The 57,671-nt window shown below is 56.5% G+C and carries 47 protein-coding genes and 3 pseudogenes (1 of these 50 running past the window's edge); 20 read left to right on the forward strand and 30 right to left on the reverse strand.

The window, feature by feature from the left end; translation table 11 throughout:
• Positions 1–130: 130 nt before the first annotated feature.
• The 5 genes from polA to LVJ83_RS00025 all read right to left on the reverse strand — a co-directional run bounded on the left by polA (position 131) and on the right by LVJ83_RS00025 (position 6,681).
• Positions 131–2,908, reverse strand: coding sequence for a DNA polymerase I (polA, locus tag LVJ83_RS00005; protein WP_244785165.1), 2,778 nt, complete (start codon positions 2,906–2,908; stop codon positions 131–133).
• 205 nt (positions 2,909–3,113) lie between these two features.
• Positions 3,114–3,410, reverse strand: a complete 297-nt coding sequence (locus LVJ83_RS00010; RefSeq protein WP_244785166.1) for a DUF4298 domain-containing protein — start codon at positions 3,408–3,410, stop codon at positions 3,114–3,116.
• A gap of 175 nt (positions 3,411–3,585) precedes the next feature.
• A complete protein-coding gene (locus tag LVJ83_RS00015) occupies positions 3,586–4,338 on the reverse strand; it encodes an ABC transporter permease (RefSeq protein ID WP_244785167.1) in 753 nt (250 codons plus the stop codon).
• A gap of 189 nt (positions 4,339–4,527) precedes the next feature.
• Positions 4,528–5,697, reverse strand: a complete 1,170-nt coding sequence (locus LVJ83_RS00020; RefSeq protein WP_244785168.1) for an ABC transporter substrate-binding protein — start codon at positions 5,695–5,697, stop codon at positions 4,528–4,530.
• 186 nt (positions 5,698–5,883) lie between these two features.
• The gene (locus LVJ83_RS00025) at positions 5,884–6,681 is read right to left on the reverse strand and encodes an ABC transporter ATP-binding protein (protein ID WP_244785169.1); all 798 of its coding nucleotides are present in this window, start codon (positions 6,679–6,681) and stop codon (positions 5,884–5,886) included.
• Positions 6,682–6,968: 287 nt separating this feature from the next.
• On the opposite strand from LVJ83_RS00025, the gene LVJ83_RS00030 reads away from it, so the two are divergent.
• Complete coding sequence (locus LVJ83_RS00030) at positions 6,969–7,700, forward strand: LOG family protein (protein WP_244785170.1); 732 nt, start codon at positions 6,969–6,971, stop codon at positions 7,698–7,700.
• Between the two features lie 92 nt (positions 7,701–7,792).
• On the opposite strand, the gene cynS is transcribed toward LVJ83_RS00030, so the two are convergent.
• The 6 genes and pseudogenes from cynS to LVJ83_RS00060 form a co-directional block, all read right to left on the reverse strand.
• Positions 7,793–8,257: a cyanase gene (cynS, locus tag LVJ83_RS00035; protein WP_244785171.1), complete on the reverse strand. Its 465-nt coding sequence runs from the start codon at positions 8,255–8,257 to the stop codon at positions 7,793–7,795.
• Between the two features lie 60 nt (positions 8,258–8,317).
• Positions 8,318–9,517, reverse strand: a complete 1,200-nt coding sequence (locus LVJ83_RS00040) for an FAD-dependent oxidoreductase (RefSeq protein ID WP_280515240.1) — start codon at positions 9,515–9,517, stop codon at positions 8,318–8,320.
• Positions 9,494–9,679: pseudogene (rd, locus tag LVJ83_RS00045) on the reverse strand (rubredoxin); the annotation flags it as partial. The gene LVJ83_RS00040 and the pseudogene rd, both read right to left, overlap by 24 nt.
• 29 nt (positions 9,680–9,708) lie before the next feature.
• Positions 9,709–10,863: an acyl-CoA dehydrogenase family protein gene (locus LVJ83_RS00050; protein WP_244785172.1), complete on the reverse strand. Its 1,155-nt coding sequence runs from the start codon at positions 10,861–10,863 to the stop codon at positions 9,709–9,711.
• Positions 10,864–10,997: 134 nt separating this feature from the next.
• On the reverse strand, positions 10,998–11,537 hold the full coding sequence (locus LVJ83_RS00055) for an OsmC family protein (protein WP_244785173.1): 540 nt from the start codon (positions 11,535–11,537) through the stop codon (positions 10,998–11,000).
• 233 nt (positions 11,538–11,770) lie between these two features.
• Entirely contained in the window at positions 11,771–13,360 is a 1,590-nt protein-coding gene (locus tag LVJ83_RS00060; RefSeq protein ID WP_244785174.1) for a sigma-54-dependent Fis family transcriptional regulator, read from the reverse strand.
• Between the two features lie 208 nt (positions 13,361–13,568).
• Here LVJ83_RS00060 and LVJ83_RS00065 point away from each other — a divergent pair, with 208 nt between their 5' ends.
• From LVJ83_RS00065 to LVJ83_RS00075, 3 genes are all read left to right on the forward strand, one after another.
• The gene (locus LVJ83_RS00065; RefSeq protein WP_244785175.1) at positions 13,569–14,951 is read left to right on the forward strand and encodes an ABC transporter substrate-binding protein; all 1,383 of its coding nucleotides are present in this window, start codon (positions 13,569–13,571) and stop codon (positions 14,949–14,951) included.
• 191 nt (positions 14,952–15,142) lie between these two features.
• Positions 15,143–16,012, forward strand: coding sequence for a nitrate ABC transporter permease (ntrB, locus tag LVJ83_RS00070; protein ID WP_244785176.1), 870 nt, complete (start codon positions 15,143–15,145; stop codon positions 16,010–16,012).
• Between the two features lie 24 nt (positions 16,013–16,036).
• A complete protein-coding gene (locus tag LVJ83_RS00075; RefSeq protein ID WP_244785177.1) occupies positions 16,037–16,912 on the forward strand; it encodes an ABC transporter ATP-binding protein in 876 nt (291 codons plus the stop codon).
• 36 nt (positions 16,913–16,948) lie between these two features.
• Here LVJ83_RS00075 and LVJ83_RS00080 read toward each other — a convergent pair whose 3' ends face one another.
• The gene (locus tag LVJ83_RS00080) at positions 16,949–17,152 is read right to left on the reverse strand and encodes a hypothetical protein (protein ID WP_244785178.1); all 204 of its coding nucleotides are present in this window, start codon (positions 17,150–17,152) and stop codon (positions 16,949–16,951) included.
• 89 nt (positions 17,153–17,241) lie between these two features.
• Here LVJ83_RS00080 and LVJ83_RS00085 point away from each other — a divergent pair, with 89 nt between their 5' ends.
• Together LVJ83_RS00085 and LVJ83_RS00090 are read left to right on the forward strand one after the other, a co-directional pair.
• Positions 17,242–17,514, forward strand: a complete 273-nt coding sequence (locus tag LVJ83_RS00085) for a DUF896 domain-containing protein (RefSeq protein ID WP_244785179.1) — start codon at positions 17,242–17,244, stop codon at positions 17,512–17,514.
• A gap of 138 nt (positions 17,515–17,652) precedes the next feature.
• Entirely contained in the window at positions 17,653–18,522 is an 870-nt protein-coding gene (locus tag LVJ83_RS00090) for a pirin family protein (RefSeq protein ID WP_244785180.1), read from the forward strand.
• A gap of 272 nt (positions 18,523–18,794) precedes the next feature.
• On the opposite strand, the gene LVJ83_RS00095 is transcribed toward LVJ83_RS00090, so the two are convergent.
• A complete protein-coding gene (locus LVJ83_RS00095; protein ID WP_244785181.1) occupies positions 18,795–19,679 on the reverse strand; it encodes a DegV family protein in 885 nt (294 codons plus the stop codon).
• 223 nt (positions 19,680–19,902) lie between these two features.
• On the opposite strand from LVJ83_RS00095, the gene LVJ83_RS00100 reads away from it, so the two are divergent.
• Positions 19,903–20,841, forward strand: a complete 939-nt coding sequence (locus LVJ83_RS00100; RefSeq protein ID WP_244785182.1) for a dihydroorotate oxidase — start codon at positions 19,903–19,905, stop codon at positions 20,839–20,841.
• A 228-nt stretch (positions 20,842–21,069) separates the two neighbouring features.
• Here LVJ83_RS00100 and LVJ83_RS00105 read toward each other — a convergent pair whose 3' ends face one another.
• Positions 21,070–22,074, reverse strand: coding sequence for a thiamine ABC transporter substrate-binding protein (locus tag LVJ83_RS00105; protein WP_244785183.1), 1,005 nt, complete (start codon positions 22,072–22,074; stop codon positions 21,070–21,072).
• 76 nt (positions 22,075–22,150) lie between these two features.
• Between LVJ83_RS00105 and LVJ83_RS00110 the strand changes: the two genes are divergently transcribed.
• From LVJ83_RS00110 to glmS, 4 genes are all read left to right on the forward strand, one after another.
• Positions 22,151–22,798: a pyrimidine 5'-nucleotidase gene (locus tag LVJ83_RS00110; RefSeq protein WP_425316010.1), complete on the forward strand. Its 648-nt coding sequence runs from the start codon at positions 22,151–22,153 to the stop codon at positions 22,796–22,798.
• Positions 22,799–22,988: 190 nt separating this feature from the next.
• Positions 22,989–23,246 carry a spore cortex protein gene (locus LVJ83_RS00115; protein ID WP_244785184.1) on the forward strand — a complete coding sequence of 86 codons (258 nt, stop codon included), beginning with the start codon at positions 22,989–22,991 and terminating at the stop codon, positions 23,244–23,246.
• Between the two features lie 147 nt (positions 23,247–23,393).
• Positions 23,394–24,764 (forward strand): bifunctional UDP-N-acetylglucosamine diphosphorylase/glucosamine-1-phosphate N-acetyltransferase GlmU, encoded by a 1,371-nt coding sequence (gene glmU / locus LVJ83_RS00120; RefSeq protein WP_244785185.1) that lies wholly within the window; start codon positions 23,394–23,396, stop codon positions 24,762–24,764.
• Between the two features lie 119 nt (positions 24,765–24,883).
• Entirely contained in the window at positions 24,884–26,722 is a 1,839-nt protein-coding gene (glmS, locus tag LVJ83_RS00125; RefSeq protein ID WP_244785186.1) for a glutamine--fructose-6-phosphate transaminase (isomerizing), read from the forward strand.
• A gap of 240 nt (positions 26,723–26,962) precedes the next feature.
• Here the strand turns inward: glmS and LVJ83_RS00130 are convergent, their stop codons facing one another.
• Both LVJ83_RS00130 and LVJ83_RS00135 read right to left on the reverse strand, forming a co-directional pair.
• A complete protein-coding gene (locus tag LVJ83_RS00130; protein WP_244785187.1) occupies positions 26,963–27,457 on the reverse strand; it encodes a DUF4442 domain-containing protein in 495 nt (164 codons plus the stop codon).
• A 152-nt stretch (positions 27,458–27,609) separates the two neighbouring features.
• Positions 27,610–28,557, reverse strand: coding sequence for a hypothetical protein (locus tag LVJ83_RS00135; RefSeq protein WP_244785188.1), 948 nt, complete (start codon positions 28,555–28,557; stop codon positions 27,610–27,612).
• 464 nt (positions 28,558–29,021) lie between these two features.
• Between LVJ83_RS00135 and LVJ83_RS00140 the strand changes: the two genes are divergently transcribed.
• Both LVJ83_RS00140 and LVJ83_RS00145 read left to right on the forward strand, forming a co-directional pair.
• Entirely contained in the window at positions 29,022–29,195 is a 174-nt protein-coding gene (locus tag LVJ83_RS00140; protein ID WP_244785189.1) for a hypothetical protein, read from the forward strand.
• Positions 29,196–29,327: 132 nt separating this feature from the next.
• On the forward strand, positions 29,328–30,635 hold the full coding sequence (locus tag LVJ83_RS00145) for an MFS transporter (RefSeq protein WP_244785190.1): 1,308 nt from the start codon (positions 29,328–29,330) through the stop codon (positions 30,633–30,635).
• A 258-nt stretch (positions 30,636–30,893) separates the two neighbouring features.
• Here LVJ83_RS00145 and udk read toward each other — a convergent pair.
• Positions 30,894–31,535, reverse strand: a pseudogene (gene udk, locus LVJ83_RS00150) (uridine kinase); the annotation flags it as partial.
• A 124-nt stretch (positions 31,536–31,659) separates the two neighbouring features.
• Between udk and LVJ83_RS00155 the strand changes: the two are divergent.
• The gene (locus tag LVJ83_RS00155) at positions 31,660–31,935 is read left to right on the forward strand and encodes a hypothetical protein (protein ID WP_244785192.1); all 276 of its coding nucleotides are present in this window, start codon (positions 31,660–31,662) and stop codon (positions 31,933–31,935) included.
• Between the two features lie 679 nt (positions 31,936–32,614).
• A complete protein-coding gene (locus LVJ83_RS00160) occupies positions 32,615–33,169 on the forward strand; it encodes a porin family protein (protein ID WP_244785193.1) in 555 nt (184 codons plus the stop codon).
• Positions 33,170–33,365: 196 nt separating this feature from the next.
• Here LVJ83_RS00160 and alr read toward each other — a convergent pair whose 3' ends face one another.
• A complete protein-coding gene (alr, locus tag LVJ83_RS00165; protein WP_244785194.1) occupies positions 33,366–34,610 on the reverse strand; it encodes an alanine racemase in 1,245 nt (414 codons plus the stop codon).
• Between the two features lie 159 nt (positions 34,611–34,769).
• Positions 34,770–36,164, reverse strand: coding sequence for a glutamate--tRNA ligase (gene gltX / locus LVJ83_RS00170; RefSeq protein ID WP_244785195.1), 1,395 nt, complete (start codon positions 36,162–36,164; stop codon positions 34,770–34,772).
• Positions 36,165–36,296: 132 nt separating this feature from the next.
• Between gltX and LVJ83_RS00175 the strand changes: the two genes are divergently transcribed.
• Positions 36,297–36,524, forward strand: a complete 228-nt coding sequence (locus tag LVJ83_RS00175; protein ID WP_244787802.1) for an exodeoxyribonuclease VII small subunit — start codon at positions 36,297–36,299, stop codon at positions 36,522–36,524.
• A complete protein-coding gene (locus LVJ83_RS00180) occupies positions 36,508–37,404 on the forward strand; it encodes a polyprenyl synthetase family protein (protein ID WP_244785196.1) in 897 nt (298 codons plus the stop codon). Before LVJ83_RS00175 ends, LVJ83_RS00180 begins: the two co-directional genes overlap by 17 nt.
• Positions 37,405–37,612: 208 nt before the next feature.
• Here the strand turns inward: LVJ83_RS00180 and LVJ83_RS00185 are convergent, their stop codons facing one another.
• The 9 genes from LVJ83_RS00185 to amgK form a co-directional block, all read right to left on the reverse strand.
• Complete coding sequence (locus LVJ83_RS00185; protein WP_244785197.1) at positions 37,613–38,671, reverse strand: glycosyltransferase family protein; 1,059 nt, start codon at positions 38,669–38,671, stop codon at positions 37,613–37,615.
• A gap of 4 nt (positions 38,672–38,675) precedes the next feature.
• On the reverse strand, positions 38,676–39,209 hold the full coding sequence (locus LVJ83_RS00190; RefSeq protein WP_244785198.1) for a phosphatase PAP2 family protein: 534 nt from the start codon (positions 39,207–39,209) through the stop codon (positions 38,676–38,678).
• A gap of 1,273 nt (positions 39,210–40,482) precedes the next feature.
• A complete protein-coding gene (gene murU / locus LVJ83_RS00195; RefSeq protein WP_244785199.1) occupies positions 40,483–41,181 on the reverse strand; it encodes an N-acetylmuramate alpha-1-phosphate uridylyltransferase MurU in 699 nt (232 codons plus the stop codon).
• A gap of 199 nt (positions 41,182–41,380) precedes the next feature.
• Positions 41,381–41,887: an S-ribosylhomocysteine lyase gene (gene luxS / locus LVJ83_RS00200; RefSeq protein ID WP_244785200.1), complete on the reverse strand. Its 507-nt coding sequence runs from the start codon at positions 41,885–41,887 to the stop codon at positions 41,381–41,383.
• 139 nt (positions 41,888–42,026) lie between these two features.
• Positions 42,027–43,331 (reverse strand): ATP-grasp domain-containing protein, encoded by a 1,305-nt coding sequence (locus tag LVJ83_RS00205; RefSeq protein ID WP_244785201.1) that lies wholly within the window; start codon positions 43,329–43,331, stop codon positions 42,027–42,029.
• Between the two features lie 229 nt (positions 43,332–43,560).
• The gene (moaA, locus tag LVJ83_RS00210) at positions 43,561–44,535 is read right to left on the reverse strand and encodes a GTP 3',8-cyclase MoaA (RefSeq protein WP_244785202.1); all 975 of its coding nucleotides are present in this window, start codon (positions 44,533–44,535) and stop codon (positions 43,561–43,563) included.
• A gap of 224 nt (positions 44,536–44,759) precedes the next feature.
• On the reverse strand, positions 44,760–46,298 hold the full coding sequence (gene murJ / locus LVJ83_RS00215) for a murein biosynthesis integral membrane protein MurJ (protein ID WP_244785203.1): 1,539 nt from the start codon (positions 46,296–46,298) through the stop codon (positions 44,760–44,762).
• Between the two features lie 292 nt (positions 46,299–46,590).
• Positions 46,591–49,707, reverse strand: a complete 3,117-nt coding sequence (locus tag LVJ83_RS00220; RefSeq protein WP_244785204.1) for an efflux RND transporter permease subunit — start codon at positions 49,705–49,707, stop codon at positions 46,591–46,593.
• 396 nt (positions 49,708–50,103) lie between these two features.
• Positions 50,104–51,129 (reverse strand): N-acetylmuramate/N-acetylglucosamine kinase AmgK, encoded by a 1,026-nt coding sequence (gene amgK / locus LVJ83_RS00225; RefSeq protein WP_244785205.1) that lies wholly within the window; start codon positions 51,127–51,129, stop codon positions 50,104–50,106.
• A gap of 61 nt (positions 51,130–51,190) precedes the next feature.
• Between amgK and LVJ83_RS00230 the strand changes: the two genes are divergently transcribed.
• The 3 genes and pseudogenes from LVJ83_RS00230 to LVJ83_RS00240 all read left to right on the forward strand — a co-directional run.
• Positions 51,191–53,521 (forward strand): LPS-assembly protein LptD, encoded by a 2,331-nt coding sequence (locus LVJ83_RS00230; RefSeq protein ID WP_244785206.1) that lies wholly within the window; start codon positions 51,191–51,193, stop codon positions 53,519–53,521.
• Positions 53,518–54,483, forward strand: coding sequence for a peptidylprolyl isomerase (locus LVJ83_RS00235; RefSeq protein ID WP_244785207.1), 966 nt, complete (start codon positions 53,518–53,520; stop codon positions 54,481–54,483). Before LVJ83_RS00230 ends, LVJ83_RS00235 begins: the two co-directional genes overlap by 4 nt.
• A 364-nt stretch (positions 54,484–54,847) precedes the next feature.
• Positions 54,848–55,618 (forward strand): annotated as a pseudogene (locus tag LVJ83_RS00240) (IS256 family transposase, variant Zn-binding type); the annotation flags it as partial.
• Positions 55,619–55,696: 78 nt separating this feature from the next.
• Here LVJ83_RS00240 and mnmE read toward each other — a convergent pair.
• Both mnmE and LVJ83_RS00250 read right to left on the reverse strand, forming a co-directional pair.
• Complete coding sequence (mnmE, locus tag LVJ83_RS00245; RefSeq protein WP_244785208.1) at positions 55,697–57,064, reverse strand: tRNA uridine-5-carboxymethylaminomethyl(34) synthesis GTPase MnmE; 1,368 nt, start codon at positions 57,062–57,064, stop codon at positions 55,697–55,699.
• A gap of 293 nt (positions 57,065–57,357) precedes the next feature.
• Positions 57,358–57,671, reverse strand: the 3' portion of a protein-coding gene (locus LVJ83_RS00250) for a zinc ribbon domain-containing protein YjdM (RefSeq protein WP_244785209.1). 16 nt of this gene lie beyond the right edge of the window; 314 of the gene's 330 nt are visible here — the last part of the coding sequence; its start codon lies beyond the right edge, outside the window; it ends in the stop codon at positions 57,358–57,360.

Raw genomic sequence — 57,671 nt, forward strand, 5'->3', positions numbered from 1 at the left:
TAAATGCAGGTTGGATGCTTGTGTCCGACCTTTTCACCATAACCGCAATCATTGAGCATGGCAGAAACATTAAGCATTTTGTCGGATACAAGTATCCGACCTAGGCACTGAGACGAATATAGGCAGGCAATCAATGCGCCTCTTCCCAATTCTCTCCCACGCCCACTTCGGCCAGCAGCGGCACGTCCATCACGGCGGCTTTCTGCATAATTTCGGGCAGTTTGGCTTGCACCAAACCCAGCTCCGCCTCCGGCACTTCCAGCACCAATTCATCGTGCACCTGCATAATCAGTTTGCTCTTGAGGCCGTCTGAAACGAGCCAGGCCAACACGTCGACCATGGCGCGTTTGATAAGGTCGGATGCGGTACCCTGCATGGGGGCGTTGATGGCGGCGCGTTCTGCACCTGCGCGTTCATTGCCGTTTTTGCTGTGGATGCCGGGCAGGTAGAGGCGGCGGCCGGACACGGTTTCGACATAGCCTTGGGCGGCGGCGAGCTCTTTAGTGCGCTGCATGTAGTCGGCTACGCCGGGGTAGCGGGCGAAGTAGCGGTCGATAAAGCTTTTGGCCGACAAATTATCGATGCCGAGCGATTTGGCCAGGCCGTATTGGCCCATGCCGTAAATCAGGCCGAAGTTGATGGTTTTGGCGTAGCGGCGCTGCTCGCTGCTGACGTTTTCGGGGGCGATGCCGAACACTTCGGCGGCGGTGCGGCGGTGCACGTCTTCGCCGTTTTTAAAGGCTTGGAGCAGGGTTTTGTCGCCGCTCAAGTGTGCCATGATGCGCAATTCGATTTGGGAATAGTCGGCGGATACGATTTTGCTGCCCTCGGGGGCGATAAAGGCGCGGCGCACTTTGCGGCCGGCTTCGGTGCGGATGGGGATGTTTTGCAGATTGGGGTTGTTGCTGGCGAGCCGGCCGGTGATGGCGACGGCTTGGGCATAGGTGGTGTGCACGCGGCCGCTGTGCGGGTTAATCATTTCGGGCAGCTTGTCGGTGTAGGTGGATTTGAGTTTGGCGAGGCTGCGGTTTTGCAGAATCACGCTGGGCAGGGGGTAGTCGGGCGCGAGGGTTTCGAGCACGGCTTCGTTGGTCGACACGCCGCCGGATGCGGTTTTTTTCAGGCCTTTGGTGGGGATGCCCATTTTGCCGAACAGGATTTCCTGCAATTGCTTGGGCGAATTGAGGTTGAAGGGCTGGCCGGCGATTTCGTAGGCCTGCTGTTCCAGTTGCACAAGCTCGCTGCCCAGCGTGTGGCTTTGGCGTGCCAGCTCGTCTTTATCAATCAATACGCCGTTGCGCTCCATCACAAACAATACTTCGGCCACAGGCAGCTCGAGGTTTTGATACATTTCAAGCTGTTTGGCGTCCATTGCTGTTTTCAGACGGCCTTCGATGCGCAGGGCGAAATCGGCATCTTGGGCGGCGTATTCGGTGGCTTGCTCGATGGCGACATCGGCAAATGAAATCTGCTTGGCGCCTTTGCCGCACAACGATTCATAAGTGATGGTGGGCAGGCCGAGCCAGCGTTCGGCCAATTCATCGAGCCCGTGCCCTAAATGGCTTTCAATGATATACGAGGCCAGCATGGCATCGCCGGCAATGCCGTTTAATTTGATGCCGTAGTTGTAAAAAACGTGTTCGTCGTATTTGAGGTTTTGGCCGATTTTTTTCAGACGGCCTGACTCCAGATAGGGTTTCAGACGGCCTAATACCTCGTGCAAATCGAGTTGTTCGGGCGCGGCGGTGGGGGTGTGGCCGAGCGGGATATACACGGCTTCGCCGGGCGCAAAGGCGATGCTGATACCCACCAGCGCGGCGTTGATGGCATCGAGGCTGGTGGTTTCGGTGTCGAGCCCGACGGCGGTAGCGGCATCGAGTTTGGCCAACAATTCTGCAAACGCGGTTTCGGTGGTGATGGCGCGGTAATCGAGCTTGTCGGGTGCGGGCGCGATTTCGGGCACGGGCGGCGGTGCGGCAACCGCAGCAGCAGGCGGCGGTGCGGTTTCGGCGGCAAACAAATCGCCGCCGCGGCCGTTGCCGTTGCCGATTTGGGCTTCGGCTTCTTTCAACCAGCTCTTAAAGCCGAGTGTTTGGAAATGCTCGGCCAGCGCCTCCCATTTCGGGGTGCGCCGGTGCAGGCTCTGCATGCCCTCGGGCAGCTCTTGCTGCAAATCGACATCGGTTTTGATGGTAATCAGTTGGTAAGACAGCGGCAGGTGCGGCAAGGCGGCTTGCAGATTTTCGCCTACTTTGCCTTTGATATCGGCCGCGTGCGCCATCACGTTTTGCAGGCTGCCGTATTCGGCCAGCCATTTGACAGCGGTTTTGGGGCCGCATTTTTCCACGCCGGGCACATTGTCGACTTTGTCGCCGATTAAGGCCAGATAATCGATAATCTGCTCGGGGCGCACGCCGAATTTGTTGACCACGCCCTCGATATCCAGCGTTTCGTTGCTCATGGTATTCACCAGCGTGATGCGCTCGTTAACCAATTGCGCCATGTCTTTATCGCCGGTAGACACAATCACCTTCATTCCTGCTTCATCAGCCTGATGTGCCAATGTGCCGATAACGTCATCCGCTTCTACTCCGGCCACTTTCAACACCGGCCAGCCCATCAGCGCCACCAATTCGGGCAGCATATCGGCCTGCGGGCGCAAATCGTCGGGCATGGGCGGGCGGGTGGCTTTGTAGTCGGCAAACAGCTCGTGGCGGAAATTGCTGCCTTTGGCGTCAAACACGCAGGCGCAATAATCGTGCGGCACGTCGGTGCGCAGGCGGCGCAGCATATTGAGCACGCCGTATACGGCATTGGTGGGCGTGCCGTCGGGCGCGGAAAGGTGGGTCATGGCGTAAAACGCGCGATAGAGATAAGAAGAGCCGTCGACCAGCAACAGGGTATTCATGGGCGGTGCACCGTAAAATTAAGCAGTGCCGCCATTATATAATAGAAAATCTTGATATCCGCTGCGCCTTATGCCGAATCATCCTGCCAAGCAGCAAAGCAGGCTGATTCGGTTTAACGGCAACAAAAGGCCGTCTGAACCCTGATGATTCAGGCGGCCTTTGGCATTATCTTCATTCTGCGCCCGATGCGCCGCGCTTCAGGTGTTATTCCCGATCCAGCGCATCCAAACCCAAACGCATCCAATTTAATGCCATGTCGTGCCGGCTTTGCAGCGCTTCCCACAAAGTGTCTTCGTCCAGAATTGAAAAGTGGCTGCCGGTATCGAGCTGCAATTGGTCGTTTTCGCGGTCTTCATACCATTGCTCGCTACCGTAATATTCGTTTAACTCGGCCAAAATCTCATCGGCCTGCTGCCATTGCTGCTGGGCGGTTTCCAAGGCCTCGCGCAAGGCTTCCCAGCGGGCGTATTGATTTTGCAGGTGTTGGGGATCGTGTTTCATTGCATGCTTTCTCAGAAAATAGAAAGCCTGATGATAATCGAAAAATGTGACAGCTGTCTGTTTTTCTGCAAGCCGCGGCGCCGCCGGGCAGCAGTTTGCTGTTAATCAGATGCCGGCAGCAAAGCTTACAGGCCGTCTGAAACCGGTTTTCAGACGGCCTGCAAGCTTCTCAAACTCAATGCACCCAGCGCGCATGCAGCTTGCGGGTGGCGGCATCGAGCAGCCAGCCGAGCGCGCCAATCAGCACAATGGCGGCCATCAGCTCAGAATAAGCCAGGCGGTCGCGGGTGTCGAGAATAAAATAGCCCAAGCCTTCGTTCACGCCCAGCATTTCACAGGGCACCAATACAATCCACACCACGCCGATGGCCAGCCGCAAGCCGGTGAGAATGTGGCCGAACACGGCGGGCAGCATGATTTTAAACAGCATTTCGCGGCGGGTGGCGGCGAGCGAGTGGCCCAGTTGCAGCCATTGGCGGTCGATGGATTTCACCCCGGTGGCGGTGTTGAGCAGAATCGGCCACACGGCGGCAAAGGCGAGCAGAAAATAAATCGGCGCATCGCCGATACCGAGCAGCATCACCACCACCGGCATCCATGACAGCGGTGAAATCATGCGCAGAAACTGAAATGAGGTGCCGGTGAGCTTTTCCACCAGCGTCGACTGGCCGATCAGCAAGCCCAGCGGCACCCCGAAAGCCAGCGCCCACAGCAGCCCCACTGCCACGCGCTTGAGGCTGGCAATCATGTGGCCGGTCAGTTGGTTGCTGATAAGCAAATCCCACAGGCTTTGAAAGGTGGGCAGCGGGGCGAGCATATTGGCCAACGGCATTTTTTGCGCCAGCAGCAGAGTGCCGGCCTGCCAGGCAATCAGCAGAATAATGAGACCGGCGGCGCTGAGGGCGGAGTTTTTCAGAGATGCGGACATGGGGTTCCTTAAAATGGTGTGCTGAAAATAGTGTGTTGTTTTTTATAAAGGCCGTCTGAAAGGGCTAGCTTTCAGACGGCTTGGCGGGACACGCCTTAGGGTTTGTTACCTCTCCCTAACCCCCTCCCATAGGAGCGGGAAGCAAGGTGCAGGCCGTCTGAAACTTTTTGGGCTTTTCTCTGCCATCCTTCACACCGCAATTATTTCCTCGCGCGTCCAGCCGTTCAGCCCAAACACTTGCTGAAACTGCCCCGCTTCAACCGCCTGCTTCACAAAGCGGTCGTCTACCAAATCCTGCGCGGCAAAGGCGGGGCTGAGCGTATCGAGGAAGCGGTTAACGCCCGCAATATGGGTTTCTTTGAGCATTTCCACCAGCTTTTCGGTATAGGAAGGATAGGGGTAGGGCTGGAAATCGATGCGGTTTTGATGCCATTCGGGGTGGCGGATAATGCCCGTTTCGGTGTAGCGCGCCCAGGCATCGGGGGCGGGGGCGAGCACGTTTTGCAACACCGCATCTTCGTGCGGGGTGTATTTGTTCGGCCCTTGTTTCGACAGCATCCGCGCGGTGTCGGTGCGATGGCCGGCGGCGTAGGCTTGGCCTTCTACCAATGCATTCACCACGTTTTGCACCCATTCGGGGCGGCGGTTGATGTCGTGTTCCTGCATCAGCGTTACGCAGCAGGCATGGTCGCGCCACACGTCGCCGGAAAAGCGCAACACCTTGCCCACACCCTTGCTTTCGGCCACGGCGTTAAACGGTTCGGCCACGATAAAGCCGGCAATGGCGCGGTTGGCCAGCGCCGCCACCATGTCGGAAGGCGCCATCACGCTGAGCTTCACTTCGCCGGCCTGCGGGTTTTTCTCCACCACTTTGAGGCCGTTTTCGCGCAAGATTTTCTGCAACACCACATTGTGAATCGAATACCAAAACGGTATCGCCACGGTTTGCCCGCCCAAGCCGGCAATCGTGTCGATATCGGGCGCCACCGTCAGCGCCGAGCCGGCCATGTGGTTCCACATCACCACTTTAATCGGCGAGGCGCTGCCGTAACGCGCCCAGATGCTCATTGGCGACAATAAATGAATCAGGTTGACCTGGCCGCTGAGAAAAGCTTCCACCAGCGAGGCCCAGCTGCGGAACAACACCGGTTTTTCAACATTGGCCACGCCGTGTTTTTCAAACAAGCCCTGCGCGTGTGCCACCAGCAGCGGCGTGGCGTCGGTAATCGGCAGATAGCCGATTTTCAGCGGCGCATCAGGGTTTTGCGCTGCCTGCCGCCCGCAGGCCTGCAACAGCGGCAGGCTGCCGGCGGCGGTAAACAGGGCGGCGAGTTTGAGGAAATCGCGGCGGCTGGTCATGATGGATTCCTTGTATGTGTGTTTTATTGTGATGGATTTTATCGGCGGCCGTCTGAAAGCGGATTTAATTCAACGGCAGTGTGCGGCGACAGGCTGCCGGATACCCTTTCATCGCCATTCACAAAAGCAAGCGAACAAGGCGGGCCAACGCTGCTGAGTTGTGTTTGTGAATGGGTTTCAGACGGCCTAAATCACAAATTCCACCGTTTCCACCTGGTGTTTGTGGCCGTGGGCATCGCGCAGAGCCTGTAAAATCTGCACCCGTTCCGGGTTCATTTCCAGCAGCGAATCGTGGCGCGGGTAAGGCAGGTTCAACACCCATTCGCCGATTTGGCGGCCGGGCTTGTTGCCGATGAGAATGGCGCGGTCGGCCAGAATCAGCGCCTCATCGATGTCGTGCGTCACCATCACCGCGCTGGCGTTGTGGCGGCTGATCAGCGCGCGCAGCAGGTCTTGCATTTCAGTGCGGGTTACGGCATCCAGCGCGGAAAACGGCTCGTCGAGCAGCCAGATTTCGGGGTTGCGCGCCAGCACCCGCGCCAACGATACGCGCTGCGCCATGCCGCCTGAAAGCTCGCCCGGAAACATCTCGGCCGCGTGCGCCAAGCCCACTTCTTCGATGGCCTCGTCTACCCGCGTTTTGCGCTCGGCGCGGCTTAACAGCGGCTGGCTTTTGAAATCCAGCCCAAATGCCACATTGTCGCGCACGTTCAGCCAAGGCAGTAAAGCCGCCTGCTGAAACACAAACCCCAACCGCGGGTGCGGCCGGGTAACGGCTTCGCCAAACAGGCGCACTTCGCCGCTCAAAGGCTTGGCCAGCCCCGCCAATACCCGCAGCAGCGAGGATTTGCCCACACCGCTGGGGCCCATCAGGCCGATAAGTTCGCCCTCTTTTACCTCCAGCGAAAAATCACGCAACACGGTGTTGATGCCGCCGTTTTGCGGGTAGCCGAGCGTGATGTGGCGGGCGGAAAGCAGGGTCATAAAGCATCCTCAAAGGGGTAATTTGGCGAGCTTGTGACTATAAATACGCGGTGGCAAAAAGGGAAAGAATATTCCAAGCTATCTAAAGAATTTTTAGCTATAAGCAAGGGCGTGTCGGTTGCTGCGGCTGTAACAGTGCTTTAAAGGCCGCCAAGCGCAGACGGTATAAACCGTGCCCGTTTGAAAACGCAAGCCGGCCAAAGTGGCAAGGCGGTTTCAGACGGCCATTTGCCGAATCGGCGGATTTCGGTAGAATAAACACACCCACCCAACCCGGAATACGCCCCATGAGCCTGTATCAAAAACTGCCCGACCCGATTTTGCGGGAAGAAACCCGCCGCGAAATCAAAGCGCGCGAGTCTTACCATGTGTTGAAAATCATTTCCGAATTTGTCGAAGCGGGCGAGGAGCTGCATGCCATCCAGCCGGCGGTGAGCATTTACGGCAGCGCGCGCACCCGGCCCGACCACGCCGATTATCTGTTTACCGAGCGGCTGTCGCGCAAGCTTTCCGATGCCGGTTTTTCGGTGATTTCCGGCGGCGGCCCCGGCATCATGGAAGCCGCCAACAAGGGGGCGTTTGCCGGTAAAAGCCCGGCGGTGGGGCTGAACATTGTGTTGCCGCACGAACAACACGGCAATCCGTATCAGGATTTGTCGATTAAATTTCAGCACTTTTTCCCGCGCAAAGTGATGTTTGTGAAGCATGCCGTGGCTTATGTGGTGATGCCCGGCGGCTTCGGCACACTGGACGAGCTGTTTGAAAGCCTCACACTGGTGCAAACCGGCAAAACGCCGAGCCGGCCGATTATTTTAGTCGGGCGCAGCTTCTGGCAAGGCCTGGTGGGCTGGATTCAGGAGCAGCTGTTGGGCCGGGGGCTGATTTCGGCCGCGGATTTGGATCTGTTTCACATCATCGATGATGAAGACGAAATCATCGAATATATTTTCCGGCATTATGATAAGATTAACGAAGAGTTGTGCTCGCCGACGGATAACAGTTGGACGCTGGGCTTGTAAAAGCTTGCTCAAACACATCAACAGAGGCCGTCTGAAACCTTTCAGACGGCCTCTGTCGGGTATAAACGGCTTAGGGTATCCTAACCGCAGTATCAATACGATTTATACGGCAGGAATTTGCCCGACATCACGATATTCACACGGTCGCCTTTCGGGTCGGCTTCACGCTGGATATCCATTGAGAAATCAATCGCGCTCATGATGCCGTCGCCGAATTCTTCGTGAATCAGCGCTTTCATGGTGGTGCCGTATACGCTGATGACTTCATACAGACGGTAAATCAGCGGGTCGGTGGGCACGGCGGTGGGCAGACAGCCTTTATAAGGCACTTCTTGCAGCCATTTGGCGGCTTCTTCATCCAAGCCGAAAATTTCGGCCACGGTGGCGGCCTGCTCTGCACTCAAGGCCATTTGGCCGAGACAGGCGGCGGTCACCCATTCTTTGCTCAAGCCGACTTTGGCGGCAACATCTTCCCACTTCAAGCCTTTGCTGACTTTGGCGGCGATAATCATTTCAGTAACATCGTTGCGGCTGGTAATCATGGTATTGCTCCTCATGTGTGGTCATCAAAAAAAAGGGGGGGTAAGGGGGTTAAAGAAGGGGCATCAAGCAAGAATCTAAGGCCGGCTGATGCGGATTTCGGCACTGACTTGCCGTTGCTGCATTTGCTGCAAACACAATTCTTCGGCGCTGTTTTTCTGCACTGCCCAAGCGGCGTCGCGGTCGGGGCTGCCCGATACCACCACCGACAGGCTTTTGGTTTTCAGACGCACCACCGGCTCGCTGTGGGCATAGGGCGCATGTGTCTGCCCCATGATTTCGGCGGCGATGATGTCGGCCTGCGCTTGCAGCGGCGCAATAAAGCGGCAGGCTTTGCCGTTTAAATCGATGCAGTCGCCCAAGGCATAAATATCAGCCACGCTGGTTTGCAAGGTGTCGGGGTGCACGCGGACGCCGCTGGCGGGGTGGAAATCCAATCCGGCGCGTTCGGGCAGGCGGGGGTCGGTTTTCAGCCCGGCGGCCACCACAATCTGGTCGGCCACATCCAGATAGGCGATGCCGGCCGTGCCGATGCTGCTGAGCCGGTAGCTGCCGTCTTCTGCCCGCGCCGCGCCGCTCACATGGCGGCCGCCGCAATAGCGTATGCCCTGACTGTGCAGCGCTTCGGCCAAGCGCCGCCCCGCCTGCTCCGGCAACAGGCCGCAGAGCGGGTATTCGGCGCGGTCGATAATGGTCACGCGGTGGCCGGCGCGGCTGATGTCTTCGGCCAGCTCGGTGCCGATCATGCCGCCGCCGACTATCACCACCCGCTGCGGGCCTTTGGCCAACGCTTTTTGCAGGCCGTCGAAGCCGGTAAGGTGGTTGATGCGCCAGCAATATTGCGGCGGCAACACGTCGGGCATAAACGGGGTGGCGCCGGTGGCGAATACCAGTTTGTCGTAGGTAAAGGCGCCGCGGGTGGTGCGGATTTGTTTCAGACGGCTGTCGATATTGAGCACAAAGGTTTTCGGCAGCAGGCTCAAGTTGAGTTCGGCGGCGGCACTGCTGCCGGTTTTTTTCACGATTTTGGCCGCATCAACGCCTTTGCTGATGGCCACCGACAACTCGGGCTTGTGGTAACGGTCGCCGTTGCAGGCGGTAACCATCAGCATGGGGCTGGCTTCATCCAGACTGCGCACGGCTTCGGCCACTGCCCAGCCGGCCATGCCGCCGCCGAGAATAATCACGCCGTAGTGGTCTGCAGGCGCGGTGGTGGTTTGCTGCGGCACGATATTGAGTACGCGCGGAATAAATAATTCGAAATCGCCTTTGCCCACGCCGCACAAGGGGCAGACCCAATCATCGGGAATCTCTTCAAATTTGGTGCCGGGGGCGATGCCGCTGTCGGGGTCGCCTTCCACTTCGTCGTAAATCAGACCGCAGGCCCGGCAGATGTATTTTTTCCAACTGTCGTCGGCGGGGTTGAGGGCGTTTTGCACGCTTTGGGCAAGGGGGGTGGCGGGGGTGTTCATGCGGGCATCTCCTCAGTGAGCAGTTGCTGTGCCAAAAAGCGCAGGTGCTTGATGGCGGGGGTTACGATGGCGACAAACTGCGCCTCGCGCACGCGCCGCTGGGCGGATGCGGCGGCCAGATAGCCGCGGGCGCCGGTGTGCATCAGCGCCGCTTCGCTGGCCCGCAGGCAGTATTTCGCTCCTTGTGCGCGCAAATCGATCACATCGAGCAGAAAATCTTTGCCGGTATCAAACGGTGTTTGTGCCATTTCGCGGGTTTGTTTGGCGGCGGCATCGAGCAGAGTTTGCAGGCCGCCGGCTTGGTCTTCGAGAAACTGGTTGACATGGCCGAGCTGGTCTTCCACGCTTTTGATGTCGTCGATGCAGCCTTCGATAATGCCCAGCCCCAAGCCCATTTGCAGCAAGATGAAGGCGGCGCGGATTTTCAAGATAAACGGTTTGGCCGGGTCGGCAATGATGTCGTCGTGCGGCACGAAATAGTCTTTCAGGCCGATGCCGTAGGTGCCGCTGCCTTCCATGCCGCTGAATTTGGGGCATTGGCGCAATTCGGCACGCTCATCCAGCCGCAGCAGAAACAGAATATCGTAGGGGGCGCCGGCGCTTTCCACCTGCGCCACGGCGCCGCAATACTGGCCGCGGCCGATGTGGCTCACCCACGGCAGGCTGCCGGAAACGCTGTAGCCGCCGTTCACTTTTTTCGCCCGCAAGGCCATCGGCTCAATGTCGGTCCAGGCTTTCATGGGGTTGGAAAGGGCGGTGCCGCCGAAGGTTTGGCCGTGCATATGGCTTTGAATCACGCTGCCGCTGTGAATGGCGGGGTTTTCCGATTGGTCGAGATAGAGCCCGCAGGCATGGTGCGCCCAGGTCATAAAACCGGTGGTGCCGCACACCCGGCTCACGGCGCGCATGGCATCAATGGCCAAATCAAAACGCAGCCCCTGCGCGCTCATGTGCGGGGCGAGCGCACCTGCGGCGCCGAGTTGGGCCATGATGTCGAGCGGGTAATAGCCAAGATCGATATCATAGGTTTTCGGGGCAAGCGCTTCGCGGGCAATGCGGTTTGTGTCGGCCAGCACTTTGGCGCCGTCGGCCCATTCGGGTACAAACAAAGCGGGCGGGTGTTGCAGGAATTCGGAGCTGAGCGGGGTCATGGTGGCTGCCTTTCTGTGCGTGTGTTTCAAAGCGTTTTTGAATAAAATCCGATTGATTGCATTCAAAAAAGTTTTGGAAAAAGTTTGGGGTTTTCAGACGGCCTCTATTAAGCAGGCCGTCTGAAGCATCTGCTTTACAAGGTGCTGATTTCAAAGGCCACCGGGTTGCGCATGGTGTTGGCTACCGGTGAGAAATAATTGGCGTGCTGCACGATTTCGGCCAGCGTTTCTTTATCGGCATCGCCGTCGATGTCGATTTTGACGCGGATGGCCTGAAAGCCCATTTGCGCAGGTTCGCGCTCGGCGCCGCCGGCACCCCAAGCGGCGGTGTTGCCGATGTCGGCTTCGAGAAACACTTCGAGCTTGCTCAGTTTCACTTGGCGGTGGGTGGCCACGGCCACGATGCCGACGGTGAGGCAGCCGCCCAGTGCGCTCAGCACCACTTCGCCCGGTGCCGGCGCGGTGTTTTCGCCGAAGAGGTGGTAAGGCTCGTCGACCACCACGCCCGGGTGGCAGGGGTCGCCGTTGGTGAGGTAGCTGATGGTGCGGAATTTGCCCACTGATACGGTGTGCACTTTGTTGGTGCCTTTGCGGTCGGGGTTTTCACGGCCGGCGGCGGCGAATTTTTCCAGGCCTTCGGCATCGATGGGGCGCAGGTAAGTGGTTTCGGTCATGCGGATTCTCCTCAGGGAACAATAATCGGGTGTGTGTTACAGGCGTGGGTTGCAGCCTGCCTGAAAAGAGTACAGCATTTTGCGTGCCAATTCTTGTTTTTATTGTTTTTCAAGGATTTAAGATATTTCTTATGACCATACAAAGTTGACAATGTCGACATTGTTGCGGCGCTGTCCGACAAAAAGGCCGTCTGAAACATGCATTCAGACGGCCTCGAAACCGATACGGCTGCTTAAAGGTTTCTCAATTTGTCGAGCCGGTAATTAAACTGCCGCGCGGTCAGCCCCAACATTTGTGCGGCCTGGGTTTTGTTGCCGCGGCATTGCGCCAGCACCTGTTCCAATTCGGCCAGGGTGTGCGATTCGGCCTGCATATAAGGGCGTACGGCAAAAGGCTGCATCATCGGGTTGGGCTGCGCGGGGGCGCCGTATGCGCTGTGGACGGCCGTCTGAAACAGGGGCTCTGCTTCCACCTGCTGCAACAGCGGCAGCACCGCATTTTCATCGGCAATGGCGCCGGGCGAGAGCAACACCAGCCGTTCCAACACATTTTCAAGCTGGCGGATATTGCCGGGCCAGTGATACTGCTGCAAGGCTTTCACGCCGGCGGGCGTCAGGTTGACGCTGCGTTCGTTTTCCTGATTGATGCGGTTGAGAAAATAAGCGGTCAGCTCGGGAATGTCTTCGCGCCGCTCGCGCAGGGGCGGCAGCTGGATGGGGATGACATACAGGCGGTAATACAAATCTTCGCGAAAGCGCCCCATGCGCACTTCTTCGGCCAAATGGCGGTGGGTGGCGGTCACCACGCGCACGTTGATTTTGGTTTCGCGGCGGCTGCCCAGGCGGGTAACCGTGCCCTCCTGCAGCGTGCGCAACAGCTTGCTTTGCACCGCCAGCGGCAATTCGCCGATTTCATCTAAAAAAATGGTGCCGCCGTCGGCCTGTTCAAACAAACCGGCGCGTTCGTGGCGGGCATCGGTAAAAGCGCCTTTTTCGTGGCCGAATAATTCTGATTCAAACAAACTTTCGGGAATGGCCGCGCAATTGACTTTGATAAACGGCTTGTCGGCGCGCGGGCTGGCGGTGTGCAGCGCGCGGGCAAACATTTCTTTGCCGGTGCCCGATTCGCCCAGCAGCAACACATTGGCATTGCTGGCCGACACCTGCTCCAAATCGTTGATGGCTTTGAGCAGCGGCCGGGAAGAGCCGATGATGCCGTAGCGGCGCGAGCTGGCCATCAAGGCCTTTTGCAGCATGGCGTTTTGGTCGAGCAAGGTTTCGGCACGCGCTTCGGTGGCGGCGTGCCAGTGCAGCAGCTGCGCGGCCAGAGTGGCGAGAATCTGCAACATGGCCATATCGTCGTGCATGGCGCGCTCGCTCAAGCGCAAACGGTGGCAGGCCAGCACGCCGATGCAGCGGTGCTCCGCCATCAGCGGCAGGGCGATGAACGACACTTTTTCGGGCGGCAGATCGCTTTTATCGACCGCGCGGCCGAGAAACAGGCGGTCTTGGCGGATATCCTGCACGATAATCGGATGCCGGTCGGCAAACACGGTGCCGGTAATGCCTTCGCCATGGTGGTAACGCCCGCGCGCTTTTTGTGCTGCCGTCAGCCCGTAGGCATAACGGATGCTGAGCGTGGTGCCGTTGGTTTCGGGCAGAATGATGCGCCCCCGGTTCAAACCCAACAGCTCCGACATCAGGTGCAGCATGGTTTTCAGCGCCGCATCGGGCGTGCCGCCTTTGCCGACATTCTGCATCACCTGCTGCAACAGCAGAATTTCCAAAGCCCGCCCGTGGCTGTCTTTTTTTTCTTTTTCCATCCGCCGCTCTCTTTACTGTGTGGTTGTTCAGGCCGTCTGAAACGGTTTTGCTCTGGCTCATTATGATTTGAACATTATCAACGGATTGTTTGAATTGTCAACAATGTAGAAAAATAAATTTATTTAACCATATGATTTGCAATAAAAACATAATTGGCACGCCAAATGCTTTATGTTTTTTTAAACACACCATCACAAGGAGCACCACATGCAGAACAACCGTTTCCGCCCCTACGATGCCGAGAGCACATTGGGCTTGTGCCGCTGCGGCCTGCACCATCCGCCCGGCGTCTGCCGCGACCCGCAGGCCGATGCCGGGCAAAACGGCGGAGAAGAAGCCTTGTCGCAAGATTTTGTCGAAGCCGCCGCCGTGCATGCGCTGTTTCCGCACGAGCCGACCCGGCGCGCGTTTTTAAAAGCGGTGGGTGCGGGCACGGCGATGGCGGCCATCAGCAGCGTGCTGCCGCTCGACAGCCTCAAGGCGATGGCGGCCGAAACCAAAACGCAGGGCAATCTGGAAAAGAAAAACCTCAATATCGGCTTTATCCCCATCACCTGCGCCACACCGCTGATTATGGCCGACCCAATGGGTTTTTATGCCAAACAGGGGCTCAACGTTACCCTCAACAAAATCGCCGGCTGGGCGCTGGTGCGCGACCGCATGATGAACCGCGAGCTCGATGCCAGCCATTTTCTGGCGCCGATGCCGTTGGCCATCAGCATGGGTTTGGGCTCTGCGCCGCAAAATATGCAGGTGGCCTCGATTCAGAACATCAACGGCCAGGCGCTCACCATATCGCTCAAGCATGTTAACAACCGCAATCCGAAAAACTGGAAAGGCATGGTGTTTGCCATTCCTTTCGAGCATTCGATGCACAATTACCTGCTGCGCTATTTTCTGGCCGAACACGGCCTCGACCCCGACCGCGATGTGCAGCTGCGGCTCACTTCGCCGGCCGACATGATTGCCAATCTGCGCGCCGGCAATATCGACGGCTTTTTCGGCCCCGAGCCGTTTAACCAACGCGCCGTGTTTGACAAAGTGGGCTATATCCACACGCTCTCGCGCAATATCTGGAACGGCCACCCCTGCTGCGCATTCGGCACGTCGCAAGCGTTTATCGAACAAAACCCCAACACCTTTTTGGCGCTCTACCGCGCCATTCTCAGCGCCACCGCCGCCGCCAATCAACGTGAAAACCGCCGTGAAATCGCCCGTGCCATTTCGGGGCCGAATTATCTCAACCAGCCCGAAATCGTGGTGCGCCAAGTGCTTACCGGCCGCTTTGCCGACGGTGTGGGCAAGGTGCAGGATTACCCCGACCGCACCGGCTTTGATGCGCTGCCGTGGTATTCGTTTGCCGTGTGGATGCTCACGCAGATGAAGCGCTGGGGCTATGTGAAAGGTCAGGCAGATTACCGCGCGCTGGCCGAAAAAGTGTTTATGCTCACCGATGCGCAAAAGCAGATGCGCGCCTTGGGGCAGAGCGTGCCCGAACGCAACGCCTACGCCGGCTTCAACGTGATGGGCAAAGCCTTCGACCCCAACCGCCCCGATGCTTATACCGCGAGTTTCCAAATCAAACGCTGAGGTTGTTTCATACCAATCCACAAAAATAACCTAACGGCGCTGAAGCGCCAAGTCAAACAGCCCCGCACGCGTTACTGTCTTCGGCCCGCTGCCTTGTCAGCTTACTTTTGTGAATGGGTTTCAGACGGCCTGCACAGGATAGAGGCCGTCTGAAAACAGATTTCAAGATTGATGATTTATAAGGAACCACCATGAAAAAAACCGTTTCCCCTTACGCCGCGCCGCTGGTGTCGCTGATGCTGCTCTTGGGCATGATTTTGATTTGGTATGCCGCCACCCTGCCGCCGCCGGCCGCCAGCTACACCCCGGAGCAGCGCGAATACGCAATCTTGATGGGCGATCTGCCTGAAGACGGCAGCGATGTGCCGGTGGGCAATCCTTCTGATTTTCCCACCCCCGCAGGTTTTGCCAAGCTGGGCTGGGATCATCTGTCGCAGCCGTTTTACGACAACGGCCCCAACGACAAAGGCATCGGCATCCAGCTCGGCTATTCGCTGCTGCGGGTGTTGGCCGGCTATCTGCTGGCGGTGGCAGTGGCGATACCGCTGGGCTACATTATCGGCATGTCGCCGCTGATTTCCAAAGCGCTCAGCCCTTATATTCAGCTGCTGAAGCCGATTTCACCGCTGGCCTGGATGCCGATTGCGCTCTACACCATTAAAGATTCGAATATGTCGGCCATTTTCGTGATTTTCATCTGCTCGCTGTGGCCGATGCTGATGAACACCGCTTTCGGCGTGGCCAATGTGCGCAAAGACTGGCTCAATGTGGCCGCCACGCTGGAAGTCAAACCTTTCAGAAAGGCGTTCAAAATCATTCTGCCCGCCGCCGCCCCGGCCATTCTCACCGGCATGCGTATCTCGATGGGCATTGCCTGGCTGGTGATTGTGGCCGCCGAAATGCTGGTGGGCGGCACCGGTATCGGCTATTTTGTGTGGAACCAGTGGAACAACCTTTCGCTGGGCAACGTGGTGTTTGCGGTGCTGCTGATCGGCATTGTCGGCATGTTGCTCGACATGAGCTTCGGCTGGTTGCAGAAAAAAGTTACCTATATTGAATAAGGCCGTCTGAAAAGGAGCATGAGCATGACTACCCAACCCCTGAATACCAAACCGCTGATGGAAGTCGACGGCCTCGCCAAACGCTACCGCGCCGGCCAGCCCAATGTGTTTCAAGACATCCGCTTCGACATTGGGCGCAACGAATTTATCTGCGTGATCGGCCATTCCGGCTGCGGCAAGTCCACGATTCTGAATATTTTGGCCGGGCTGGAAACCGCCAGCGAAGGCGCCGTGGTGATGAACGGCAAAGAAGTGGCCGGCCCCGGCCTCGACCGCGGCGTGGTGTTTCAAAGCCATGCGCTGCTGCCGTGGCTGACGGTGCGCGACAACATCGCCTTTGCCGTCCGCTCGCGCCACCCCAGTATGAGCAAGGCCGATGTCGCCCAGCGCGTGCAGCACTATATCGGCCTGGTCGGCCTCAGCCACGCGCTGGATAAAAAACCGAGCGAACTCTCCGGCGGCATGAAGCAGCGGGTGGGCATTGCCCGCGCGTTTTCAGTAGAACCGAAAATGCTGTTTATGGACGAGCCCTTCGGTGCACTCGATGCGCTTACCCGCGGCGTGATTCAAGACGAATTGCTGAAAATCGTGCAGGAAACCCGCCAAACCGTGTATATGATTACCCACGATATCGACGAAGCGATTTTGCTGGCCGACCGCATTTTCCTGATGAGCAACGGCCCCGAAGCCTGCATCGCCGAAATCGTGGTCAACACCATTCCCAAGCCGCGCAACCGCGAAAACATGCACCACGACCCGCGCTTTTACGCCATGCGCAACCACCTGCTCGATTTTCTGGTGCACCGCTCCAAAGCCATGCAGGCCGAAGGCATACGCCCGAAAGAGCCGCTGATTGTGTATCCGGGTGCAGAAGCAAACGAAACCTTACAGGCCGTCTGAAACCCATTCTAACCAGGCCGTCTGAAAGCATTTTCTTCAGACGGCCTCTGCACGTGCAGCGTTTTCGTAGGCACAATCCACACCATATCCCTTATAGGCCGGATGCTTGAATCCGACATTTTTCAGACGGCCAAAATCATTTAGCACCACAAGCATATCGAACAATTTAAACGATTTGTCGGATACCGGCATCCGACTGCGTTTGCCGTGCCCGGCATGGCGATGATGTTGCTTTACCACAGTATTCTTTTTGTGCGTACTTACCTTTCAGACGGCATATTGATATAATCAATTCATATTAAAAAAATGATAGAAGAAAGGAGTGCGATATGCGTATCCCTGAATTAGACCGTATCAACGAGTTGGCCGGTTTGGCCAAAATCCGCACGCTTACTGTGGCAGAAACTGCCGAGCGCGAGGTGTTGCGGCGGGCTTATCTTGAGGCGGTGAAAGGGCAGATGACCAATATGCTGGCCACAGTAACCGTGATAGATCCTGAAGGCAACGATGTAACTCCTGCCGCTTTGCGTGATGCACAAGCCCGCGGTATGGCGGCGGGCGCAACACGGCATGAACACCGGGCAGCCTGCACAATCTGTTAAATGAGGAAAGAAGTGATGCAAGACACCGCAACACCATAGCACTTTTTATACATTTCACGATATCGGCTTGCCCGGCTTTTTCAAATGGGCAACAGGCCGTCTGAAACGTTCAGACGGCCACAGGAAAGGACCTACAACATGCGCAACATCCGTTATATTTACAACGCCCCGGGCACACATTGGGTGGGCAACGGCTTTAAAGTGGCACCGCTGTTTTCCCATATGGGTGAAGACAAACACACCAGCCCGTTTCTGATGCTTGATTATGCCGCACCGATGACATTTGCCCCCAATGAAACGCAACCGCGCGGCGTGGGCGCGCATCCGCACAAAGGCTTTGAAACCGTGACCATCGCCTATCACGGCGAAGTGGCACACCGCGACAGCAGCGGCGGCGGCGGTGTGATCGGCGAGGGCGATGTGCAATGGATGACTGCCGGTGCAGGCATTGTGCATGAAGAGTTTCATTCCGAAGCCTTCAGCAAACGCGGCGGCTTGTTTGAAATGGCGCAATTGTGGGTGAATTTGCCGAAAAAAGACAAAAACACCCCCGCCCGCTACCAACACTTGCCGGCGGCAGCCATTCCGGAGGTGGCTTTGGCAGACAACCGCGGCCATATCCGTGTGATTGCCGGTGAATATCAAGATGTAAAAGGCCCGGCAGAAACGTTTACTGAAATGAACGTGTGGGATGTGCGGCTTGAAGCCGGCAGCGAAATCGTGCTGAGGCTGCCCGCCGATCACAACCTGACCATCGCAATGCGCCGCGGTGAGGCCGAATTCAACGGCACACACCAAGCCGGCGCCACCCAATTGGTAACATTTGCAACCGAAGCCGGCGAAATCCGCATCAAAGCGCTGGATAACGATGTGGCGCTGCTGTTGCTCAGCGGCAAACCGATCAACGAGCCGGTGGCGGCTTACGGCCCCTTTGTGATGAACAGCCGCGAAGAGCTGGTGCAGGCGGTGGAGGATTTCAACAACGGCAAATTCGGGGCGCTGAATTAAGGCTTGCCGATATCGTTTGTGCAGGGGTTTTGTTGCAGGGAATCTGCACAAGCGGTTTATTGTGTGGCCATTTTTGCCTTGAATAACGCACGTTAAATAAAAACAGGCCGTCTGAAAGAAATACGTTCAGACGGCCTGTTTTTATTTAAATGTGAAGCCGATACAGGGCTTCGGCAGATTCCGCTGCCGACAGGTATTTAAATCCATTGATAAACACAAACCGGCTGAATTGCCGTGTTTGCCGGCTTATTTTTGCAAATGACTGGCGGCATTTATTCCGGCAGCCGTTCGATAATGCCCACACCGATGGCGTCGGTGCCGATGTAGGCACCCATAACCGGAGTAATCGGAATGCCTTGCAGATGCAGGCCGGTTTTTTGGTGCAGCTTGTGTGCGAATTGGCGGTAAAGATCAAGATTGCCGCCATACATGCCGCCCACCACCAAACCGCTCCGGTCGCGGCCTTCGATGCGCCCGGCCACAGCCGCTACGGTGGCATCCAGCAGCGCATTGTTGTCATAAGTGTCGTTGAGCATGGTCAGCTGGTTGTTGCTGAAGCGGAATACCGGTTTGACGGCCAGGTTGCTCACGGCAATGCCTGCGCGCTTAAAGCCGCCGCTGATGGCTGCCTGCCGCAGCGAAGAGAGGCCGATTAACAGCTCGCCGCGCGGTTTGAGCTGCTCCAGATAATCCGCCACTTCGGCGGCGGTTTTGCCCGCTTGCAGCAATCTGAGCGCTTCCAATGCGAAAAAACCTTCCGGCATGCAGGCCAGGCCGGTGTCGACAACATAGATGGCCATCATATCGGCCATTTCGGCGGCCACGCGGCGGATGATGGCGGCGCTGGTGCTCAGCCGGCTGCTGAGGGTGGTAATCACGGCTTCGCGATAGCCTTGCTCATGCAGATAATGAAACATATTGCGCAGCGACTGCGCCGAGGGCGGCTCGGTGGTGGGCGGTGTGTCGGGGTGCTGCGCCATCCATTGGTAAAACCGCTCCGGCTCCAGGTCGAGGCCGTCTGCATAAGAATGGCTGCCGGTGTGTACGGTCAGGCGCAGAATCTGAATCGGGCTGTTGCGGTCGAGTATGCTGTCGAGCGAGCCGGTGGAGGTGGACAATATTGCGCAGCGGTAAAGTGCATATGAGCCGATGGCCATTCCATCCTCCTGTTATCAAATAATCGGTTGAATAACATGATAAACGGTATGGTCATGCTTGTCTATTTTGCCGGCAGCAGCAAACCGGCATCCCGACAGCATCTTCCAAACCGCTGAAATGTTGTGAAATTTGATGAAATTTCATTACTTTGCGCTTCATCAGAAAATGTTGCTGCACAACATGCTAGATTATGCGGATAACTGACGCCCGAGGAGCAAGCGCATGATATCCACCCGTACCCACATCGCCGGTTTTAATTTTGACAACTGCATCATGAATGCCGCCGGCGTGTATGATTACAGCGCCGAAGAGCTCGACGCCGTGCAGCAGTCGGCGGCGGCCACGTTTGTCACCAAATCGGCCACCCTTGTGCCGCGCGAAGGCAACCCCGAGCCGCGCTATTGCAACACGCCTTACGGCAGCATCAATTCGATGGGGCTGCCCAATTTCGGGCTGGCCTATTATTTGGATTATGTTTCTGCCGCGCAGCGCCAAGTGCCCGGCAAAACCTATTTCGTGTCGCTCACCGGCTTTAATGTCGAGGAAGACATCGCCCTGCTCAGGCAGGTGCAGGCCTCTGATTTTGAAGGCATTGTCGAGCTCAATCTTTCCTGCCCCAATGTGCCGGGCAAGCCGCAAACCGGTTATGATTTTGAAGCCGTGACGCGCATTTTGGAAGCCGTGTTCGATTTATACCGCGCGCCGTTGGGCATCAAGCTGCCGCCATATTTCGACCTGGTGCATTTCGATCAAATCGCCGCCATTCTCAACCGCTTTCCGCTGGCCTATGTGAATTCGGTCAACAGCATCGGCAACGGCCTGTGTGTCGATGCGGCTGCCGAAAGCGTGCTGATCAAACCCAAACAAGGCTTCGGCGGCATCGGCGGCGCCTATCTCAAACCCACCGCCCTGGCCAATGTGTTTGCCTTCCGTCAGCGCCTCAACAGCAGCATTCAGATTATCGGCACCGGCGGGGTGCAAAACGGCACCGATGTGTTTGAACATATTCTCTGCGGCGCCGATATGGTGCAGGTGGGCACGGTGCTGCATCAGGAAGGCGTGGCGGTGTTTGAGCGGCTGACCCGCGAATTGAAAGCCGTGATGGCGCAAAAAGGATATGGCGGCATTGATGAATTCAAAGGCCGTCTGAAAACTTTATAAACTTATCAGGCATTATCATTAAAGAGAGGCCGTCTGAACAATACGTTGATACGTTTTCAGACGGCCTCTATTGTGACTGGTCAAAGCACTCTGGGGTATTCTGAACATTCGATTGACGGGTGTATTTTGCCCCTGAAAGCGCATCTGCTGCATTTTTTGCCTGGCATCTGCATTTCCAGAAACAAAAACCCCCTCATAAACGAATTATCATGGCACCCTAGCGGCGTTTCAGCGCAATACCGTGCGTGTCCAGCGGCTCACCCATTGGCGCTGTTTCATCGTAATCTGGCTGTTGCCGGGGCTGTAGTGCTGCTTGGGCGCTTCGGCAAATTGAAACACTTCGGGCAGCGGTGTATTGCGCACGGCAGGATACACCCACATTTCGGCCGGCAGCGCTTTTTGCACCTCAGCACTTTGCAGATAGCGCACCAGCTTCAGCGCCAGCTCAGGCTCTTTTGCCCCTTGCAGCACCGCCGCGCCTTCTACCTGGCGGAATACGCCGCCTTTCAAAAACAGGTTGCCGGTGGGCGGCACGGTGTATTTGCCCTTGCCGAAATGCACTTCGGCCGCGGGGCTGGTGGCATAGCTGACCACCAGCGGATACGCGCCGCCGTTTTGGGTGAAATCGGTGTAATACGCATCGCTCCAGCTTTTCGCCACTTTCACCCCGTTTTGACGCATTTGCCCCCACCAGCGGAATGCCGCGCTTTCACCCATGCCGCCGATGTTGGCCAGCAAAAAGCCCAGCCCCGGGCTGGATGTGGCCGGATTGGGCACCACCAGCAGGTTTTTATAAGCCGGTTTGGTTAAATCTTCCAGCGTTTTCGGCAGCGGCAAGCCTTTGTCTGCAAACCATTTTTTATCGTAATTAAGCGCCACATAAGCATAATCCACCGCCAGCGTGCCGGGCAGGCTGGCGCTTGTCGGCACCGTGCGCGGTTGGCGTACCGCCAAAATACCGCTTTGGGCGGCCCGGCCGATATTGGCGTTGTCGAGGCCGTATACCGCATCGGCAATCGGGCGGGCGCGGCTTAAAATCAGCTTGTTGAGCATTTCATTGGCGCTGCCCGCTTCGATAACCGACACTTTGGCATCATGTTCGCGCTCGAATTGCGCCATCACGGCTTTGGGCAGGCTGAACGATTTGTGCACCGCCAGCCGCACTTCGGTTTGCGCCGCGGCAGACAGGCTCAGCAGGCAGGCGGCAAGGCCGGATAAAATTTTGATATTCATTGGCAAAGATTCCCCTCTTGGAAACACGGTTACGTTATCATACCAAGCCGACCCAGTAAAAGAAACCGATACCCTGATGAGCGCCCCCGTTTGGCTTTTCGACCTCGACAACACCCTGCATCACGCCGATGCCGGCATTTTTTATCTGATCAACCGCCACATGACCGCCTTTCTCGCCCGCGAATTGGGGCTCGGCCATGAAGCCGCTTCCACATTGCGGCAGGATTACTGGCACCGCTACGGCGCCACGCTGGCCGGTTTGCAAAAGCACCATCCTGAAATCAGCGTGCAGGATTTTTTACAGCAAAGCCATCCGCTGCCCGAAATTTTAAACGCGCTGGTGCCGATGGCGCACACGGCGGAAACTTTAGGCCGCCTGAAAGGTCGAAAAGCCGTATTTTCCAACGGCCCGTCGTTTTACGTGCGCGCATTGGTCGGCGCCTTAGCGCTGGCCGGCTGTTTTGATGCCCAATTCGGCACCGATGATTTCGGCCTCTACTACAAACCCGCCGAAAAAGCCTATTTAACCGTTTGTCGGCAGCTGGATGCGCGCCCCGAAGATTGCATTATGATAGACGACAGCGCCGATAATCTGCACACCGCCAAAGCCTTGGGCATGCGCACCGTGTGGTATGGTCAGGCCGCGCACAACCTGCCGTTTGTCGATTTTGCCGCTGCCGATATGGTAGCGCTGGCCGAATGGGGCGCCGGCCAAACCGCCTAAATACCCATTCGCAAAGGTAAGCCAACAAGGCGGCGGGGCAACGCCGTGAGGTTATTTTTGCGAATGGGTGTGAAACCGCCGACAGCATAATGATAAATGAGAATGGCCGCCGCCACTATGAATCAGCAAACGATTTGATTACAATCACCGGTATCGTGCTGAAAACCGACTTAAAATTTAAGGAACTGCCATGCGCTACATTACCTTGCTGATTGCCGCCTTTGTGGTGGCCGGCTGCTCTTGGGAAACCTACCAAAACGCCGAAGGCCGCACGTCGCTGCGCCAGAAATACGAACCGGGCACCCGCGTGTATTATGAAGACGGCACCTATTCACACAATATGCGCAACAACCAATTCCGCCCCGAACAACATGCTGTCAAACCCGGTGTGGGCGAGCCTGCCGATGTGCGCGGCACCAACTGGCAAACGCCCGGCAGCGGCGAATAAACAGAGCCGCTAAGGCCGTCTGAAAAGCGTTATGCCTTTCAGACGGCCTTCAAGCACATAACCTAAGGTATTCTGACAATTCGTTTATAAACAAATTGTCCGGACACCCTAGCCGACAGATTCCCGAATTGATTTGAAGATGACATCATGAGCCAAAATCCCCTGCATATCGTTATTCTCGCGGCCGGCAAAGGCACGCGCATGTATTCCAAGCTGCCCAAAGTGCTGCACGAAATCGGCGGCGAAACCATGGTGGCGCGCGTGATCGATACCGCACAAAGCCTCAACCCGCAACACACCATCGTGGTCATCGGTCACGGCAAAGACCAAGTGCTGGAGCGCGTGCAGCGCGATGTGGTGTGGGTAGAGCAAACCGAGCAGCTCGGCACCGGCCACGCCGTCAAAACCGCACTGCCGCAACTGCCGTCTGAAGGCCGCACGCTGGTGCTCTACGGCGATGTACCGCTGATCGACACCGCCACCCTGCAAGCCCTGCTCGAAGCCGCCGGCGATGAAGTCGGCCTGCTTACCGATGTGCTCGACAACCCCGCCGGCTACGGCCGCATTATCCGCGAAAACGGCAACGTGGTAGCGATTGTGGAAGAAAAAGACGCCGATGCCGCCCAAAAAGCCGTGCAAGAAACCAACACCGGCATTTTGGTGCTGCCCAACGCCAAACTCGCCGGCTGGCTCAACGCCCTGCAAAGCAACAACGCCCAAGGCGAATACTACCTCACCGACCTCATCGCATTGGCCAATTCAGACGGCATCAAAGTTCATCCCGTGCAGGTGCGCGCCTCTCATCTGGCCGCCGGCGTCAACAATAAAGTGCAACTGGCCGAGCTGGAGCGTATTTTCCAAAGCGAACAGGCCGATGCGCTGCTCAAAGCCGGCGTAACCCTGCGCGACCCCGCCCGTTTTGATTTGAGAGGCCGTCTGAAACACGGCCAAGATGTGGTGATTGATGTCAACGTGGTGATAGAGGGCGATGTCGAGCTGGGCGATGATGTCGAAATCGGCGCCCACTGCGTCATCCGTAACGCCAAAATCGGCGCCGGCACCCGCATCGAAGCCTTTTCGCATTTGGAAGACTGCGAAATCGGTGCCCGCGCCCATATCGGCCCCTACGCCCGCCTGCGCCCGAATGCCAAACTGGCGGATGACGTGCACATCGGCAACTTTGTCGAAGTAAAAAACACCACCATCGGCCAAGGCAGCAAAGCCAACCATCTCACCTATCTGGGCGATGCCCAAATCGGCAGCAAAACCAACATCGGTGCCGGCACCATCACCGCCAACTACGATGGCGTGAATAAATACCAAACCATTATCGGCGACGAAGTGCGCATCGGCTCCAACACCGTATTGGTCGCTCCCGTTACCGTCGGCAACCGCGCCACCACCGGCGCCGGCAGCGCCATTACCAAAACCTGCCCCGAAAACAAACTTGCCCTCGCCCGCGCCCGCCAAACCATTATCGAAGACTGGGTGCGCCCTGAAAAGCCGGCGAAAAAATAATCGGCTTTTCAGACGGCCTCTATATATATATCCTGAGGCCGTCTGAAACCTTTCCCGCCTGTTTGACCGAGAGTCGGCAAACAAGCATTTTGATAAAACTTTGATACTAAGGAACTTTTATGTGCGGTATCGTCGGCGCCATCCGCGCCAACCACAATGTTGTGGATTTTTTAACAGACGGCCTCAAACGCTTGGAATACCGGGGCTATGATTCATCAGGTATTGCCGTACAAACCGGCAGCAAAATCACCCGCGTGCGCCGTGTCGGCCGCGTGCAGCTGATGGAAAACGCCGCCCGCGAAAAAGGCGTACACGGCCACATCGGCATCGGCCACACCCGCTGGGCCACCCACGGCGGCGTTACCGAGCCCAATGCACACCCGCATATTTCAGGCGGCCTGATTGCCGTGGTGCACAACGGCATCATCGAAAACTTCGAAGCAGAGCGCGCGCGCCTGCAAGATTTGGGCTATGTGTTTGAATCGCAAACCGACACCGAAGTCATCGCCCACAGCGTCAAACACGAATACATGCACAACGGCCATAACCTCTTTGCCGCCGTACAAGCCGCCTGCGCCCGTTTTCACGGCGCCTACGCCATCGGCGTGATGGCCGACGACAACCATCAGGAAATGGTAGTGGCGCGCATGGGCTGCCCGCTGCTGGTGGCATTCGGCGAGCAGGAAACCTTTATCGCTTCCGACGTCTCCGCCGTGATTGCCTTTACCCGCAAAATCTCTTATCTGGAAGACGGCGACATCGCCCTGCTCACCGCCGGCGGCATTCAAAAGCTGATCGGCAAAGACGGCCTGCCCGCCGAACGCAAAGTCAAAGTATCCGAGTTATCACTGGCTTCGCTTGAGCTCGGCCCCTACAGCCACTTTATGCAAAAAGAAATCCACGAGCAGCCCAAAGCCATTGCCGACACTGCCGAAGTGTTTCTCGACGGCGGCTTCAATCCCGAAAACTTCGGCAAAAATGCCCGCGAAGTATTCGGAAGCATCGACAGCATCAAAATCCTTGCCTGCGGCACCTCGTATTATTCTGCCCTCACCAGCAAATACTGGCTTGAAAGTATTGCCAAAATCCCCGCCGATGTGGAAATCGCCAGCGAATACCGCTACCGCGATGTGATTGCCGACCCCAAGCAGCTGGTGATTACCATTTCCCAATCCGGCGAAACGCTCGACACCATGGAAGCGCTGAAATACGCCCAATCGCTCGGTCAAACCCACAGCCTTTCCATCTGCAACGTGATGGAATCGGCGCTGCCGCGCGAGAGCGAATTGGTGCTCTACACCCGCGCCGGTGCCGAAATCGGCGTGGCTTCCACCAAAGCCTTTACCACCCAACTGGTGGTGCTGTTCGGCTTGGCGGTCACTTTGGGCAAACTGCGCGGCCACGTCAGCGATGAGCAGGCACAAGCCTACACCGAAGAGCTGCGCCAGCTGCCGGGCAGCATCCAGCACGTGTTGAACCTGGAGCCGCAAATCGCCGCTTGGGCGCAAAAGTTCGCCAAAAAAACCAGCGCCCTGTTTCTCGGCCGCGGCATCCATTACCCCATCGCCCTCGAAGGTGCGCTGAAGCTGAAAGAAATCACCTACATTCATGCCGAAGCCTACCCCGCCGGCGAGCTGAAACACGGCCCCTTGGCGCTGGTGGATGAAAACATGCCGGTGGTGGTGATTGCGCCTAATGATGTGCTGCTCGATAAAGTGAAAGCCAATATGCAGGAAGTGGGCGCACGCGGCGGCGAGCTGTTTGTGTTTACCGATCTGGACAGCAACTTCAACGAAAGCGAAGGCGTACACGTTATCCGCACCCCGCGCCACGCCGGCGTATTGTCGCCCATCGTGCACACCATTCCCGTGCAGCTGTTGTCTTACCATGCTGCGCTGGCACGCGGCACCGATGTCGACAAACCGCGCAATCTGGCCAAATCGGTCACGGTAGAGTAAACCGCATTACCAGGCAACAATCAAAGGCCGTCTGAAACTGTTTTGGGTTTCAGACGGCCTTTTTTAAGCTTGCTGTATAAGCAAATGCTGTGATGGCAAATACTGCTTTTAGGGTATTTTTTAAAGCTGTTTATTCAAAAGCAATGCCCGTTCATAAAAGTAAGCGAACCAGGCGGCGAGGCGAAGACAGCACCCCCAGGACACCCTAGGTTGCTGATTTGAAATGGGCGTTGTTCACGCTCAGTCTTTTTTCTTCAACACCCACGCCCACACCATTTCCACCATCACGGGCGGTTCGCCGCTCTCGTCGCCCACTTCGCAAGGCACGGTGAAGTTGCCGCGCTCTTCGGTTTGCAGCAGGGCGGCCATTTCATCGCTGACGTGCGCCACGGCATACATATTGCCTTCGCTGCGTTTCACATATTGGATATTCATCGATTTGAGCAGAATCAGCTTGTCGTCGGGGGTGTTCATCTGCACGGCAAAGCCGGTGGCGGTTTCGGCCAGCAAGGCCATGGCGCAGGCGTGTATGCCTTTGATGTGGTTTTGCACCGGGCGGCGGTTGCGCAGGCTCACGCGCACGGTTTCGCGGCGGATGGTGTCGAAATGCAGGCCGGCGGTGCCCAAAAACGGCACAAAACGCCCCATCAGGCGGGTTTGCACGACACCGCGCCATGAGGCGGGCAGTTTGTTTAAACGGTTGAGGCTGCGGTACATCCGGTTTTCTATGCGCATGGCGGCTCCTTTGCAGTGGCGCGGCCGGTTTTGCCGGCATCTTTTTATCAACAGCGGCCGTGAGATGCGGCGGCCTTGGGGAATGTAGGTAAGGCGGATTCGGAACAGCTGCCCGGCGGTGTTGCCCGGCCGGCTCCGAACGGGCTATTAAATCAGGGTTCGGCCAAATATTCAAATACGGCGTACAGCATTTCTGTTTGCGCCGCGCGGTGGCCGTGTTCGGCTTCAACGTTGATGTAGCCGATGCCGTGGCGGGCGGCGTATACCGATAATGAGCCGTCGTCGTGCACGGTCAGGCTGTTTTGGCGCACGATGTTGAAGCCGCGGGCTTTGAAAAAGCTAAAGGCGCGGCGGTCGGTGGTGAAAAAATAGTCGTCGGGGTCGCGCGCGGGGTTGATGTAGACTTCGGCGCTGCCGTGGCCGAGCATGCCGCTTAAGTAGCTGCGGATATCGGTGCCGCCGTTGCTGTTGTTGTGCACGGCGATGATGATGCGCTGCGGATTGAGATGGTGTGTGAGCAGGTATCGGGCAAAGGCGGCAGTGGTGTTTTCGGCATCTGTGCCGGCACGGCTGCGGGCTAGGGTGGCGCGGCGGCCGGCTTCGGTGTAGATGCGGTTGGGGTCGAAATCGGCGCGGCTGTTGGCGCTTTCGATAACGATGCGGCGGCTGGCGCGGTGTTCCAGCGCCAGCAGGCAGCCTTTGCCGCGTTCGGCCAGCGCGGCGGCGGTAGTTTTTTTAGCAGTGGTTTCGTTTTCGTGGGGGTGGTAAAACAAGATGCCGGGTTCGGGCGTATCGGTGCAATAGCGGACGATGTGTACGCTGCTGCGGCCTAGGGTGTCCGGACAATTCGATTTACGGGTGCTTTTTGCCCCTGAAAACGCACCTGCTGCGTTAAAAAGCCTCGCAAGATGTCCAATCTTGCTGCGTTTTTTGCCCGGCATCTGCATTTTCAGGGGCAAAAATCTCCTCATAAACAAATTGTCCGGACACCCTAGCGGATAGTGTTCGCGCTCGGCGTGCAGGCCGGCGGGCAGGGCGCTGCAAGCGGGTAAGGCGGCCAGCATCAGGGCGGCACTGAGAAGGCGGAAGAATCGTTTCATGGGGTAATCATAGCATTGCCGGTGCAGGCCGGTGTGGTTTTCAGACGGCCTGCGGGGGTGACAGGCCGTCTGAAAACAGTTTTGTCATACTCATTTATCAAAGTAAGCTTGGCAAGGCAGTGGGGCGAAAACTGTATCCATACCGTGTGCTCGGGATAAGATAATCTATGAGGTATTTGATGTTTCAGACGGCCTCATCTGTCTGCTTGATACGTATCCTTGATGTGTGTCTTTGATGCGCCCACGCTAATTGTTTCATGCAAACAAAAGCCGCTTTCAGACGGCCTGTGTGTTTTGTCAGGCCGTCTGAAAGCCGGTTAGTGTTGCTGCATTTGTTTGGCGTTGCAGCATTCTGTTCCCCCGTTAGGGGGAATCGTGAAGGATTGATATCTCATGAATTTTCTTATTCCGAACTCACGTTAAATATAGCGGGGCAATTAAATCATCTTATAGTGAAATGTGAAATGAATAAAAAAGTGCTGCGGCATGGCTGCACCTTGTTGTTCCGGCTGTACTGCCTGCGTTTTTTATCACTTCTTTCTTCATTCCCCTATTTTGTTGTTTTGCCGCTTTGTATGGTGATTCGGTTGCGCGGCTATTGCACGGCGGGGCGGGGCGCGATGGGGTGGTTTTTATGAAAGGGATTTGTTTGATTTGCTTCTTTACAGTCAGGCGGCTATCTGTCACGCTTGGGTTTTGTGGCAGGCACGGCGGCGCTTGAGGATGCTGCGGGCGTTGCGTTTTCTTGGTTTTTCCGATGGTGGTGGGTGATGAAAACTTTGTCGAATAAGTTTTATGCGCTTTTTTGCTCGGTGTTTTTTCTGTTTGCCGGATTCGGCCTGTTTTTGAATTCGGCCGGGGTCAAGCTGGCGCAAATGGGGGTGAACAGCACCGCCATCGGGGCGCTGAATGCGGCGTTTTTTGTGGGCGCGGCTTTGAGCGCGGTGGCGGCGCACCGGGTGGTGTCGGGCGTGGGGCATATCCGTGCTTTCAGCGTGTTCGGCGCGGTGTTTGCGATGGCGGCGCTGGGGCACATGATGACGGATAAGCTGTGGGCTTGGGGCGTGTTGCGGGTGGGGTTGGGTTTTTGCTATTACAGCCTGTTGATGATTGTGGAAAGCTGGTTTGCCGAGCGCAGTGCGGCGGGCGAGCGGGCGCGGGTGTTGGCGTTTTACAACGTGGTTTACTATGTGGCTTTTACCGTCGGCATCGCGTTGCTGAGCCTGAAGCCTTCGAGCAATGATATTTTTACCCTGGCGGCGATTTTGGTGATGGCGGCGATGCTGCCGGTGGCGCTCACGCGCATGAGTGCGCCGCAATTGCCGCCGCGCCAACGCATCAGTATTCCGCGCCTGATGGCGATTGCACCGCTGGCGCTGGTGGGCAGCTTTGTGGGCGGTTTGCTGATGAACGGTTTTTTTACCATGGCATCGGTGTTTTTGCTGCAACAGGGTTTCGGTGTGCGCCAGATTTCGTTTTATTTGATGGTGGCCATGATCACCGGCTTTGCGGTGCAGCTGCCGGTGGCGCGTTTTTCCGACCGCTATGGGCGGCGTAATGCGATTTTGGCTTGTGCTGTGATTGCGGCGGTGGGCGCGGTGGCCGGTTTGGTGCTGATGCTGCTGGATGTGGGCGGGGTGTGGGCGCAATATGGGGTGTCGGGCTTTTTCGGGGTCGGGCTGTTTACGCTTTATGCGCTCAGCGTGGCGCGCGCCAACGACCAGCTGCCCAATGAAATGAACACGGTAGAAGTGAGCCGCAGCCTGTTGTTCAGCTATGGCATGGGTTCGCTGCTGGCGCCGCTGTTGTTGGGGGCGGTGATGCAGCAGGCGCAGCGGTATGGGTTTTATACTTTTTTCGCCGTGGGTGCGGCTTTGCTGGCCTGGGTGGCGTGGCGCCAGCAAGTGGTGCCTGAAGCCAAACGCAGCGTGCATGTGGCGATGTCGGGCGACACCGGGCCGCTGATGGCTGATCTCGACCCGCGCAACAATGAGGGGGTGATGCGGCCGTTTGACGAAGTGGCGGCGCAGCAGTATGCAGATGAATTGGCGCAGGAAGAAGCCGACAAACCGGCCTGAATACGCATGAAGCGATTGGGAAAGCCACCCGATACTGCCTTTCAGGCTTCAGACGGCCTCGGAGAGGGCACGGCACAGCCTGCATCACCCGCCATGCCCATTCACAAAAGAGCGGAGGCTGTCCTGACCATTTGATTTATAGGCGCTTTTCACGCCAGAAAATGCAGCAGATGTGCTTTTCGCGCAAAAAATCTGACTAATTCTGGATTGTCAGGACACCTTAGGCGGGGCAAGGCTGTTTGGGTGAATGGGTCTGATTCAGCTGTCGGCCAGGCGCTGTTGCAAAATGGCGGCGATTTTGGCCATCAAAATATCCACCGCCACGCTGTTTTGCTCATCGCTGGGGATGATGATGTGGGCATGGCGTTTGGTGGGCTCCACAAACTGGTTGTGCATGGGGCGCACTTGGGCGGTGTATTGCGCCACCACCGATTCGATAGAGCGGCCGCGCTCATGATAGTCGCGCTGCATGCGGCGGATAAAGCGCAGGTCGGCATCGGTGTCGACAAAGATTTTGATGTCCATCAGGCTGCGGATTTTTTCATCGTACAGCGCAAGTATGCCTTCGAGAATAATCACATCCACCGGCTCTTGATGCTTGGTGTGATCGGCGCGGGTATCGCGGGTGTAGTCGTATTGCGGCAGTGCCACGGCGCGGCGTTGCAGCAAGTGGGTCAGGTGCTGGTAGAGCAGTTCGTTGTCAAACGCGCAAGGGTGGTCGTAATTCTGGCGGCGGCGCACTTCGGGTGCCAGCTCGGCCTGGTCTTTATAATAATAGTCTTGCTCGATGATGGTGATGGGGTGGCCGCTGAATTGCTCGTAAAGGGCGCGTGAAATGGTGGTTTTGCCGGAGCCGGAGCCGCCGGCCACGCCGATGATGATGGGTTTTTGAGGCATGTGTGTCTCTGGGGATTGCCGGTTTGCTGAAAAGCATAATTATATCGTGAAAGCCGCCGATTATCCTATCGGCTTGTATCGGTTGCGGTGTGGAAAGGATCAAGATACCTTGATATCGGGAGCAAATATGAAAATGATTCAGTTGCTGTTGTGGCCGTTGCTGCTGGCCGGTTGCGGTGCGGCGGGCTCTGCTGTGCCGCCGCTTGAAACCGCGCCGCTTGCCGCCGAGAATCATTGCGGCCGGCGCATCTGCACCATGGAATATGACCCGGTGTGTGCCGTTATTGAAACCGGCGGCCTGGTTCGCGAACACACTTTTGGCAACCGTTGCTCGGTGTGCGGTGGCGGCGGGCGCGTTCTTTCGGTTCGCAAAGGGGCGTGCGGCAGCACAATGCTGCGTTGAATGGTCAGAACACCCTGGGGTATCCTGACCATTCATATATCATGATCTTTATTGCGCTAAAAGCACATCTTCTGCGTTAAAAAGCCTCGCAAGATGCCCAATCTTGCTGCGTTTTCTACCTGGCATCTGTACTTTTATCACAAAAAATCTGAGTCATTCTGAATGGTCAGGATGCCCTAGCTGTAGTGTCTGCGGCTTGCGGCCTGGCCTCACTTCTTTTCTCATTCCACTATAAAAGATTGCCTGCAAAGCCGGTTTTGGCTGTGGGCGGTGCTGGGCAAAATGTAAAGGCTTGCCGGCAGACAAGAGGTGCAAAACCCGTATCCTGAGGGTGTGCGGTCTGCTGGAGGATAGCCGCCGTGCCGCGCCGGGTGCGGCATTTTTTTATGCGTGCAATCAAAATATTGCCGGCGGAAGGCAACGCGGCAGAGCGGCCGTCTGAAGCAAAACCGCCCTGCACCAACGCGCTTGCCGACACCGGGCTGACAAAAGTTAAGCCTGAGCCAAATCGTGTAATCGCGGCAACCTCCTGCTTGAACTTCAGTCTGAGTGGCACGATACTTTGGCGGGCAATGATTACATCCGGCAGTATTTCCCGGCACGCAATCTTGCGCCGATTATCGTGATAGGCGGCGCAATTGTGCGGCTTGACCTTTTATTTCCGATAGGAGCAAACAACATGAAAAAAGCTTTGTTAACCGTTTTGGTTTTGGGCGCAGGCGCCACCGCCGCGGCTGCCCCGCTGCCTGCCACGTTTACCGGCCCGGCCGTGGAAATCGGTGCCGGCGTGAGCAAAACCGATGTGAAAAACAGCCGTTGGCATGAAAAAAACAAAGCCGATATCGCCCTGCGCGGCAATTACAATGTTGAATACGGCAACAACTGGATCGGCGGCGGCGAAGTGGCCTACAAACCGCTCAGCCGCACGGTAGGTACCAACGGCAATCATGAGCTGAAACAAAAATACGACCTGTCCGCATCGTATATCCAAGGCTACCGCGTGGCGCCCGATGCCATGCTGTACGGCAAAGTGGGCTACCACTACGGCCGCTTCGACAATTCGGCAACCAACACAGAATTCGGTGCCAACGGTTTGGGCTACGGCTTGGGCGCCAAATATGCGGTCACACCGAATGTGGAATTGGGCGCGGAATGGGAGCAGGTGCGCTATAAAAAAGATGGTGATAAAGCCACCAACAACAGCTATATGGCTACGGTAGGCTATCGCTTCTAAAGCGTGCCGCTGCTGTAAAAATAGGCCGTCTGAAACCATTCAGACGGCCTATTTTTACCATGAAATCAATCTTTATTCACAAAAGTAAGCGATAGTGGAATAAAGAAAGAAGTGATACAAGGCGCAGCAACGCCCTCGGTGCGCCATGCTGCTATTGCAGGCTGCACCGGCATCATGTTTACCGGTTTCAGACGGCCTATTCGTTTGGTGCAAGCGGGGCCGGTTTCGCCAATTTCGGATTGGCATTGCCCCAAACGGTATAGAGGTCGGCGAGTAAGGCGCCGTTGATCTCCTCAATTTCGCTTTGGGTGATTTCCGAGTTGTCTTGTCTGCCGAACAACACTACTTCGTCGCCCGCCGCAATATCCGGGTAATCGGTAACGTCAACCATGGTGGTGTTCATCGAGGTTTTGCCGACCACCGGCACTTTGTGGCCGCGGATCAGCACATGGCCTTTATTGGTAAACACGCGGCGGTAGCCGTCTGAATAACCGATCGGCAGATTGGCCAAATGCGAATCACGGGTCAGCGTGTAGGTGCGGTCGTAGCCCACCGTGGTGCCTTTGGGATAAGCATTGATGGCGGCTACCCTGCTTTTGAGCGCAAACGTTTTTTTGTATTCGGTGTGCTCAGGGATGGTGTCGCCGTATAAAAGGCCGCCCGGGCGCACCATATCCAGCCGCGCTTCGGGCACCGCCAGCGTGGTAAACGAATTGGCCGCATGCAGGGTAAGCTTGCTGCGGTCGAGCTTGGCGGCTTGAATCAGCCAGGCACTTTCTTGGTTGAATGCGGCCAGCCCTTTGCGCACATCTGCGGCCTCTTCGACCGGAAAATGGGTCATGATGCCGACCAATGCCAAATGGGGCAGCCAGGTCATGCGCACGGCGGCACGCCGGTTGGCGCGGGCGCTGAGGTCGATGCCGTTGCGGTTCATGCCGGCGGAATTGAGCGCCAGATGAAAGCGCACGGTTTTGCCCGCCGCACCGGCGATGGCGCTGATTCTTTGCGCTTGCAGCGGATTGCCCAGCAGCTCTTCCATATCGTATTGCAGGCCGTCGCGGATTTCATCATCGGTGGCCATGCGCACCCGCACAATCTTGCCCGGGTAGCCGTGGGCGCGGATGACGCGGGCTTCTTCATTGCTGGCAATGCCGATGCAGGGCACGCCCATTTTTATCACACTGGGCATCAATAAATCGATACCGTTGCCGTAAGCATCGGCTTTCATAATGGCGCAGATTTGTGATTTGCCGGCCAGCTCGTTTTGCAGCGTGCGGATATTGTCTTCAAATGCCTGCACATCGATTTCCATCCACGCATTGGTATTGCGGGTGTTGACTGCCGCCGGTGCATCGGTGCTCAATACCGGTGCGGCAACGGCAGGCGCGCCCATCAGCAGGCTGCTGAGGCATAGGGCTAAAACAGTTTTTTGGCTGAACATATATCTCTCCTTAAACGGCGGTAAAAATATGATCAAGCATATATTGTTAACAATCGATAAACAAGCGGTGGTTGCATATATATGATCAGAAAATATAAAAAAGGCCGTCTGAAACACATATGGCGTTCAGACGGCCTCACACATCATGCTAAATATGTATCAAGCGCGGATGCGGCTGAGCACTTCTTCTTTGCCCAACAAGGCCAATACGGCGTCGATGCTGGGGGTTTTGGCGGTGCCGGCCACGGCCAGGCGCAGCGGCATGCCGAGTTTGCCCATTTTGATGCCTTCGGCTTCGCAAAAAGGCTTGAACAAATCGTGAATGGCTTCGGCATTCCAGTCGGCCAGCCCTTCGAGCTGTTCGGCAAAACGCAGCATGCGCGCGGCGGCTTCATCGTCCCAATGTTTGGCGGTGTCGGCTTCGGCGGGCGTGCCTTTTTTGTAGAAATACATGCATTCGTCGGCCAATTGATTGAGGTCTTGCGCACGCTCTTTCACCAGCGCCAACACATCTTCCAATGCGGGCTTGGCGGTTTCACGGATGTCGCGCACGTGCAGGCGCGGCAGCACCAGCGCGGCCAGCTTGTCGTCAGGCGTGGCCTTGATGTGTTCGGCATTGATCCACAGCAGCTTTTTCATATCCATGCGGCTGGGTGAGGGCGATACGTCTTTCAGATCAAACCATTCCACAAATTGCGGCATGGTAAAAAATTCGTCGTCGCCGTGCGCCCAACCCAGGCGCGCCAGATAATTGAGCATGGCTTCGGGCAGAATGCCCATGGCGTCGAAATCGGTAATCGCTACGGTGTCGCCGCTGCGCTTGGAGATTTTTTTGCCCTGTTCGTTGAGAATCATCGGCAGATGCGCGTATTGTGGCGGCGTGGTGCCGAGTGCTTTCAAGATGTTGATTTGCTTGGGGGTGTTGTTAACATGGTCATCGCCGCGGATAACGTGGGTGATGCCCATGTCGTGATCGTCGACCACCACGCAGAAATTATAAGTCGGCGTGCCGTCGGCGCGGGCGATAATCAAATCATCGAGCGCTTCGTTGGGAATGGCGATTTCGCCTTTGACCAAATCGTGCCAAACGGTATTGCCCTCAAGCGGTGATTTGAAGCGCACCACCGGCTCCACCCCTTCCGGCACCGGCGGCAGGGTTTTGCCCGGCTCGGGGCGCCAGCGGCGGTCGTAAGTGGCCGTGCCTTCTTTTTCGGCTTTTTCGCGCATGGCTTCCAGCTCTTCTTTGCTGCAATAGCAATGATAAGCATGGCCTTGCTCGAGCAGTTGGGCAATCACTTCTTTATAGCGGTCAAACTGGCGGGTTTGGTAAACCACGTTATCGGCATTGTCGTAATGCAGGCCGACCCAATGCATGCCGTCGAGAATGATGTTGACCGATTCGGCGGTGGAGCGGGCCTGATCGGTGTCTTCGATGCGCAGCAGAAACGCGCCTTTGTGCTTGCGGGCAAACGCCCAAGAAAACAGCGCGGTGCGCACGCCGCCGATGTGCAGATAGCCGGTGGGGCTGGGGGCGAAGCGGGTACGGATAGTCATGGTTTTTCGCTCTTTTTGTTGGAATTCGTGAAAGTGCCATTGTACGCCAAGTATGGTGGCATGCCAATTTCAGACGGCCTCGGCCTGCCGAATGATGGTACAATTATGCCTTTGTTTAGCCGGTTTGCCGACATGAAAAAATCCGCCCCCAAATCATTTGAAGAAGCGCTCAAGCGCCTTGAAACCCTCACCCAGGCCATGCAAAGCAGCGAAATGCCGCTGGAAGACGCCTTGGCCGCTTATCAGGAAGGCAACGAGCTGGTGAAATACTGCCAACAGAAGCTGGCCGAAGTGGAGCAGAAACTGCAAGTGCTCGATGCGGGCGAACTGAAGGAGCTGAATCTTGACCCGAGCGAATGATGTGAACGCCTGGCAGCAAAAAGCGCAGGCGCAGGCCGAGCTGGCCTTGGCGCGCGTGTTGCCGCCCGAAAACGAAACGCCGGCCGGGCTGCATCAGGCCATGCGCTATGCCGTGCTGGGCGGCGGCAAACGCCTGCGGCCGCTGCTGGTGTCGGCGGCGGCCGAATTGGGCGAAGCCGATGCGGATGCCGTTGCGCAGGCGATGGCGGCCGTAGAATGCATACACGTGTATTCACTGGTGCACGACGACATGCCCGCGATGGACAACGACAGCCTGCGCCGCGGCAAACCCACCTGCCACGTGCAATACGGCGAAGCCGCCGCACTGTTGGCCGGCGATGCACTGCAAACCTTGGCGTTTGATGTACTCAGCCGCCCCACCGGCCTGCCGGCTGCACGCCAGCTGCGCATGTTGCAAACCTTGGCGCAGGCTTCAGGCAGCCTGGGTATGGCCGGCGGTCAAGCCATCGATTTGGCCCATGTCGGCCTGCCGATGAGCCGGCATGAGCTGGAGCAGATGCACAGCCTCAAAACCGGCGCCCTGATCCGCGCCGCGGTAGCCTTGGGGGCGCTGGCCTGCCCCGATATCAGCGATGACAGGCTGGCCGGCCTCGACGGTTACGCCCGCAAACTCGGTTTGGCGTTTCAAGTGATTGACGATGTGCTCGACTGCGAAGCCGACACCGCCACACTGGGCAAAACCGCCGGCAAAGATGCCGACAACGACAAGCCCACCTATGTGAAGCTGATGGGCTTGGCGCCGGCGCGTGCCTATGCCGAAACCCTGGTGGCCGATGCAGTGGCGCTGTTGGCGCCGTTTGGCAGCAAAGCCGGGCATTTGCGCGGCTTGGCAGAGTTTGTTACGACACGAAAAAATTAAGTGTTTGATTCAAAAGGCCGTCTGAAAGCATCAAGGTGTTTTCAGACGGCCTTTGATTTAAGCGATATCCATTCACAAAAATAAGCGAACAAAGGCGGCGGGGCGGAGACGGGACACGCGCACGGAGCCGGTGGGTTTGACTTAGCGAACCAGCCCTCTTCAATCACAGGCAAGCCAATACGCTTAGGTTGTTTTTATGAATGGATATTCAGACGGCCTTAAAAGGCTCAAGCCCCTGCGCGGCTGTACCGGCATGCTGCCAAACACTGTCGGCCACTTGCTGCACCGGTGTGCGGCAGCCGCCGGCCAGCCATTGGGCAACGGCGGGTGCGGGGTCGGGAAAGAGCGTTTGGGTTGCGGCAGCCTGCGCCAGCCATTGCGTTAACACCTCATCGTCAAAATCAGTCATCACTGTCGCGCGCCCCATTTGTTGTAAAACCGTTGCATTGGATTGCTGTTCAATTTGGTTTTGCAGCGGACGGGTGAGGATTTTTTTGCCCGCCGCCATCGCCTCGCTGCACAAACCGAAGCCGGTGTTGCAGATAATGCCGCTGCAATGCGCCAAATCAAGCGGAAAGGCTTGGCGCGACAAAGGCCGCACTTCAATATGGGCGGCTTCGTCAAATGCATACGGGGTGGCCGCGTAAATGCGGAAGCGGTGGCGGGTAAAAGGTTTGAGCCAGCGGCAGACAAACGTGAGGCTTTCAAACGGCAGATACACCAAAATAAAGCCGTCGTCGGAAAGGGTCGTGTTGCCGGCCTGAATCAGCGGCGGCAGCACCGGTGCATCAAACGGCTGCCAATGCACACCCAAATAATATTGTGCCGGCGCGAACGCCGAAATGCTCCAGCGCAGCAACGGCAGCGCCGGTGTGCCGGGCAGCGGGTAGCGCAGCGCATATTGGTGCGCCAGCCCCACCGAGGGCACGCCTTGCAGTTTTGCCGCCCACGCACTCACCGGCTCGAAATCGGTCAACACCCAATCATAACGGCGCAAATCCAGACGGCATACATCGCCGATAAACGCCCCCGGCCGGGCATCGGCCAGCGTTTGCGGCCAGCGCACGCGCCCTTTGTGCATATTGTAGGTAAAACCCTGAAAGCAGCGGTAGCGGCCGAATGCTTCCATATCGAAATAATGGTGGCGTTCGCGGCCGCTGAACACAAAATCCACGTGAATGCCTTGTGCCCGTAAAGCCGGCAGCATGGCGCGGGCGCGGGTGATGTGGCCGTTGCCGGTGGCCTGCACGCCGTAAAGAATGCGCATGGCTTCAAGCGCCAGCCAACAATACCGCCGCCAAGCCGCACAGCGTGCCCAACAAAGCGCCCGCTGCAATGTCAGACGGATAATGCACGCCTAAAATCACGCGCGAAAGGCCGATAAGCACCGCCATGGTATAGGCAAACGGTGCGAACAGCGGGTAAAAGGCCGCCACCAATGCCGCAAACACAAAGGCCGCGGCGGTGTGGCCGGAAGGAAAGCTGAATTTGTCGGAAGGCTCGATGAGCGCGTCAATATCGCAGATGCCGTGACAGGGGCGGCTGCGGCGGATGCTGTTTTTCAGCAGCCGGTAAAGCGGCAGCTCCAGCGCATAAGCCAGCAGGCCGGTATAAAAAAACGCTGCCCCCTGCGCATTGCCCCACAGCCACAAGGCCAGCCCGGCCGCCGCATAAAGATGGCCGTCGCCGCAGCGCGAAATCCGCAGCCCCGCGCGGCCGACAAAACGCTTGCGGCTGTGGCGGTTAAACCAGAAAAACAAACGGGTATCGGTGCCGGCCAGCACCGCAGGCAGATGGTATTTCATGATGCGCACTCCCCCTCAATATCAGGATACTTCAAACAGACAACCCTCACGGGTATCAGAGATGCTGCAAGAGATTATCTGCACCCCCGGTTACAGCAACATGACCGTGGCGGGCGGATGTGGAAATAAACCGGGGCAGGTGTGGTATCGGATTGATAATGTGGTATTTTTGTGAATGGGTGCAACTCAAGCAGGAAGTTCGCGGGCAGAGCCTACGCTACGCTTACCCTGCTCCCTCACCGTTCCAACGGGAGAGGGTGAGGGTGGGGGTAAAGTCGTGAAGGATGTTATATCTCATGGATTATCTGATTCCGAACTCACGCTAACCTGCTTTTGTGAATGGGTATGATGCTGCAAGTAATTAAGGCCGTCTGAAAGCGTTTTCTTTCAGACGGCCTTTGCTCGCATAGGGCTTTCGTGAGCAACACCCATGCGATACACCCTGTAGATAGAATTCTTGAATCCGACATTTTTCAGACGGCCAAAATCATTTGGATACACAGCATATCGAACCATTTGTCGAATACCCGTATCCGACTTTGTATATCGAACATCCCGTATCATAGCAAGCCCCCCGCTGTGCTTGCTTCACGGTTTTATCCCACGCTAGGGTGTCCTGACCATTCGATTTACGGGTGAATTTTGCCCCTGAAAACGCATCTGCGGCGTTAAAAAGCCTCGCAAGATATTCAATCTTGCTGCGTTTTTTGCCTGGCATCTGTGCTTTTATCACAAAAAATCCGAGTCATTCTGAATTGTCATGACACCCTGACCCTCCCGTTGGGACTAGGCAGAGTGTGGCAACGCCAAACAAATGCGGCGACACCGATCAGATGCTGCCGAATAAAATTTGATGTCCGGCAACCTGCCAGCCCGATGATTATCCGACCTGTGTAAAAGTGCTGCGCCGTCATGCTTGGCCGTGCGCATGCATTAACTTTGTTCAGCTTTCTGTCGTCAATTGATTGGAATTGAACAATGGCCTTCTTAAAGTGGCTGTTTTTTTGGCATTTTATTATCCCAAACTTAAGTGATATTAAGTCAGACAATAAATTGTTGGGGTGAATGGGCTGTTGTATTGGGAAGCTGTTCATCAGGAAGGCACTCATTCACAAAAATAGCCTAACGGCGGTGGCTCGCTTAAGCTCGAAGAGGACTGCTTTCGCTAAGGCGCTGAAGCGCCAAGTCAACCAGCCCCGTACGTGTGTACTGTTTTCGGCTCGGCCTGGTTAGCTTATTTTTGCGAGTGGGTATCAGTCGGGCGGCGCTATTTTCAATGCCAGTTTTGTGCCAGTTTGTCGGCTTCGGCCAGGCGTTCGGCGGTGCCGACATCCAGCCACAAGCCGCAGTGGTGTTCGCCTGAAACGCGGCCGGCATCCATGGCCGAACGCAGCAGCGGCGCCAGTTTGGCCGGTATGTGCGCCGGTGTGCCGGCAAACAGCGCCGGGCTGTAGACGCCCATGCCGCTGAAGGTCAGCGCGGTGCCGCTGTGGCTGTGCGACTGCACCGCGCCGTTGTTTTGCAGGGCAAAATCGCCGTCGGGGTTGTGGGCGGGGTTGTCTACCAGCCACAAATGCGCCAGTGCCTGATGTTGCTGCAAGGCTTCGGCAGCGGCAAAGGCCGTCTGAAAGTCGATATCGGTCAGCACATCACCGTTTACCACTAAAAACGGCGTATCCCCCAGCAGCGGCAGCGCGGTGGCAATGCCGCCGGCGGTTTCCAGCCCTTTTTCGCCTTCGGGCGAATAGGCGATGTTGACACCGTAGGCGGCGCCGTTGCCTAGGGCGGCTTCGATTTGTGCGCCCAGCCAGGCGTGGTTAATCACAATTTCATCGAAACCGGCGGCTTTGAGGCGGCGCAGGTGCCAGCCGATGAGGGGCTCGCCGCCTGCTTTCAATAAGGGTTTCGGACAGGTGTCGGTCAGCGGGCGCATCCGTTCGCCGCGGCCTGCGGCCAGAATCATGGCTTTCATGGGGAATCCGTTGGTGGGAAAATCGGCAAGAGTGGGCTTCGTTAGATAATCTTGATAGGGCAAAACCATCTGTTGAAGTCGGGAAGCGGGCTCAGAAGATGGATTTCAAGATAACGAAGGCATTTTATCAAGGCTGGGAGGGTATAACCAAGGCCGTCTGAACGCATCTAACCTGTTCAGACGGCCTTGATGCTGCGGTTTATTCCTGCAACAGGCTTTCGTCCAGCGTCAAATCTTCATTTTTGTTGACGCGGATATCGGCGGCCAACACTTTTTCGGCGATGCTTTGCGCTTCCAAAAGCGAGTGCATTTGGTAGGTGCCGCATTGGTATTCGTTGAGCTCGGGAATTTTATTTTGATCCTGCACGGCCAGCACATCCTGCATGGAGGCGCGCCAGGCTTCGGCCACGCGGGCTTCTTCGGGGGTACCGATGAGGCTCATGTAAAAGCCGGTGCGGCAGCCCATCGGCGAAATATCGATGATTTCTACATGATCGCTGTTGAGATGGTCGCGCATAAAGCCGGCAAACAAATGCTCCAGCGTGTGAATGCCTTTTTCAGACAAGATTTCCTGATTGGGCACGCAGAAACGCAAATCGTAAACGGTGATGTCGTCGCCCTTGGGGGTTTGCATGGTTTTGGCGATACGCACGGCCGGCGCGTGCATGCGGGTGTGGTCGACTTTGAAGCTGTCTAGTAAAGGCATGGCGGTTTCCTGTGTGTGGTATGGGTGTTCAGACGGCCTTTATGATAACATTTTTTGCCGCTTGAGGCCGTCTGAACGGTATGAAAACACTGCTTGAAGCCGCCTTTCAGACGGCCTGGTTTGCAGAAAGCGGTATGTTTCACGGCACTTGCCAATAAGGCGGGTAACCGGCTTCTGCCTGCGCTTGGCGGTAAATCTTGCTGCGGATTTCACGCTCTTTGGCAATCATGTCTGACTGCGTAGCGCCGGTAATCCACAGTTGCAGCAGCATCACACCGGCAGCGGTCATGTCGCTGTCGGTCAGGATGTCGTTGCGGCCGCGGTTGTGGCGGATCAGGATGCCTTCGCGGTTTTCTAAGGCATCGACATAGTCGTAATCGAGAATATCGGCCACTTTGCCGGTGGTTTTTCCGGTAATCAATACAATCAGGGTGTATTGGAAATCGTCGCCGTCGCGCCATTTCTGCCACGGGGTTTTGCCGGGCAGTTTGCGCCCGCCGGCGGCCAGCGCCAGATTGTCTTCATATAGCGAATTGCCAAACGAATACAGATAGTTGTAGTGATAGCTGTGGGCGGCGCGGGGGTTGATTTCCGTTAAGGCGATGCTGCCGTTTGGCATCATCCAGAATTCGAGATTGAAAAACTGGCCGACATAGCCCAGCGCAGCCATGCGCCCCATATAGTTGTTGACCCAGGCTTCGATTTTGCTGGCGGCGGCAGCATCGATGCTCATCGGCGGCGTGAGATAGCCCAAAGCCTGATGGTTGGAAAAATAAATTTCTTCGGTGAGCGCATAGTGAACAATTTCGCCTTCTGTGGTGATGTAGCCTTCGTAGCAGTATTCGATGGCGCTGTTCATGTCGACCATGTGTTCGGCGATAAACGGCGGCACCACAGGCGGCAGCGCTTCGGCAGCTATGCCCTGCATAAAGGTTTGGTTTTGATGGGCAATCAATGCCTGCAAGCCGGTGTCGGCGCGGTAATCGGCCAATACGGCTTTGAGTTCGCGTTCATTCTTGATTTTGAAAATGCCGCGCCCGAGTGACAATGAAGTGTTTTTCAGCATAAACGGCCATTCTTTGATTTTGGCGATAATTTCTTCATCGCTTTCATGCAGCGGGTCGACGGCATCAAACCAAAACGGGTCGGCTTCCAGCGTGCGCATCAGGTATTTGTTCATGCAGTAGAGAAAGGCCAGCCGCAAGGGGGCGGTGTTGCCCAGCCGCTCGTTAATCAGAATGTGGTGGAAGGCGTCTTTTTGGGCAAACCCGGCCACCACGCCGATGCCCAGCCGGCGGCATTCGGCGGCAACCGCATCCATTTCGTCTTCATCCCAGCTTTGCGGATAGAGTTTGTGCACGGTCATGCGGGTGCTCATGTCGGCAATGGCCTTAGCCATATAGGCTTGCGGGCCGAGAAAACCAATGTGGGGTAAGGTGTTCATGACGGGCTCCTGACAAAGTCGGCGCCGCCTGCCCGGCGGCAATTGTGGGTGGGGATGAGAGGGTATGGCGGGAAATGCCATCAAGATTCAATATGATGTCGGCGTTAATGAAAGTATGGCAGTTTTTGGTTTGTCTGGCTATTCAATTTTCAACACAGGCAAAACACGCCGGCGGGCATACAAAATGCCGTCTGAAAAATTCAGACGGCATCAGTTAAAGGGTGCGCGCTCAACCGCCGGTGAGGGCCATCACGCGGATGATTTTGTGCGGGTTTTCCACAAATTCGTGTTTTTCCGGCTTCATCATCATGGCGTTGCGGATGGCTTGCTCCAGCTCGGCATCGCTGCAACCGTCGCGCAGCAAATCACGCAGCGGCACTTTGTCTTCCTGCCCCAAACACAAATGGATATTGCCGGTGGCCGACAGCCGCACGCGGTTGCAGGTGGCGCAGAAATGCTGGCTCATCGGCGTAATCAGGCCGAGGGTGAAATCGCCGCTGCCGCTTTGCCAATAGCGCGCAGGGCCGCCGCCGATTTTGCCTTCATAAGGTGTGAGGCCGAATTTCTGCTGCAAATCGGTGAGCACGGGTTGCAGGCTGACTTTGGCGTGTGCCTGGCCGGTGCTGCCCATCGGCATAGCTTCGATCAGGTTGAGGATAAAACCATTTTCGATACAAAACGCTACCATGTCGTCCAAATCGATATCGTTGATGCCTTTGAGCGGCACCATATTGATTTTGATGCGCTCAAAACCTGCTTGTTTGGCGGTTTTGATGCCGTCGAGCACTTGCGGCAGGCAGTCGCTGCCGGTGATGTCTTTCACGCAGTCGCCGCGCAGCGAATCGAGGCTGATGTTGAGGCGGCGTATACCTGCGGCGCGTAAATCGTAAGCTTGTTTGCCTAATTGGGTGCCGTTGGTGGTGAGCGAAATGTCTTCCACACCGGGTTGGCGGTTGATTTCGGCGGCCAGATCGGCCAAGCCTTTGCGCAGCAGCGGTTCGCCGCCGGTGAGGCGGAAGCGCTTGGTGCCCAGCCGCGCAAACGCAGCCGCCACCCGCCCGAGCTCTTCAATGCTCAGCCATTCTTTGGGAACGGAAAAGCCTTTGAAGCCTTTGGGCAGGCAGTAGGTGCAGCGCAAATCGCAACGGTCGGTCACGGAAATGCGCAGATAGTCTACGGTGCGGCCGAATGCATCGGTTAACATGGCGGTGCTCGCTTTGGTGTGGTGTAGTATATTCTTTTACAACGGTTTTTATTGTATGCCACCGCTTGCGGTTTGTAGATGCGGCATTGTGCTTAGCGGCTAGTTATTTCGACGGACAGGCAGGCCGTCTGAATGGGTATTATAAACGATAATACCCATTCGAAAAAATAACAACAGGCCGTCTGAAAATCTGTTTTCAGACGGCCTGTTGTCTGCCGCACCGGTTATATTTCCGAGCGCTTAAAATGGCGCGGCCTGAAGCCCAGAGCCAGCAGCGAGCCGAAATACAGCGCCACGCCCAAAGCCACCAATCCGCCCAATTGCAACACTTTCTGCAAACCGTGCACCCCCACCCATTGCAGCGGCAGATAGGTTTGCGCCGCCCACAGGCCGCCGCCCATCACCAGCAGCGCCAACACGAGCTTGGCAATAAACGTTTTCCAGCCCGCGCCCGGCTGATACAGCCCTTTCACCCGCAGCAACACATACAGCAAGCCCGCATTCAAACACGCGCCCAAGCCGATGGCCAGCGCCAGGCCGACGTGTTGCAGCGGCCCGATAAACACCAAGTTCATCAATTGGGTGACCACCAGCGTAAACACCGCCACTTTTACCGGCGTTTTGATGTTTTGGCGTGCATAAAAACCGGGTGCGAGCACCTTAATCACAATCAGGCCGATTAAGCCGAACGAATAGGCAATCAGCGCATTTTGCGTCATCAGCGCATCATTGAGCGTAAATTCTTGATACATAAACAAGGTCGCCACCAAGGGGAACGCCAACACCGCCAGCGCTACTGCCGACGGCATCGCCAGCAGCATACACAGGCGCAAGCCCCAATCGAGCAGGGCAGAAAATTCCTGTGTGTTGTTGCTGGCCACATGTTTCGACAAAGTCGGCAGCAGAATCGTGCCCAAGGCCACGCCGAGCACGCCGGTGGGCAGCTCCATCAGGCGGTCGGCATAATACATCCACGACACGCTACCCGATTGCAGAAACGAAGCGAAAATAGTGTTGATCACCAACGAAATCTGCGCCACGCTCACGCCCAAAATCGCCGGCGCCATCTGTTTCATCACCCGATTGACCGCCGCATCTTTAATGTCCAGCCGGGGCATTTTCAAAAAACCGAGTTTAAACAACCACGGCAGTTGGAAGCCCAGTTGCAGCAAACCGCCCGCAAACACCGCCCACGCCAGCGCCATCACCGGCGGCTCGAAATAAGGCGCCAACCACAGCGCAAACACGATAAACGAAATATTCAAAAACGTGGGCGTAAACGCGGGGATGCTGAATTTGTGGTAAGTGTTGAGAATCGAGCCGACAAACGACGAGAGCGAAATCAGCAAAATATACGGAAACGTCACCCGCAGTAAATCCACCGACAGCGCGAATTTATCCGGGTTTTTGGCAAAGCCGGGTGCCGACACATAAATCACCCACGGCGCCGCCACAATGCCGATGGCGGTCACGATAACCAGTATAAACGACAGCATGCCCGCCACATGGCGCACAAATTCGCGCGTGGCCTCTTCCGAGCGCGTTTGCCGGTATTCTGCCAAAATCGGCACAAACGCCTGCGCAAACGCCCCTTCGGCAAAAATCCGCCGCAATAAATTCGGCAGCTTGAACGCCACAAAAAACGCATCCGTCGCCATACCCGCGCCAAACGCCCGCGCAATAATCGTGTCGCGCACAAAACCGAGTATGCGCGACACCATGGTCAAGCTGCCGACTTTCGCCAGCGCACCGAGTAGATTCATAAGCTTGTTTCTAAATGATTAAGGGGTTGGCAGGCCGTCTGAAAAAGGCCGTCTGAAGCTTTTCAGACGGCCTGATACCCATTCACAAAAGTAACCTAACGGCGTTGGCTCGCCTTGCCGTACGTGTGTACTGTCTTCGGCTCGCCGCCTTGTTCGCTTACTTTTGTGAATGGGTATGAGGCAGGCCGGATGCAACTTACCGCGCTCAAAAGACCGGATTCTCACATCCGACACCGCTTTGCCAAACAAGTTTATCCGCCCCTGCATTTTTCAGACGGCCATCAAACCGCCATTATATCTCTGCCGCCCGAGCTTTGCTTTTCTTTCGCACCCAAGTGCGCACCCACACAAAAAACAGCGGCACAAACAGCAAACCCAAAACGGTTGAAATCACCGTGCCGCCCAATACCGCGGTGCCGATGGCGATGCGGCCGGCAGCACCGGCGCCGCTGCCGAGCGCCAGCGGCAATACGCCGAAACCGAAGGCGAGCGAGGTCATCACAATCGGGCGCAGGCGCAGTTTGGCCGCTTCTATTGCCGCCTGGGCGATGCTGCGGCCTTGTTGTTGCAGCTGCACGGCGAATTCGACAATCAAAATGGCGTTTTTAGCGGCCAGCCCGACGGTGGTGAGCAGGCCGACTTGAAAGAATATGTCATTATTCAAGCCGCGCAGCGAAGTGGCGGCGAGTGCGCCGAGTAAGCCCAGTGCGGCAGCCAGAATCACCGCCAAGGGCACGCTCCAACTTTCATACAGGGCGGCCAAACACAGAAACACAAATAAAACCGACAACACATACAGCATCGGCGCTTGTGCACCGGCACGCTGCTCCTGCAAAGAAGCGCCCGTCCATTCATAATCAAAACCGTGCGGCAGCTGCGCCATGATGTTGGCCACTTCGCGCATGGCATCGCCCGAGCTCACCCCCGCCACGGCGGCGGCTTGCATTTCCATGGCTGGGCTGCCGTTGAAACGCAGCAGCTGCGGCGGCGCAACATCCCAGCGCACGTTGCTGAATGCGGCAAGCGGAATCATCGCCCCGGCATCATTGCGCACTTTCCAGGCGCCGATGTCGTGCGGCTGCATGCGAAACGGCGCATCGCCTTGAATATACACGCGTTTGACACGGCCGTTGTGGATAAAATCGTTGACATAGGTGCCGCCGAGCGCATCGCTGAGCAGCTGGTTGACCGCTTCCGGAGCGATTTGGTGGGCCGCTGCTTTTTCATTGTCGATGTCTACCGCCAACTGGCTGCGGGCATCCTGATTGTTGGTGCGCACGCTGCGCAGATAGGCGTTGTTGCGCGAAAGCTCGATAAAGCGGTCTTTGGCGGCCACCAGCGCATCATAACCGGCGCCGTTGCTGTCTTGAATCACAAAGCTCAACCCGCCCGCCGAGCCGAGGCCGCGCACCACCGGCGGCAGGCTCACGAAAATGCGCGCATCAGTGCGGCCGCGAAACAGGCGGGCGGCGCGCTGCTCCAATGCGGCGGCGCTTTGATTGGCCGCCGGCCGCTCGCGCCAAGGCTTCAGCCGCACCGTCATCCGCCCGAAGCCTTGGTTGCCGCCGATGCCGGTAATCGCCGACACCGTGCGCACTTCGGGTTGCTGTTGGAAATATGCGCCCAATTCGCTCATCGTCCGCTGCAAAGGCTCATCGGTGGTGCCCGGCGGCATGGTGACACTCACGGTTAAAAAGCCCTGATCCTCTTCGGGCAGAAACGAAGTCGGCAGCCAGGCAAACAAACCCGCGCACAAGGCCAACACCGCCGCAAACGCCGCCAACATGATTTTAGAACGCGGCAGCAATCCGGCCACCGTGCGGCCATAGCCTTCCGCCAAGCGCGCAAAGCCGCGGTTAAACCATTGAAAAGGCCGTCTGAACAAGCCGCCGGTTGCCGTATCGTGCGCTTTCGCCTGTAAAAACTGTGCGCACATCGCCGGCGACAACGTTAGCGCCACCAGCACCGAAAAGCCCATTGCCGCAATCAGCGTTACCGCAAACTGGCGGTAAATCACACCGGTAGAGCCGGGAAAAAACGCCATCGGCACAAACACCGCCGCCAACACCATGCCGATGCCCACCAATGCCGAAGAAATTTCGCGCATCGATTTTTCGGTGGCGGTTTTCGCATCCAACCCTTCTTCGTGCATCACCCGCTCTACGTTTTCGACCACCACAATCGCATCGTCTACCAGCAAACCGATGGCCAGCACCAGCGCAAACATGGTGAGCATATTGACGGAATAGCCCAACAGCGCCAACACGCCGAACGTGCCCATCAGCACCACCGGCACCGCCACCGCCGGAATCAGCGTGGCGCGCCAGCTTTGCAGAAACACATACATCACCACCACCACCAGCACGATGGCTTCCAGCAAGGTGTAAATCACTTCCTGCACCGAAGCTTTCACAAACGGCACGCTGTCTTGGCTGGTTTGCGCCTGCATGCCAAACGGAAAATCCGGCTCCATTTTGCGGATTTCCGCCTCGACCGCCGCCGCCACCGCCAGCGCATTCGCACCGTCGGTCATGATGACAGCCAGCGCCCCCGCATTGCGGCCGTTGAGCTTGTTTTGCACATCCGCATTTTCTGCCGCCAGCTCCACCCGCGCCACATCTTTAATCTTCACCAGCGCACCGGCGTGATTGCTTTTCAAAATAATATTTTCAAACTGCGCCACCGTTTGCAGCTTGCCGCGCGCCTGAATCGGCACATTCAACACCTGCCCGGCAACCGAAGGCAGCTGGCCGAGCTGGCCGGCAGAAACCTGCACATTCTGCCGCTCCACCGCCACCCGCACATCAGCAGGCATCAGCTGGTATTGCTCCAGCTTGTTGGGGTCGAGCCAAATCCGCATCGCATAAGGGCTGCCGTACAGCACCACCTCGGCCACCCCGTCGATGCGCCCGAGCACGTCCACCAGATTGGTAGACAGATAATCGGTAATCGCCACCCTCGGCACCGCAGCATCTGCCGGCACAAACATCCACGTCACCAAGCTGTCCTGCCCGCCCCGGGTCACGCTCACTCCTCTGGCCTGCACCGAATCGGGCAAACGGCTCACCGCCTGCTGCAAGGCATTTTGCACCTGCACTTGCGCCACATCGATATCCGTGCCCGGCTCAAACGTGAGGGTGGTGCGCGACTGCCCCGACGAATCAGCGGTGGAGCTCATATACATCAACCCGTCCAAGCCCTTGAGCTGCTGCTCGATAACCTGCGTGACCGAATCATTTACCGTTTCGGCCGAAGCCCCGCCATAGCGCGCCTGCACCGACACCTGCGGCGGCGCGATATTGGGATATTGCTCCAGCGGCAGCGTCAAAAGCGACAGCGCCCCGGCAAAGGTGATGAAAATCGCCAACACCCAGGCGAATACGGGGCGGTGGATAAAAAAGTGAGCCATAGTGTGGAATATCAGTGCGTTATTGAATATTGTGGCGCAGATTGTAGCGGATATTGAGAATCGCTTGCTGAAGCGGCATGGTAAAAAGAGATAAAAGGCCGTCTGAAACGGTTCGGCAGACTCAGCGCAGGCATTAATTTTTAGGGCGGCACTGAAAATGGTTGCAGAGGCTTTCAGACGGCCTCAGTGATAAAAACGATAATTTTAAATCCATCTCATTGTTTTAACAGAGAAATTAATAAGAGAAATTAATAAAAGACTTTTAGAATTAAAATTGCCAAAGTTACAGCTTGCTTTTGCGAATGGGTGTCAAACATTTCAGACGGCCTTTGCATCAATAATAAAAGGCCGTCTGAAACATTATATGAATATGATTCAAACGGCCTCAAAACCACTTTAAAACGTAAACCCCGTTTCCAATTCATCATCGCCCACCAAATCGACCAGCAGCGCATACAGCGGCGCCAAATCGTTGTAGCGGCGGGATGCGCGGCGCAGGTAGTTGAGAAAGCGCGGAATTTCGCTGCGGTATTTTTCTTTGCCGTCGCGGTGGTAAAGCCGTGCGAAAATGCCGGCCACTTTCAGATGGCGCTGTACCCCCATCCATTCAAACCAACGGTAGAATTCATCAAAATCGGCGCTCACGGGCAGGCCGGCAGCACGGGCTTTTTCCCAATAGCGGATAACCAGATCGAGCACGAATTCTTCTTCCCACTCGATAAACGCATCACGCAACAGCGACACCAAATCATACGAGATCGGGCCGTAGAGCGCATCTTGAAAATCAAGCACGCCGGGGCGGCCGGGGGTGAGCATCAGATTGCGCACGATAAAGTCGCGGTGCACATACACCTGCGGTTGCGCCAGCAAGGGCGGCAACAGCGTATCCACGGTTTGCTGCCACCATTGGCGCTGTTTGAAATTGAGCGTTTTGCCCAATTCTTTGGCCACAAACCAATCGGGAAAGAGGTTGATCTCGCGCAGCATCACTTCGCGGTCATATTCGGGCAAGTCGCCCGCGCGGCCGGCTTTTTGCAGCACCACCAATTCGTCAATCGCCTCAAGCAGCAGCGCTTTGTGGGCAATTTCGCGCCCGTCGTGCTGCATCGCCGCCAGAAACGTGGTGTTGCCCAAATCATTGAGCACCATAAAGCCTTGCGCCTCATCCACCGCGAGAACTTGCGGCACGTTGAGCATGTCAAACAGCTTCTGCACCTTCAGATAAGGCGCCACGCTCATTTTTTCGGGCGGCGCATCCATGCAGATAACGGTGCGGCCGCCGGCTTCGGACACCGGCGTTTCAGCGAACGTGGCGCGGAAGTAGCGGCGGAAGTCGGCATCGGCTGCGGCAAAAGCCAGCTCGAACGGCCGGCCGGGAAAAACACTTTCCAGCCATTTTTTTAATTCGGTTTGTCGTTGCATGATGGTTTTCAGGTTAAAATAAGCGCTATTCTAACTGGCAAAACCGATTTAAGGTGATACTTTGGCTCGTTTATTTTCATTAAAACCGCTGGTGCTGGCATTAAGCATGGGCTTTGGCGCGCTGGCCACAGCGCAGGCCGCCGATGATTTGACGCTCGGCAGCACCTGCCTGAAATGTTCGCCCGAAAAGCTGAAAAGCGAAGCGGCGGCACAGGCCGTGCCTGAAATCCGCCGCAGCGGCGAAGAGCCTTTGGCGGCCGATTACACCCGCATTACCGCCGATGAGGTGCAGGGGCAGACACAGGTGCGCGTGCGGGCCGAAGGCGATGTGATTATCGAGCGCAACAATCAGGTGTTAAACGCCGAATGGGTGGATTATGACCAAGGCCGCGACATCGTGACCGCCGGCAATACCTTCACCCTGTATCAAAACGGCACCACCGTCAGCGGCGAGCATATCGAATACAGCCTGGCCGAAGGCACCGGCACCGCTACCGGCGCCCGTATGGAATCGGAGCACGAAGGCCGCCGTCTGCAAAGCGTGAGCGAAAGCGCCCAAATGCAGGGCAGCGGCCGCTATAAATTGATCAACACCAAATTCAACACCTGCGAGCCGGGCGATGCGAGCTGGTATATCAAAGCCGAAAGCATCGAGGCCGATCAAAACACCGGCATCGGCGTGGCCAAAAATGCCTCGCTGGTGTTTGGCGGCGTGCCAGTGCTTTATACGCCGTGGGCCGATTTTCCGCTCAACGGCAACCGCAAAAGCGGCCTGCTGGTGCCCATCATCAGTTTCGGTTCAGACGGCCTCGAATTGAAAACGCCGTATTATCTCAATCTTGCCCCCAATTACGATGCCACCATCACCCCCGGCATCATCAGCAGCCGCGGCGTGCAATTGGGCGGGCAGTTCCGCTATCTGCAACCCACCTATGCCGGCCAGATGGAAGGCGAATGGATGCCCGACGACCGCCGCAGCGAACACAACAACCGCTATCATGCCAAATGGCAGCACCAACAGCAGTTTACCACCTCGCTTTCAGGCGGCATCGATTACAATCAAGTGTCGGACGATGATTATTACCGCGATTTTTACGGCCGCAACGATATTGCCAGAAGCGTCAACCTCAACCGCCAGGCATGGCTGAACCACCACACCCGTATCGGCGGCGGCACGCTCGACAGCTACGCCACCGTGCAAAAATACCAAACGCTGGCCAACAGCAGCGGCTATAAAGACGAGCCTTATGCCATCATGCCGCGTTTGTCTTCACGCTGGCAGAAAAACATCGGCAATGCCCAAATCAACGCATTCGGCCAATTTACCCGCTTTGAGCACGACGACAAACAATCGGGCAACCGCGTGGTGGTTTACCCGAGCGTGAAATGGGATTTCCACAACCAATGGGCCTATGTGCGCCCGAAAATCGGTGTGCACGCCACCTATTACGACCTCGACCGTTTCGATGGCTCGACCACCCGCCACAACAGCCGTGTTTTGCCGATTTTCAATATCGATTCAGGCATGACTTTCGAGCGCCGCGCCCAAGCTTTTGGCAACGACTACATCCAAACCCTCGAACCGCGCCTGTTTTACAACTATATTCCGACCAAATCGCAAAACAACCTGCCCAATTTCGACAGCTCAGAAAACAGCTTTACCTATGAGCAGCTGTTTCGCGAAAACCTCTATTCGGGCAACGACCGCATCAATTCGGCCAACAGCATTTCCACCGCCGTACAAACGCGCATTCTCCGCCCCGACACCGGCGCCGAGCTGTTCCGCGCCGGCATCGGTCAGAAGTTTTACATCAAAAACGACAACGTCTTGCTCGACGGCAGCGTGAGCCGCTACCAACGCAACCGCTCCGATTGGATTGCCTTTGCCCACGGCAATGTGAGCAACAGCGTGCGCATCGATACCGACATCCACTATAATCAAAACCAAACCCGGGTGGAAAACTTCGCCGCCGGCATCCGCTACAACCCCGAAGCCGGCAAAGTGTTGAGCGCGCGCTATAAATACGGCCGCAATGAAAGAATCTATCTGCAAGACGACGGCGAATATTTTTACGACAAGCTCAGCCAAATCGATTTGGCCGCCCAATGGCCGATTAAGCAGAATATTTATGCGGTGGCGCGTTATAATTACGCACTCAACGTCAAGCGCCCGCTCGAGCTGCTGGCCGGTGTCGAATACAAAAGCGGCTGCGGCTGCTGGAGCGCCAGCGTGGTGGCCCAGCGCTATGTAACCGGCTTGAACGACAGCAAAAACGCCGTATTCTTCAATCTGCAATTGAAAGACTTGAGCAATATCGGCAACAACCCCTTCGAACAACTGCGCCTGGCCATTCCGGGCTACAGCAAAACCAACGAGGTCATCAACCCATGAAATTCAAACCCCTGATGCTGGCCGCCATAACCGGCCTGGCCTTTTCTGCCGCCCAAGCCGCCGATATCAAGCTGGTCGACGGCATCGCCGCCGTGGTAGACAGCGAAGTGATTACCTACCGCGACCTCAACCAAGGAGTGGCCACCGCCCGCCGCAACCTGCCCAAAGGCACGCAGATCAGCGATGAAGAATTGCGCCGGCAGGTGTTGCAGCAACTGGTTAACCAATCATTGGTGGTGCAGGCCGGCAAACGCCGCAACCTCGGCGCCAGCGATGCCGAAATCGATGAAGCGCTGGCGCATACCGCACAAGCACGCAAAACCACAGTAGCCGCCCTGTATGCGCAGTCTGCCCGTGACGGCATCAGCCGCGCCGCCGTGCGCCGCAATATTGCCGACAGCATCATCACCCAAAAAGTGCAGCAACAGGCCGTGATGCAGAACAGCCGTGTGAGCGAGCCGGAAATCGATGCCTTTATCAGCCGCGCCCGCGAGCAGGGCGTGGCCGTGCCTGAAGGCGAGCCGGTGCGCCAATACCGCGCCCAACACATCCTGATTAAGGCCGACAGCAGCAATGCCGCCGCCGCCGCAGAGGCCGAAGTGCGCAAACTCTACGACCAAGCCCGTTCGGGTGTGGATTTTGCGGCGCTGGCACGACAATATTCGCAAGACGGCAGCGCTGCCAACGGCGGCGACTTAGGCTGGTTTAGCGACGGTGTGATGGTGCCGCAGTTTGAAGATGCCGTGCACCAGCTCCAGCCCGGCCAAGTGAGCCGCCCGGTACGCAGCCAGTTTGGCTGGCACATCATCAAGCTGAACGATGTCCGCGATTCGGGCACCCCCGAAGAGCGCCAGCGCAACGCCGTGCGCCAGTATATCGCCCAGCAGAAAGCCGAACAGGCCACCACCGGCTTGCTGCAAGAGCTGCATCAAAACGGCTATATCGAAATCCGCCAACCGTAAACCGCAGCATTTCACCACATGCAAAGGCCGTCTGAAAACATTTTCTTTCAGACGGCCTTTGCATGCTTGGGGTTTTTGTGAGCAGCACTTACGCTATACGCCATGTATGTCGGATTTTAGAATCCGACGTTTTTCAGACGGCTGAAATTATTTGGCGTCACAAGAATATCAAACCATTGATCGGATACAAGCATCTGAATCTACGCCTAATTTTGTGAGTGGGTATTATTTTTGGGCGTAAGAAACAAAAAAGGTGCTGAAAATAGCTGAAAGCCGTATCCTGTAAGGATTTCAAGGATTCAAAGGTTTTGAATACAAAAAATGCCCTTTTTGCCGCTCAAACAAGGCCAAAAAAGACGGCAAACAAACTGCCAAACAGCCCGCAGAGCATTTTCATTGCAGCAGAAAAACCATCACCCGGCATTTAAACAAGGTCAAAACCAAAGCTGATTTTGCGGCACCGTCAGCCATCAACCTGATTATGGATACCACCTATTTCGGCAGATGTTTTGGTGTGATGATTTTGTTTGACAGCATCAGCCAACAGGTTTTATCGGTTAATGAAGTAAAATATGAAACCAATGCGCTTTATGTTGATGCAGTCTGCAAAATCAAAGAAAAAGGCATGGCAATACAGAGCATTACCTGCGACGGCAGGAAAGGGTTAATGCAGATGTTTCCTGAAATTCCGGTGCAGTTGTGCCAATGCCATCAGGTTAAAACGGTTAACTGCTACCTGCCCCGTAAGCCTAAAACCATAGCGGCACAAGAATTACGGGAAGTGGTATTGGCATTGAAAAGCAGCAACCGTCTTCATTTTGAAGACGCTTTAACCTGCCGGTTTGAGAAATATAAAAGCTTCTTAAACGAACGCACTGTTCATGCAGAAACAGGCAAGTCCCATTATACGCACAAAAAGCTCAGAAGCGCGTATAACAGCTTAAAACGAAATATGGGCTATCTGTTTACCTTTGAACAATTTCCTGAATTGGGCATCCCTAAAACAAGCAATATGTTGGAAGGCTGCTTTGGGGATATGAAGCAAAAATTACGTTGCCATCAAGGCATGAAAAGGATAATAAGATTAGGTTTATTAAAGATTATTTCTCTAAAAAACGGTCTTAACAGCACCTAAAATGTCCCTTAGAGCAATATCTCTTAAAAATAGCACCTTTTTTGTCCCTTACGCCCAAATGTCCAATAGGCCTGTTTTTTATTTGCCGATGCAGAAACGTGAAAAAATCACGCCGAGCAAATCATCGGCGCTGAATTCGCCGGTGATTTCGCTGCATGCCGATTGTGCCAGTCGCAGGTGTTCGGCCAGCAATTCGATTTGGTTGTGGCTGCACAAGGCGGCGTTTTCCAGCTCGGCGGCGGCCTGATTGAGGGCGTGCAGATGGCGGCTGCGGGCGAGAAACAGGCTCTCGCTTTCGCCCTGCCAGCCGATTTGCTGCAACAGCGCCTGTTTGAGCCGCTCGAGGCCGGTTTTGTGTTTGGCCGAAAGTTTGATCAGCGTGTCGGCGCCGCTTTGGGTGTGGATGCCGTCTGAAAGCATTTCGGCGGTTTCGCCGGTAAGGTCGATTTTGTTGTGGATTTCGATTTTTTTCATCGCCGGCGGCAGGCTCTCGAGAATGGTGCGGGTGGCGGCGTTGATGCCTTCGCGCGGGTCGACCAGAATCAATGCCACATCGGCTTGCTGCACGGCTTTGCGGCTGCGCTCGATGCCGATTTTTTCTACTACGTCATCGGTTTCGCGCAAGCCGGCGGTGTCGATGATGTGCACCGGCACGCCGTCGAGGGTAATTTGTTCGCGCACGGTATCGCGGGTGGTGCCGGCGATGTCGGTTACAATCGCCACATCGTCGCCGGCCAGCGCATTGAGCAGGCTGGATTTGCCCACGTTGGGCGCGCCCACCAGCACCACGTTCATGCCTTCGCGCAAAATCGCGCCCTGCTCGGCGCCGGCCAGCACTTGGGCAAGCTGCGATTGCAGTGCGGCCAGCTTGCCTTTGGCATCGGCGGCTTCGAGAAAATCGATGTCTTCTTCGGGGAAATCGAGCGTGGCTTCTACCAGCATGCGCAGGGTAATCAAATCGTCTACCAGCTGATGAATGTGCTCGGAAAACGCGCCCTTGAGCGAACGTAAGGCCATGCGGGCGGCGGTTTGGCTGCCGGCATCAATCAAATCGGCCACGCTTTCGGCCTGCGCCAAGTCGAGCTTGTTGTTGAGAAAGGCGCGTTTGGTAAATTCGCCCGGCTCGGCCAAACGCGCGCCCAGCTCTAAGCAGCGCTGCAACAGCATCTGCATCACCACCGGCCCGCCGTGCCCCTGCAATTCGACCACGTCTTCGCCGGTAAAGCTGGCGGGGGCGGCAAAATAAAGCAGCAGGCCGTTGTCGATTGCTTGGCCTTCCGAATCAAGAAAATCGGTATACAGCGCCACGCGCGGTTTGGGGGTTTTGCCACCGCTGAGGGTTCGCGCCAAAGGCAGCAAATCTTTGCCTGACAGGCGGATAACGCCCACGCCGCCGCGGCCGGGGGCGGTGGCGATGGCGGCAATGGTAGGTTGGGGTGCAGACATCGGATATTCCGTAAACCAATAATGTGCGGTTATTATATATCAAGGCCGTCTGAAAACGTTTGTTCAGACGGCCTTTTCTCCAACCGGCGCTTATCGGGTGAAATTTCCTTATCAACGAATGGTTAGAAAGCTAGGGTGTCCTGACCATTCAGAATGATTCAGATTTTTTGTGATAAAAATGCAGACGCAAGGCAAAAAACACAGCAAGATTAGAGCATCTTGCGAGGCTTTTTAACGCAGCAGATGCGTTTTCAGGGGCAAAATACACCCGTAAATCGAATTGTCCGGGCACCCTAGGCCTTTTTCACAAATTCCGATTTCAAATTCATGCTGCTGCCGTCGATTTTGCAGGCAATGTCGTGATCGCCTTCTTGCAGGCGGATGCCTTTGACTTTGGTGCCTTGTTTGATAACTTGTGAAGAACCTTTGACTTTCAAATCTTTAATCAGCACCACGGTATCGCCGTCTGCCAATGCGGTGCCGTTGGCGTCTTTAATCACAAGGCTTTCTTCGGCGGTGCTGTCGCCTTCCTGCCACTCGTGGGCGCATTCGGGGCACACCAGTTGCACACCGTCGTGGTATGTGTATTCGGATTGGCATTGCGGGC

It is taken from the genome of Uruburuella testudinis, from assembly GCF_022870865.1.
Classification (GTDB): Bacteria; Pseudomonadota; Gammaproteobacteria; order Burkholderiales; family Neisseriaceae; genus Neisseria; species Neisseria testudinis.

Excerpts from the sequence above, each read along its gene's own strand:
- cynS (WP_244785171.1), bottom strand. The coding sequence starts at position 8,257 with ATGAGGAGCAATACCATGATTACCAGCCGCAACGATGTTACTGAAATG.
- LVJ83_RS00160 (WP_244785193.1), top strand. The coding sequence starts at position 32,615 with ATGAAAAAAGCTTTGTTAACCGTTTTGGTTTTGGGCGCAGGCGCCACC.
- LVJ83_RS00235 (WP_244785207.1), top strand. The coding sequence starts at position 53,518 with ATGAAATTCAAACCCCTGATGCTGGCCGCCATAACCGGCCTGGCCTTT.
- murJ (WP_244785203.1), bottom strand. The coding sequence starts at position 46,298 with ATGAATCTACTCGGTGCGCTGGCGAAAGTCGGCAGCTTGACCATGGTG.
- LVJ83_RS00185 (WP_244785197.1), bottom strand. The coding sequence starts at position 38,671 with ATGCGCATTCTTTACGGCGTGCAGGCCACCGGCAACGGCCACATCACC.
- LVJ83_RS00055 (WP_244785173.1), bottom strand. The coding sequence starts at position 11,537 with ATGACCGAAACCACTTACCTGCGCCCCATCGATGCCGAAGGCCTGGAA.
- LVJ83_RS00140 (WP_244785189.1), top strand. The coding sequence starts at position 29,022 with ATGAATAAAAAAGTGCTGCGGCATGGCTGCACCTTGTTGTTCCGGCTG.
- LVJ83_RS00085 (WP_244785179.1), top strand. The coding sequence starts at position 17,242 with ATGCGTATCCCTGAATTAGACCGTATCAACGAGTTGGCCGGTTTGGCC.
- glmU (WP_244785185.1), top strand. The coding sequence starts at position 23,394 with ATGAGCCAAAATCCCCTGCATATCGTTATTCTCGCGGCCGGCAAAGGC.
- amgK (WP_244785205.1), bottom strand. The coding sequence starts at position 51,129 with ATGCAACGACAAACCGAATTAAAAAAATGGCTGGAAAGTGTTTTTCCC.
- LVJ83_RS00030 (WP_244785170.1), top strand. The coding sequence starts at position 6,969 with ATGAGCCTGTATCAAAAACTGCCCGACCCGATTTTGCGGGAAGAAACC.
- LVJ83_RS00155 (WP_244785192.1), top strand. The coding sequence starts at position 31,660 with ATGAAAATGATTCAGTTGCTGTTGTGGCCGTTGCTGCTGGCCGGTTGC.
- LVJ83_RS00090 (WP_244785180.1), top strand. The coding sequence starts at position 17,653 with ATGCGCAACATCCGTTATATTTACAACGCCCCGGGCACACATTGGGTG.
- LVJ83_RS00145 (WP_244785190.1), top strand. The coding sequence starts at position 29,328 with ATGAAAACTTTGTCGAATAAGTTTTATGCGCTTTTTTGCTCGGTGTTT.
- luxS (WP_244785200.1), bottom strand. The coding sequence starts at position 41,887 with ATGCCTTTACTAGACAGCTTCAAAGTCGACCACACCCGCATGCACGCG.
- LVJ83_RS00010 (WP_244785166.1), bottom strand. The coding sequence starts at position 3,410 with ATGAAACACGATCCCCAACACCTGCAAAATCAATACGCCCGCTGGGAA.
- LVJ83_RS00130 (WP_244785187.1), bottom strand. The coding sequence starts at position 27,457 with ATGCGCATAGAAAACCGGATGTACCGCAGCCTCAACCGTTTAAACAAA.
- murU (WP_244785199.1), bottom strand. The coding sequence starts at position 41,181 with ATGAAAGCCATGATTCTGGCCGCAGGCCGCGGCGAACGGATGCGCCCG.
- LVJ83_RS00060 (WP_244785174.1), bottom strand. The coding sequence starts at position 13,360 with ATGGAAAAAGAAAAAAAAGACAGCCACGGGCGGGCTTTGGAAATTCTG.
- mnmE (WP_244785208.1), bottom strand. The coding sequence starts at position 57,064 with ATGTCTGCACCCCAACCTACCATTGCCGCCATCGCCACCGCCCCCGGC.
- gltX (WP_244785195.1), bottom strand. The coding sequence starts at position 36,164 with ATGACTATCCGTACCCGCTTCGCCCCCAGCCCCACCGGCTATCTGCAC.
- LVJ83_RS00015 (WP_244785167.1), bottom strand. The coding sequence starts at position 4,338 with ATGTCCGCATCTCTGAAAAACTCCGCCCTCAGCGCCGCCGGTCTCATT.
- LVJ83_RS00205 (WP_244785201.1), bottom strand. The coding sequence starts at position 43,331 with ATGAACACCTTACCCCACATTGGTTTTCTCGGCCCGCAAGCCTATATG.
- LVJ83_RS00110 (WP_425316010.1), top strand. The coding sequence starts at position 22,151 with ATGAGCGCCCCCGTTTGGCTTTTCGACCTCGACAACACCCTGCATCAC.
- polA (WP_244785165.1), bottom strand. The coding sequence starts at position 2,908 with ATGAATACCCTGTTGCTGGTCGACGGCTCTTCTTATCTCTATCGCGCG.
- LVJ83_RS00135 (WP_244785188.1), bottom strand. The coding sequence starts at position 28,557 with ATGAAACGATTCTTCCGCCTTCTCAGTGCCGCCCTGATGCTGGCCGCC.
- LVJ83_RS00050 (WP_244785172.1), bottom strand. The coding sequence starts at position 10,863 with ATGACCCCGCTCAGCTCCGAATTCCTGCAACACCCGCCCGCTTTGTTT.
- LVJ83_RS00020 (WP_244785168.1), bottom strand. The coding sequence starts at position 5,697 with ATGACCAGCCGCCGCGATTTCCTCAAACTCGCCGCCCTGTTTACCGCC.
- LVJ83_RS00175 (WP_244787802.1), top strand. The coding sequence starts at position 36,297 with ATGAAAAAATCCGCCCCCAAATCATTTGAAGAAGCGCTCAAGCGCCTT.
- ntrB (WP_244785176.1), top strand. The coding sequence starts at position 15,143 with ATGAAAAAAACCGTTTCCCCTTACGCCGCGCCGCTGGTGTCGCTGATG.
- LVJ83_RS00095 (WP_244785181.1), bottom strand. The coding sequence starts at position 19,679 with ATGGCCATCGGCTCATATGCACTTTACCGCTGCGCAATATTGTCCACC.
- LVJ83_RS00025 (WP_244785169.1), bottom strand. The coding sequence starts at position 6,681 with ATGACCCTGCTTTCCGCCCGCCACATCACGCTCGGCTACCCGCAAAAC.
- LVJ83_RS00065 (WP_244785175.1), top strand. The coding sequence starts at position 13,569 with ATGCAGAACAACCGTTTCCGCCCCTACGATGCCGAGAGCACATTGGGC.
- alr (WP_244785194.1), bottom strand. The coding sequence starts at position 34,610 with ATGTTCAGCCAAAAAACTGTTTTAGCCCTATGCCTCAGCAGCCTGCTG.
- LVJ83_RS00105 (WP_244785183.1), bottom strand. The coding sequence starts at position 22,074 with ATGAATATCAAAATTTTATCCGGCCTTGCCGCCTGCCTGCTGAGCCTG.
- glmS (WP_244785186.1), top strand. The coding sequence starts at position 24,884 with ATGTGCGGTATCGTCGGCGCCATCCGCGCCAACCACAATGTTGTGGAT.
- LVJ83_RS00220 (WP_244785204.1), bottom strand. The coding sequence starts at position 49,707 with ATGGCTCACTTTTTTATCCACCGCCCCGTATTCGCCTGGGTGTTGGCG.
- LVJ83_RS00190 (WP_244785198.1), bottom strand. The coding sequence starts at position 39,209 with ATGAAATACCATCTGCCTGCGGTGCTGGCCGGCACCGATACCCGTTTG.
- LVJ83_RS00075 (WP_244785177.1), top strand. The coding sequence starts at position 16,037 with ATGACTACCCAACCCCTGAATACCAAACCGCTGATGGAAGTCGACGGC.
- LVJ83_RS00115 (WP_244785184.1), top strand. The coding sequence starts at position 22,989 with ATGCGCTACATTACCTTGCTGATTGCCGCCTTTGTGGTGGCCGGCTGC.
- moaA (WP_244785202.1), bottom strand. The coding sequence starts at position 44,535 with ATGTTAACCGATGCATTCGGCCGCACCGTAGACTATCTGCGCATTTCC.
- LVJ83_RS00100 (WP_244785182.1), top strand. The coding sequence starts at position 19,903 with ATGATATCCACCCGTACCCACATCGCCGGTTTTAATTTTGACAACTGC.